This window comes from Anabaena sphaerica FACHB-251, assembly GCF_014696825.1.
Classification (GTDB): domain Bacteria; phylum Cyanobacteriota; class Cyanobacteriia; order Cyanobacteriales; family Nostocaceae; genus RDYJ01.
Genome location: NZ_JACJQU010000018.1, coordinates 1 through 57671 on the forward strand (window position 1 = coordinate 1; position 57671 = coordinate 57671).

A 57671-nucleotide genomic window follows, 5' to 3' on the forward strand; every position below is an offset into this window, starting at 1 on the left:
AGCTTTTAGTCTAGGGATAGGGGGTGTTGTAGTTCACCCCGTCGGGGTTATTCCCGGCCAACAAAAGGCATGAGATATTTGTCTATGTTTTTTGGAACTATTCGTCTTTTCGATGATAGTGGTCTGTTTAGCTGGCTGTTGAGAGGTAGCAGGAGCAGGCACAACAATTACTGAGTTGGTTGCTGGCGGCCGCCCCCAGAAGTAGTAAGCAAGTCCACTCAGTCCTAACACAGCGGCAATACTGATACCAATTAAAAAGCCACCAGCGGTATTGTTGTGATCGCGTACTTCCAGTGCTTCGCTCTTGAGGTTTGTTCCAGAGGCACGACCATCAGAGTAACCGTCACCATAAGAGGACGTTTTCTCCTTTGTTACATTATCGTCACGATTATTAGGATTAGGATTGTTGGGGTTAGTCATAGTTGATATCAGAAACAATTAGTGGAATTAGGACATACATAAATTTAAAAAATCTGCCTCTGAATCAGTCAAATTTAGCGATGACTGATCAGCTTTTAAATTTCGCTTTTTTGAGGTAAAGCTGAGATTTTCTTTTCTAGCCCTTAATCGAGGATGTTTTGAATACTCGCTTTCACATCTTCTATTAGACATCTCCGGTAATTAAATGTGCGTGGTTTGAAACCCTTGTAGAGACGTTCCGGCGGAACGTCTCTACCATATTTCCGGAGAGGTCTATTGTGTTGCGAACTTGGCTTTCTACTTGTTTAGCTTTTCCAGCAGCTTGGTCTTTCAAGTTACCTGTACTATTGCCGAATGCTTCTTGAGTTTTGCCTTCAATATTCTTAGAGATTGCCGTTGAGCTTTCTGATAACCTCATGCTTTTCACGTCTTCTATTGATTTGCGAACTTGGCTTTCTGCTTGTTTAGCTTTGCCAACAAATTGGTCTTTCATATCGCCTGTAATATTGCCGTATGCTTCTTGACCTTGACCTTCAATACCCTTGGAAACTGCCTTTGTTCTCTCCATCGTTGCTATTTGAATAGGCGATTGGCTGATTAAATCTGCGAGTGGAGTTACAGCCCAACTATCTCCAGGATATAAACCCATTCCTATAGAAGTTGAAACTAATAAAATTAGGCTAATGTTTAGCAATATTTTACGAATTTTTTGAAGTAAAATCATTCTAAATTCCAAAACTTTTAATTTTTTAAGGGATTGACTTGACTATTAACTGAGGGTGCGAAACTAGGAAATATAGATAATTAGATTGCTATTTATCTATATTTTCTATAAAAATGACACTCTGAGAGAATGTTTTTAAAGCGAATATAATTCGCCTAAACCTTTTAGAGGTTGTTTGAAAAGTATTAGATGAAACCAATAATCTTCAGCAACCTAACCCCCCTTCCCCCCTTCCCTACGAGGGAATGGGGGTTTCAAAGCCTCTCCCCGCACCCCCCAAGTTCCCCCCTACAGGGGGGAGTCCATAAGTTCCCTCTCCTTTCAGGAGAGGGGTAGGGAGAGGTGGAGAGGTTTGGAGAGGGGTTTATTTATACATTCAAAACTTTTAAAACATCCTCTTAAAGTATCTTCTTAGTCAATAATTTTTTTGACTTCATCTTTCACATTTTCAACAATGTGAATAGTGGTTGCTTCGACTTGTTTGGCCTGACCTTCAGCTTGAGCTTGGGGATCTCCTGTAATATTTCCTACGGCTTCTTGAACTTTACCTTCAATATTTTTGGCAGTTGCTTTAACGCGATTTTCTAAGCTCATAATATTCTCCGTATTAATTTTCAAGATCAAGATCAAGTGAATTTAAAATCGCATCACCGTTACAGTCGATGAGAATATCGCTACTCTTCACCTCTAATCCAAAACTATGCTTAATAGTTTCCAACCTCTCAAGGCTCTTACTGTGCAGCCTAAAATATAGACAAGAAGTGTCCTTTTCTAGTCTGCGCGTATGAAGCTAATATTGCTTGGTTTAGTTACTTAGGTGATGATTCCGTGACTACCCACGCTCTCATGGAAGTATCTGAATTGGCACTTTTATTAACTAATTTCCCCAGCACGTAAATTCACGATGATTTATACTCGATTCGCTGTTAGCTAACCCTGTCTAATTCCACTGGATGGGATTCTCTATTAGCTTCAAGCTACCGCAATTTAAGCCATGCACCACGAGTCAAGGATGCTATTCCCTGAAATGTGGGTTATGTATTATGCATTCACTCCTGTGGCTCGGAGGGAGGGAATTTAATCCTTATGATTACGAAGTTGTTAAGGTTATACCTTACTGGTGATCCTCAGTATTTCTACTCTTTAGACTGAACGAGCCGCTCTTTTCTCCACTTCTGTACTTTAACACAAATAATCAATTTATTTTTATACCTAAAGACATAGTTATACTGCTACCCAGCCCGGATTTCTCACCAAAATTTTCAAAGCCTGATGAAATCTGAAGTTTGGAGTTTCACACTGGATCAAAAATCAATTTTATAAAAATTGCCCAAAACTTATTTCGGGTAAGGATTGTTAAAAGTGTGATTGCAGGATTTGTGAGAAATACGGGCTAGATAGATTGTATGTTCATTCATCATAAGGACATCGCGTGTAAATGCAATTCCTTTTCCTTAATTGGTGCTAGGTAATATTTAAACCATTGACTTGCTAATCTTCCCCCTTCCTCCATAGCTCCCGGTTCGCTAAACTGATGACTTGCTCCAGGTATAATCTCTAGTTGTTTGTTCTGGGTGGGAATTTGTGCAAGTGCATCCTCATTCATGGCAATAATGGCACAATCATTACCACCGACAATCAACAAAGTTGGAGCTTGGACATAGGAAAGACTCTCACCTACTAAATCAGTATAACCACTGCGGCAGACTATTGCTCCCACAGTCATAGGACGAGCTAATGCAGCTAGAAATACTGCTCCACTACTTCTATTCACACCAAAGTAACCAACTTTTAAATGACGAGTAATTGGGTTCTCAAATAACCAGTCTGTGACGGTAATTAACCGCGAAGCCAGAAAATTAATATCATAACGAAAATGCTGAGTACGCTGGTCAATTACATCCTCTTCTTCAGTCAACAAATTAATTAATAGAGTTGCTAGTCCTTGCTGCTGACGCAACAAATGGGCTAGATAATGGTTGCGGGTACTATAGCGACTACTACCACTACAATGAGCAAATACAACAATTCCCTCAGCGTCTGGGGGTACAACTAATTCTCCTTTGAGTCTCAGGAGTCCTAGCTCAACGGTAACTATTTGCTCTAAAACATTCCAAGATTGTTTGTCATTCATGGGTTAAACCTTTTAGGGAATAGGTAATGGGTAATCATCAATATCAAAAAGCAATTAAAAATCTAAATAGGACTTACGCAAGATTGAACTCAAAACCTGATTCTTGCGTAGGGGTAATTCATGAATTACCCCTACTTCCGTTCTGTTTTGCGTAAGTCCTGTCTAAAATCTAAAATCTAAAATCTAAAATTTCCTGTACTTCTTCATCAGTAGTTTGGGAAAAGTCTTCATACCACAATCCAATAGCAGACAGAAGTTCTGGAGTTTGCAAACACACTATTTCATCTACTTCTGACTGCAACTCTTCGTAAGTGCTTGCCGGCGCAACTGGAACAGCAACAACAATCGTTGTAGGCTGGTGTTTTTTGAGGATAGCGATCGCAGCACGGATGGTTGAGCCAGTAGCAATACCGTCATCTATCAAAATCACTGTTTTATCTTTGACGTTTAGAGGTGGGGCATTGCTCCGATAAGTGCGCTCGCGTCGCTGTAATTCTTGCAATTCCTCGGCCGCAACGACCTGAACCGCTTCTTTATCTATTCCCAAGGTGCTAATCACGTCGTAATTTAGTACCCCTATTCCGCCAGAAGCTATTGCCCCCATTGCCAATTCTTTCTGACCTGGTACACCGAGTTTTCTGACTATACAGACATCTAAAGGCGCATTTAATGCTTTGGCTACTTCAAATGCTACTGGCACACCCCCACGAGGCAAACCTAACACTAACACGTTCTCTCGGTTAGCATAAGCTGTCAGATGTTGTGCTAACATTTGTCCTGCTTCAGTGCGGTTGCGAAATCTGATTACCATCACTATCACCTCCTGGTACTAATTTTGGATTTTAGATTGTTGATAACTTCTTTCTTTTTTAGTCCTATTACCTATCGCCTGTGTTTCTTCAGAATTCTTAATTAGATTTGTTAAGGATGAGTTGAAGCTTTAGTTAAATCGCGGAACTTACAGATAACTATTGAGTTTGCGAACCTCGTCGCACTGTCAACTATAATTTGTTTACCAATTTGACTATTAATCACCTGAGCTTGTAACTCTTCCCCCGTGCTTACAGGTTTATGTTGTCCCATTTGCGCTTTTTGAATTGGAGATATAGGCGCAGTTTGGATTGTAGATTAGGAGTTAAATTTTGCAGGATCAATTGTAACCGGATAGTTGCCAGAGCCTGTATAGAACCTAAAATTGCATTAATTACATACATTCCCATCTGCGGCGGATAGGTAAAATAGCGTTTTTCCCATGGATGTGAAGATGTCATTTTTTCATTCCATCAATTTCTACTAAGTAGGAGTACCCCAATCCAACTAATTCGTAATTAACCAAATCATCATATTTTTCTGATTACCTAACACACACTCTTCTATTTCTATAGTAGATGTAACTTCTAATAGCATTCAACTTCATGGCAAAAGAAAGTTATTATAAATTATAATAAAGCCTAAAGAAAGCTTCACAATCTAGCATCATATATAATAAAGAACACCTTCAGTATCATGCTTGTTTTTGTTGATAAAATCTCGAATCTGTTAATTACTGATTTCACAAGTGACCTGACTGCTAAATCATAAATCCTGAATTCTTACAAAAAAATTACGATATTTATTTAAAGCTAGTTCATGAGTTATTATTCCTGCATATTTTCCAAAAATTTATTAGTATGGCCAATATAGCTCAAGCCATGTCAGATAAAAACCACAATAGGTATAGATTTTAGATACTCCCCAAGGAATACTAACTATGTTTTACAAAATTTTAGTGGCTCTAGACAACTCAGGCAGAAGTCAGTATATTTTTGAGCAAGCCTTATATTTGGCCAAAGCAAGTGAGGCAGAAATGATGTTGCTTCACGTTCTATCTCCCTTGGAAGATCCTTATATCAACCCGATATTTTTACAGCCAGAAACCATATATCCCACCTTGCATACTGAAACTATCAATCAATATATGCAAGCTTGGGATGAACTCAAGCAAGATAGACTAGATTGGATGCGATCGCTGACTCAAACAGCAGTTAATGCAGGTGTCAAAACTGAGTTTACTCAAACTGTAGGTGATGCAGGCCGCATTATCTGTGAATTAGCTTTAAGTTGGCCAGCTGACTTAATTATAGTCGGTCGCAGGGGACGTACTGGTATCAGTGAAGTTTTCTTAGGCAGTATCAGCAACTACGTTCTACATCATGCTCATTGCTCGGTTCTCACCATACAAGGCTTAAGTTCCCCTATCGTACCAAACACCGAAAACACCCAAGTAACTTCCACGTGAAAAGATCACAATTTTTTAATTTTTGTCTCTGTACCAACAGGGGGGTTGAAATATGCCTAAATTCTGGGTTATTGCTTCAATATCAGCGACAAGTTCAAATACAGCCGATTGTAGGTAAATTAAGCAGAAAATTTAAATCAAAAAATGGCTACCCCCGCACTAGACTATCAAGTAGCAAGCGGGGTTTACTCCTGACTGCTGACTCCTGAATTTTGCTGTAAGTTAAGTTTATTTCCAACTAGTCTCTGTAGACAATTTCCGGCTACGTTTATTACAACGGTTATGAACTTAGCACACACTATACTAGATATTAGCAATTTAACAAAGACAACCAAATTTAAAATCTAGAGGTATCAATGAGTTTTACTAATCTTAACAAGAAAACAAACGAATATAAAGAACTTAAAGAAAAACCACATTGGCAAGGGCCACCCGCGATAAAAACTACTGTCAAAGGCCGAGATATCAAACCACAAGAGACTATTAACGATATGAGCATTGGTGATGATCTTAATCGCGGTAGAGTAGCCATTTTTATTGATGGCTTAAGCTTATTTCACGCTGCCTTGCAACTAGGCATTGAAATTGACTATGTTAAATTACTTTGTCGTTTAACTCAAACCTCTCGCCTGTTAAGGGCTTTCTTTTATACTGGAGTCGATGCCAGCAAAGAAAAACAACAAGGGTTTCTGTTGTGGATGCGTCGCAATGGCTATCGTGTCGTCACCAAAGATATACTTGCAGTTGCCGAGAATGGTAAAAAACCCAATCTGAATGTAGAAATTGCTGTTGATATGATTACTTTAGCTCCCTACTACGACACTGCTGTATTAGTCAGTGGGGATGGAGATTTAGCCTATGCTGTCAATGCTGTCACCAGCTTGGGATCTAGGGTAGAAGTAATTGGTCTGCAAAGCATGACTAGTGATAGCTTGATTGATGTGGCTGATTACTTCATTGATTTCGACAGTATTAAACAGTACATTCAAAAAGATTCTCAGGTCGGCTATACTTATCGGTCTTCGTCCACTTCCCAACTTTAAATTCTCATTTAACTAGTACCGCAAGGCGAAAGTCAAAAGTCAAAGGTCAAAAAGCTTATAAATTAGGGTTTTCGTCTATTTTAGATGGTTACTCTATTTATGCCGTACTGTACTAGTAAATATTTTCCCAGCTATTTATTGTGTCTGTTTTAAACTACCTGCTTCTACTGCATCAATTTAGGATGTAGCAGATGCTGCATTTTATTTGCCACTTCTTGAGACGTATGCTATACCGAAAGAAGAATAGCTCATTAACACTTGTTGTATAAGTAGAAAGGCTCCAAAAACCAACTATTTAAAGTGATTAAACGCATAAAAGTATAGTTAGTATCAAAGTAATTCAATATGAAAGTCTGTTTACAAACATATCCATTTCCACCGCACAAACTATACTAATAACTTTAATACAGAGATCGTTGCTAGATATCACACAATCTAAGGAATGCAGACAGTGACTCAAATCCAATTGACCTTAGTGATTAGTTACCTGCTAATGGCTTGCTATTTTTTTACCAATTGGTTAAGGTTTTCTCTCCGTCATCCGGCATATACTCCAGAAGAGAAATTTTTATCTTTTGTGATGTCTTTAATAACTACTATCTTCTGGCCTCTCATTCTCCCCCTATCTTGCTTAAAAATCGTTAGAAATCGCAAGCTGAAAGTTAGTAAGGTGATTCCTGTGCTTTTAGGGATGTTTGTTTTTAGTATTTGCTACTATGTCATTTATGTGCATGGACATTTACTTTGCAGTTATGATTTATTCTGTCCTTATGCTTCGTGACAATTAAAGGCGGGATGTACCCGCCCCAATTTTTCAAATATTATTGAACATTTGTGGGAAAAGTCCCTGGTGTGACAGCGATATTGATACTTTGTCCATTGCGACGCAAATCCAAACGCAAATTACCTCCAACTTGTGCTTTTTCCACGGCTTTCTGGACAGCAGCAGCATCTATAACTGATTCACCATTCAGCTTTTGGATCACATCCCCAGCACGTATTCCCGCTTTGAATGCTGGTGAATCAGGCATAACTTTAACTATTAATACGCCATTATTTTCACTCACCATTAAACCACTGTTGGGATCTGAGTTAATACGTTGCTTTAAGTCAGGTGTTATACCCACCATCTGAATTCCTAAATATGGATGTTGAGCTTTACCTGTGGTTATAAGTTGATTAGAAATCCGTTGTGCTGTGTTGATGGGAATAGAAAATCCTAAGCCTTGCGCTCCTTGAATTATAGCTGTATTCATGCCAATCACTTCCCCACGGGCATTCAGCAAAGGACCGCCAGAGTTACCGGGGTTAATTGCTGCGTCAGTTTGAATAAATTCAACTCGCTTATCGGGAACACCAACTTGGTTGCTAGAGCGTCCTGTGGCGCTGATAATGCCTGTAGTAACTGTATTATCTAACCCCAGGGGATTACCAATGGCGATCGCCCATTGTCCAGGTTGTAGTTGGTCAGAATTGCCTATAGTGACTGTGGGTAAATTATTCGCCTCAATTTTTACCACCGCTACATCAGTTAATTCATCTGTTCCTACCACTTTACCTTTAAAGGTGCGTCCATCCTTCAGAGTGACAGTCACCGTATCTGCACCATCTACTACATGAGAATTGGTAAGAATACGACCATCAGCACTGAGAATAAAACCTGAACCCGTTCCCCGTTCTACCCGATTTCTTCCTTGCATTGGCAGTTGTGAGCCAAAAAAGCGGCGGAAAAAGGGATCATTCAATTCTTCTGGTAACTGCGTTTTAACAGTGCGGGAAGAGTTGATTCGCACCACCGCAGGTCCAACTTTCTGCACAACTTGAGTGATAAAATTAGGATCTACGTTTCCTGGTAATGGCGGCGCTGCGTTGACTCTCCCCACAGCCAGCTTAGATGCACTATCAGCTACCTGTTGTTGGTTATTTGCTAGATAGCCACCTGCAAAAGTCATCCCTGATCCCAGCAACACTAGGGATAAAGAAGCCGCTGCTTTTTTCCAAGGTGCATGATCATGGCTTTTGGTGAACAGGTTATCGTTATCTTGTGGTTGGTTTGGCATTTTTGATCTCAAAGGTTGTTTAAAGCTATTTAGAGCTATTACTAATGTAGATATTTTTTTTGCAGCTTTTGTTGCTCAAGTGTAGCAGTGTTAGGAAAATCCGTTGATTAACTCCCTCCTTTAATTAGATACATTCACAAATTTGAGTTTTTCTAACAAGTCCATAAAATCTGTTTCCCTTTCATCATTGTTTTATATTTAACTAAGCACCAAGCCCAGGTGATTAGAAAGATACTGCTATACAAACTAAGTCCGTCTGCACGGATTTACGGAAAATCAAGGGTTTGAAACCCACCCAGGTGGGTTTTGTATGTATAGCCGTGACTTCCAGTCGCTGGTGCAAGATGTTAGATACAGCAAAATTCACGCTTGTCAGCTTGACAAACCTAATATTCTAAATTTATTATAAATCATAACGACTGTTCGATATAAATAAACCCAGTTATGCCGAAAATTGTGGATCATGAACAATACCGCAAAGAATTACTCGGCAAGTGTTTTGATTTATTTGCCGAAAAAGGTTATGGCGCTATCACCATGCGGCAAATTGCTCAGGGTTTAGAGGTTTCTACAGGAACGCTATATCACTATTTTCCCAGTAAACAAGCTTTATTTGAACAACTGATAGAAGAAATTAGTCAGCAGGATGTCATTATAGCTTTAGCCGAATTGGGAGGAAAAAACAACTTATCAGAAATGATGGCAGCTTTAGGTAATTATCTCGTCAACAATGAAGATTACCTGATTAAGTGGACTTATATCTGGGTTGATTTTTGTCAAAACCAAGACTCAAAAACAATGCTGACGAATAGTACAGTTTTTAAACACGCTAATCAACGTTGCCAACAAGTAGCCTGTGATTTATTAGGCATTCAAGATGTGGTGTTAGCATCCTTTGTTTTGAGTTTTGTTAATGGTGTAATTCTCGAAAAATTATGGGGTAATGAAACAATTGATTTTCCTGAACAATGCGAACTTTTAGGAAAAATGTTAACCGCATATTTGCAACAGCAAGATTGATATCTGATTGGGGAGTTTTTTGGTACGATAAAATGAGTCAAAAACTGTTATCTAAACCTGTAAACCAAAAGTTAATTGCTTTAGTTATAAGTGCCACAGCTATTACTGGCGGAATTATAATTTACGGAATTTCTAGTTTTGGAGAAGTTGGTAAAAATGCCACTTCAGAAATATCTGAAAATCCACCTCTGCCAACAAAAGTAACAGCTTTAGCCAGACTGGAACCAGAAACAGAAGTAATTAAGCTATCTGCACCTTTAGCATTAGATGGAGATAGGGTGGCAAAAATCCTATTTAAAGAAGGTGATACTGTAAAAGCAGAACAAGTAATTGCAATTTTAGATTCACGGGATAAATTGCAAAATACCGTGCAACAAGCAAAGAAAGAAGTGAGAGTTTCTCAAGCTAAACTTGAGCAAATTAAAGCTGGGGCTAAATTAGGAGCAATTCAAGCTCAAAAAGCAAGTATAGAAAGAATAAAAGCTCAGTATCAAGGTGATAAAAACTCCCAAGAAGAAAATATTGCACGGATAGAAGCTCAATGGCAAGGTGATAGAATTGCCCAACAAGCAACCATTAATAAATTAACCGCAGAACTCAACAATGCTGAATCCGAATATCAACGCTATAAAAACTTATATTCAGCAGGAGCCATTTCTAATTCTTTAATTGATAGTAAAGCCTTAAATGTAGAAACTGCCAAACAACAACTAAGTGAAGCCAAAGCAGTTATTAACCGTATTAATTCCACCGCAAACAAACAATTAGCAGAAGCGAAAATTGCATTAAATCGAATTAACACCACCAGTAATAAACAAATTAGTGAAGCAAAAGCTACACTTGATAGTGTTGCCGAAGTTCGTCCTGTAGATGTGAATTTAGCACAAACAGAAGTAGAAAGTGCGATCGCTACCCTGAAACGCACCCAAACCGACCTAGAAGCAGCTTATATTCGCGCTCCCATGACAGGACAAATTCTCAAAATTCATACCCGTGCCGGCGAAAAAATTGATGCTTCTGGGATTGCAGACTTTGCACAAACAGAGCAAATGATTGCAGTTGCAGAAGTTTATCAAACTGATATCAGTAAAGTCAAACTCGGACAAAAAGCTGTAATTACTAGTCCTACATTTACAGGTGAACTGTGGGGAACAGTTGCCCAAATTGGCTTCCAAGTCAACCGCCAAAATGTGTTTAGTAACCAACCTGGAGAAAATTTAGATAGTCGAGTGATTGAAGTTAAGATTCGTCTCACTCCTGAAGACAGTAAAAAAGTTGCAGGTTTAACTAATTTGCAAGTACAAACAGCAATTGAATTGTAAAGTTTATTTGCTCTTAAAAATAATGAATGTTTGTTATCAATTAATTGGCTCAAAACCTCACAACTACTCTACGGTAAATGTATCATGCTTAAATCTATATACCTACTGCTTGCTATCTTGGGTTTAGTGCTTCCCTATTCTCAGTTTATTCCTTTTATATTTGAGCATGGTCTTGATATCAAACTATTTTTTGCACAGCTTTTTGCTAACAAGATATCTGGCTTTTTTGGCATGGATGTAATTATTTCTTCCCTCGTATTTTGGACATTTGTATTTGCCGAAGGAACAAGGCTTAAAATGCAAAATCTGTGGATTTATATTGCTGGTAATCTTCTGTTTGGTGTTTCTTTTGGACTGCCGTTGTTCTTATTGATGCGACAAGGGCAGATAGAACAGCAAAATCAGCAAATTAGTTATTAAGAGGCAGTTGACAAATGGCATTTAAACTATTCCAAAAAACGCCCTTAGCTTGGCGACAGTTAATGAAAGAAAAAACGCGGTTAGCTGTTGCAGTTGCTGGGATTACTTTTGCTGATATGCTGATATTTATTCAGATGGGTTTTGAAAGTGCTTTGTTTGATGCTGCTATTCAACCTCATCGCAATTTACAGGCAGATTTAGTATTAATTAATCCTCAATTTCAAACTCTGTTTTCAGTCAAAAGTTTTTCTAGAGAAAGATTATATCAAGCCTTAAGCTATGACGGTGTAAAATCAGTTAATTCTGTTTACATTAGTACCGGACAATGGCGCAATCCTGAAACACAAATTGAACGTGCTATTTTAGTTTGGGGTGTAGATCCAAATCAACCAGGATTGAAATTTCCTGAAGTTCAAAAAAATAAAGATTATTTCAAACTTCTCAATCAAGTAATGTTTGATCAAGCCAGTCGTCCAGAATATGGTGCTGTAGGTGATATATTCAAAAAAACGGGCAATTTTCAAACAGAACTCAATAGTAAAGCTGTTAACGTCAAAGGTGTTTTTAGTAATGGTGCTTCCTTTGCGGCTGATGGTAATGTTATTGCTAGTGATTCAACTTTTCTACAATTATTTCCTCAACGTAAACCAGATCAAATTGAAGTGGGTTTAATTAATCTCAAACCAGGTGCGGATACTGATAAGGTAAAAGCACAACTGAGAAGAGGATTAAATCCAGATCCCAAAAATCCCTTTGTGGAAGTAGGAACACCTGAAGACTTTGCTCAAAAAGAAAAGAATTATTGGGCTAATGGTACAGGGATTGGTTTTATTTTCGGTTTGGGTGTAGGAGTTGGGTTTATTGTTGGTATTGTTATTGTTTACCAAATTCTTTATTCTGACGTTTCCGATCACCTCCCAGAATATGCAACTCTCAAAGCAATGGGTTATACAGATACCTATCTTTTGGGAGTCTTGGTACAAGAGGCTTTATTATTAGCGATTTTGGGTTATTTGCCTGCATTTTTTCTATCTTTTGGAATATATCAACTAACTTTTGCAGCCACTCTGTTGCCCATTTCGATGAAAGTAGACCGAGCAATTTCAGTGTTTATTTTGACTGTAATTATGTGTAGCGTTTCTGGGGCGATCGCTATGCGAAAACTCCGTTCTGCTGACCCTGCGGACATTTTTTAATGAGAAAAAGTAGAGACGTTCAATGGAACGTCTCTACAAGGGTTAATTTTCACCATATATTTAATAAATTGCTGACTACAAACCCTCACAAAATACTCACAAACAACTATAGGAATCCGGTTTAATTCCTGAATTTACTCGTAGAGGTAGGGAACAGGGAACAGAAAAGAAGGAATATAAAGTGTACTGAGTTTGTTGAAAATCAAATAGGAGTTCTATATGTTAGAAATTTATTCTCAATCAAATATTGCTTCAGATACTGTAATTCATGTTTCTCAACTCAATCATTATTTTGGTGATGGTGCATTAAAAAAACAAGTATTATTTGATATTAATTTAGAGATTAGAGCCGGAGAAATTGTGATTATGACTGGTCCCTCTGGGTCAGGGAAAACCACTCTATTATCATTGATGGGGGGATTGCGTTCTGCTCAATCAGGGAGTTTACAAATATTAGATCAAGAAATGCGCGGTGCAAATAAGGGGAAGTTAACAAAATTGCGTCGTCAGATTGGTTATATTTTCCAAGCGCATAACTTGATGACTTTTTTAACAGCCAAAGAAAATGTGAGAATGTCTTTGGAGTTGCATGGAGAATATCTAAATCAAGATATCAATGCTAAAGCTATCGCAATATTAGAAGAAGTGGGGTTAGGAAATCGTGTTGATTATTATCCAGAGAGTTTATCAGGGGGACAAAAACAACGGGTTGCGATCGCACGTGCTTTAGTCAGTCATCCCAAGATAGTATTAGCAGACGAACCCACCGCTTCATTAGATAAACAATCTGGTCGTGACGTGGTGGAATTAATGCAAAAATTAGCCAAAGAACAAGGTTGTACAATTTTGCTTGTCACCCATGATAACCGCATCTTAGATATAGCTGATCGCATTGTTTATATGGAAGATGGACAGCTAAAAAGTGATGGTGTAGACAATTGACACTCTCGAAATATAGTAGTTCCCATGCTCGTGAGGGACAAAGTTTTTTAGTTTTAGGGAACAGGGAACTGGGAATAAATTGGTGTGTACTTCATTAGACTGGGAAACGCTATAAGATCCCCGACTTCTTTTTTAATCTTGTAAATAAATTATGAATTAATGTCAGAAGTCGGGGATCTGGGTGTTGCTCCCCACTCCTTTCTCAAACGTTTGCGTAGCGTGCGCGCAGCGCATACCACAGAGGCATAGCGAACACAGATAAAGGATAAATAGAGAGAATTTTGTGCCATTTTTGCCATATTTTTTATTTGTTCTCTTAAAGAAAATTTCTTCACCCCACACTCTATACCCTCTCCCAATATTTGTGGTAATTTAGAAAAAGCATTTGCCAAATATATACTTAGCTGCGTACAATTACTGACGAGGTTTCATGGCAATCTCCCATTACTCAATTCTGATTCTGGAGGATTCGCCAGAAGACAGGGTATTATATTGTCGCTATTTAAATCAGGATAAAATTGCCACTTATGATTTTATTGAGGTAGAGACAGGATTAGAAGCATTGCAAAAACTGGGGCAAACCAGTCCAGATTTAATACTTATAAACTATCAACTGTCAGATATGAATGGGTTGGAATTTCTGAAGAAGTTGAAGTTCCAATTTAGCAGTCTGGAAATTCCAGTAATTATGTTAGCAGGGCAGGGAAATGAAAGCATAGCTGTGCAAGCCATGAAGAGTGGTTGCCAGGATTATATAGTTAAGAGCAAAATCACCCGTGCTGGACTATGCCGTGCTGTTCATACTGCCCTAGAGAAAACCCACCTGAACCAGCGGATTCGGATACAGAACCAACAACAACAGTTGCTGGCTGGTATATCATTGCGTATTCGTCAGTTTTTTCGTTTAGAGGAAATTCTGTCAACATCCGTTCAAGAAGTGCGGGAATTTCTCAAAGCAGATCGGGTGATAGTGTACCAGTTTGACCATCAGATGAATGGTAAAATAGTTGCTGAGTCCGTACTACCTCAGTGGAAAGCTTTACTAAACAGTCAAGTTAAGGATACGTGCTATCAAGAAATTCAGGAAATAGCGGATCTTAACGGCACAATCCGAGCAATGCCTGATATCTATAATGCCGGATTAACAGCCTGCCATATCGACGTGCTGGAGAGATTTCAGGTTAAGGCTAATCTGGTTGTACCGATTTTGCTGAACAAAGAAGCAAGGGAACAGAAGAAGCAAGGTAAGCAGGGGAAGCAGAAAAAAAAAGATACTAGCTGGGAAAGCAACTTAGTATCATCACACTTTGTTTCTAAATTTTCTTCTCAGGTACTGTGGGGGTTAATTTTTGTTCACCAGTGCAGTAGGACTCGTGAGTGGGAGACAACTGAACTGGGTCTACTCCAGCAATTGTCTGTGCAGATGGCTTTGGCTATCCAACAGGCAGAACTTTATGAAAATCTGCAAAATCTGAATACAGCACTAGAGCAGAAGGTGGAAGAACGGACAAAAGAACTGCAAGCTAGTGAGCGGAGATTCCGCGCTATTTTCAACAACACTTTTCAGTTTACGGGACTGCTGACAACCGAAGGAATTTTACTGGAGGCCAATCAGACAGCTTTAAATTTTGGTGGCATACAACTAGAAGAAGTAATCAATCGACCTTTCTGGGAAGCTCACTGGTGGACAATTTCTCCAGAAACACAGGACAATTTAAGGCAAGCGATCGCCCGTGCAGCCCAAGGTGAATTTATACGTTACGAAGTAGATGTATTGGGTGGTGGGGGTGAGATAGTCACCATAGACTTTTCTATTCGTCCTCTCAAGGATGAATCAGAACAGGTGTTAATGTTGATTACCGAAGGGCGAGATATTAGTGATAAAAAGCGCATTGAACGTGAACGCCAAGAGGCGCTAAAAGCCCTAAAAGCTTCTGAAGCTGAACTGAGAGGACTGTTCAATGCAATGGTCGATGTGATTCTAGTGACAGATAGACAGGGACGTTATCTCAAAATTGCTCCCACCAATGCAGATAAGCTTTACCGACCTGCTGAAGATTTACTTGGTAAAACTGTCCATGAAGTTTTACCCAATCATATAGCAGACCGATTTATGGGCGTTATTCAGGAAACTCTAGCTACACAGCAACCTTCACAGTGTGAATACAGCTTACAGATTGGAAAGAAAGAAGTTTGGTTTAGTGCTAAAGTTTCACCAATTTCACAAGAAACTGTAATTTGGGCAGCAAGAGACATCACCGAAGCCAAGCACAACGAAATCATTCATGAACAGGCAGAAAAGGCATTGCAAGAAAACCAAATTCTGTTAAAGCTGATCATGGATAGCCTACCTATGGCCATCTTTTGGAAAGATAGAAACAGTCGTTACTTGGGTTGTAATCGCCAACTGCTTTTAGATGCAGGACTATCATCTTACACAGAAATCATTGGCAAAACAGACTTTGATATGGTCTGGAGAGATCAAGCGCCACTTTATCAAGCAGGCGATCGCATTGTCATAGAGACTGGTCAGTCCCAGTTTAATATCGAAGAACCATTTACAAAAACTGGCAATATTAACAGGTGGTTACGCACCAATAAAATACCGCTGCATAACCCTGAAGGCGAGATTTTTGGCGTTCTGGTCAGCTATGAAGATATTACAGAACGCAAGCAGATGGAACAGGCATTACAGGAAAACCAAATTCTCTTGCAGGTTGTCATGGATAGCTTACCCATGGCCATCTTTTGGAAAGATAGAAACAGTCGTTTTTTAGGCTGCAATCGCCAACTACTTTTGGATGCGGGACTATCATCTTACACAGAAATCATTGGCAAAACAGACTTTGATATGCCCTGGCGAGATCAAGCACCACTTTATCAGGCAGGCGATCGCATTGTCATAGAGTCTGGTCAGGCTAACTTTAATATCGAAGAAGCCTTAATAAAAAGTGACAATCGAACTATCTGGTTACGCACTAATAAAATACCCCTGCACAACCCTGAAGGCGAGATTTTTGGCGTTCTGGCCAGCTACGAAGATATTACAGAACGCAAGGAGATGGAACAGGCATTACAGGAAAGTCAACGACGCTATGCAACTTTAGCAACATCAGCCCCCGTTGGCATTTACCGCACCGATGCTGTGGGAAATTGTTTGTATGTCAATAATCGCTGGTGTGAAAATTCTGGATTGACACCCCAAGAAGCGGCAGGGTGTGGATGGAAAAGAGCTTTGCACCCCGAAGATCGAGATCTAGTTGAGACGCAATGGGATCACTTTGTCCAAACAGGTGAAAAATTTAGTTTGGAATATCGGTTTGTGCGACCGGATGGGGTAGAAACTTGGGTATTTGGGCAAGCCGTTCCCGAAATAGACCCAGAAGGAAACGTGACAGGATATGTGGGAACAATCACTGACATCAGTAGTCGCAAAAAGGCAGAAGAAGCCTTGCGCCGTAGTGAGAAGCTTTATCGCACCTTAGTAGATAACTTTCCTAATGGTGCGGTTGTGCTATTTGACCATGACCTACGATATTTACTAGTTGGAGGCTTAGGACTAGCTTCTGTAGGTCTCAATAAAGCAGAAATGGAAGGAAAAACGATTTGGGAAATCTTTCCCGCAGAAGTGTGTGAAATTATCGCCCCTGTTGCTGTGCAAGCATTGGCTGGAGAATCAGTGACTTCGGAAGTTCCTTATGGCGATCGCGTCTACGTTACCCATCATATTCCTGTGCCAGATGAGCAGGGGAATGTGATTGCTGGCATGGTCATGACCCAAGATTTCACCGATCGCAAAAAGGCAGAACAAGAGCGCGATCGCCTGCTGCAAATTTTAGAATCACAAAATCAGACTTTAGAAGCCCAAGTAACCGAACGCACATCTGAGTTGCAACAAAGCAAAGAACGATTCCGCACTCTCGTCGAAACATCCAGTGATTGGGTATGGGAAGTGAATGAATTTGGAGCTTACACCTATGCTAGTCCGCAAATCATTAACCTTTTGGGATATTCCCCAGAAGAAGTTTTTGGCAAGACTCCGTTTGATTTAATGCCACCAGCAGAAGCAGAACGAGTATTGAACGAGTTTATGAAATTCGTTTCAGTTCAAGCTCCCTTTCAATGCTTAGAAAATACTAACCGCCATAAAGATGGACGACTGATTACTTTAGAAACGAGTGCAGTTCCCATTTTTGATAAGGATAGACAATTTCGCGGCTATCGTGGCATTGATCGAGATATTACGGCAAGAAAACTTTCAGAAGCAGCTTTACGCCAAAATGAAGCTCGTTTCCAGCGGATTGCAGCCAATATCCCTGGTGTCATGTATCAATATATTCTCCATCCTGACGGCTCCTACAAATTTGTATATATGAGCGATCGCTGTCGAGAACTGTTTGAACTAGAACCGGCTACCATTCAAGAAGATGCAAATGCCATCTTTGACTTGATCCACCCAGAGGATTTCCCCTCATTGCCGGAGTCGATCGCCCATTCAGCCCACTCCTTGCAGCAATGGTCTTGGGAGGGAAGATTTATGACCCCATCAGGTCGTCTCAAATGGATGCAGGGTATTTCCCAACCCCAACAGCAAGCTAACGGCGATATTTTATGGGATGGGTTAATTCTCGATATCAGCGAACGTAAACAAATCGAAATTGCCCTTCATAACCTGTCAGACCGATTAGATTTGGCGATCAAGTCTGGTCAAATTGGCATTTGGGACTGGGATATTATCAACAATCATCTCGTCTGGGATGACCGGATGTACGAACTCTATGGAGTCAAAGCCTCAGATTTTCCAGGTGCTTATCAAGTATGGGAAGCAGGCTTACATCCCGACGATCTTCTATCTGGTCGCACCGCTATTCAAGAAGCCATTGCCGGAACAAAGGACTTTGAGCCTGAATTCAGGGTTGTCTGCCCTGATGGCACAATCAAGTTTATCAAAGCCTACGCGATCGTACAGCGTAACTCCCAAGGTAAAGCTCAACGGATGATCGGCATTAACTTTGACATTACCGAGCGCAAACAATCAGAAGCCAAGTTACAGGCAGCAGAAGTACAACTCCGCAGCCTATCAGATCGCCTCAAGTTGGCAGTTAAATCCGCAAAGATTGGCATTTGGGACTTAGATTTGGTCAACGATTCCCTGGTGTGGGACGAGCGGATGTATCAACTCTTCGGTATTTCCCCCATGAGTTTTGACCCAAGTCAGGGAGCTTGGGCAAAATTTGAAGGATTTGTCCATCCGGATGACATAGTTACAGTTCGTGAGACTGTCCAACAAGTCATTGCCGAAGATAAAGAACTAGATACCGAGTTTAGAATTATCTTACCCAATGGCACAACTAGCATCCTTAAAGCCTATGCACTAGTTCAGCACAATTCCCAAGGACAAGCCCAACGGATGATCGGTATTAACTACGACATCACCAAGCGCAGACAGGAAGAACTGGAAAATCAACACCTCAAAGAACGCCTACAATTCGTCCTTTCAGCCAGTCCAGCAGTCATCTACACCTGTCAAGCTTCTGGGAATTTTGATGCCACCTTTATCAGCGACAATGTGCAGAATGTTCTAGGCTATACAGCAGAAGAATGCTTGAGAGAACCAAATTTCTGGTTGAATCACATCCACCCAGAAGACATATCGCAAATCTTGGCAGACCTATCCGATATAGAAGATAAGGAATATTACCCATACCAATATCGCTTCCGTCACAAAGATGGTAATTATCTGTGGATAGAGGATGAATATCGCCTGGTGCGGGATCAAGCCGGACAAGCTGTGGAAATTATTGGCTATTTTGTTGATATCAGCGAACAGCAAGCTGCATTTCGTGAACGTGAACTAGCAGAAGCTGAAATTATCCGCAGTCGGGATTTGCGAGAGGCGATTTTTCATGAATCAGCTGATGCTCTATTCTTGGTTGATAGAGAAACGGTCAAAACTATAGACTGTAACCAACGGGCAGTGGAGTTGTTTGCAGCTACCAATAAAACCGACCTGATTGGGATTGAAGGACATGAGTTACAAAAAGAGCAATTCACCGCCGAAGATATACAAGCCATTATGGATGAAATGAGTACCCAAGGCTTTTGGAGTCGGGAAATTGAATATAAGACCTTCAATGGTGAGTCATTTTGGGGTAACTTGGCCGCTAAGGAAATTACCGTAGCCGATCAGAAAATGAACCTGGTGCGGGTGACAGATATTAGTCAACGCAAACTAGCAGAGGCTCAACTGCAAGAAACAAATAAACAACTTGCGGCTTTTAATGAAGAACTCGCCCGCGCTACCCGTCTTAAAGATGAGTTTCTAGCAAATATGAGTCATGAACTACGCACCCCCCTCAATGCCATTTTGGGTTTATCAGAAGGTTTGCAAGATGAAGTGTTTGGAGTCATCAATGAGAAACAAAGACAAAGTTTGCGAACCATCGAGGGCAGCGGAAAACACCTATTAGAACTAATTAACGACATCCTGGATTTATCAAAAATTGAAGCTGGACAGATGGAATTACATTGCATCCCCACAGCCATCAGCCCGCTTTGTCAATCCAGTTTGGCATTTATCAGACAGCAGGCTCTACAAAAACGCATCCAGCTTGAGGTGAAGATTCAGCCCAATCTGCCAGAACTGTCGCTGGATGAACGACGCATTCGCCAGGTTTTGATTAACCTGCTGAATAATGCTGTAAAATTTACACCAGAAGGCGGGCGAATCACCTTAGAAGTTACCCGCCAACAAATTGCCCCAGCAGCAGAGATGACATCCTTTCAAGATTTTATTCGCATTGCCGTAATTGATACTGGCATCGGTATTGCCCCAGAAAATCTCAACAAACTGTTTCAACCCTTCATCCAAATTGATAGTGCCTTAAACCGCCAATATACTGGCACTGGTTTGGGGCTGGCTCTTGTCAAGCGGCTTGTAGAAATACATGGTGGTAAGGTAGAGGTAAGCAGTGAACTCGGTGTAGGAAGTTGCTTTAGTGTAAATTTATTCTATAACAATTTATCTGATGTTGTCCCTGAGTTAGTGAACCAGGCATCATCTGATTTAAGCTCTATTTTCCCAGAAACAGCACAGGAATCACCCTTAATTTTGCTGGCAGAAGATAATGAAGCTAATATTTTTACTATCTCTAACTATTTAGAGGCCACAGGATACCGCCTCATCGTGGCGAAAAACGGTCAAGAAGCAATTGACCTGAGCAAATCCCAACTTCCCAACTTAATTTTAATGGATGTGCAAATGCCAGAAGTAGACGGTTTAGAGGCAATGAGGCAAATTCGATTAGACTCGCAATTAGTAAATATTCCCATTATTGCCCTGACAGCTTTAGCTATGCCGGGTGATCAGGAAAAATGTTTAGCAGCTGGCGCTAACGACTATCTCACAAAACCTGTCAGACTCAAGCAACTGGCAAGCATCATCAAACAGTTTTTACTCTGTTGAAAACATGAATAGCCACCCTTATCACCAGTGGATTATCAAGACAGTGGGGACAGCATCATTACGGCGGATGCTGATTGTTCCGTTTGTCTTACAAATTGTCGGTTTTGTCGCCCTGGTTGGCTATTTTTCCTATCAAAACGGCTCTCTGGCGGTGAATAAACTGGTTGTTGATTTACAGTCAGAAATTAATAATCGCATTGAGCAGAAAATTACTAATTATTTTAACGCGCCTGTCAAAATTAATCAGTTGAATGTGGATGCTTACGAATCTGGACAACTGAACCTGTTTAATTTTCAGGCAACGGGTCAGTATTTTACCAAACAGTTGCGAACCTTTGGTACTAGTTATATCCAATTTGCTACAGCTAGAGGCGAATATATTGGTGCGGGTGATTATGGTTCAGGTCGCGCCCAAATTGAAGAAATTCCTTTAGGGGCAGAATTGGGAAAGTCCTATAAATATGATACAAATCTGGCAGGTGAACGCACTCGCTTAGTTTCTGTCCAAGCTTATGACCCCAGACGGGAAGCTTGGTTCTCCAATGTGGTTAAGGCAGGTAAACCGGTCTGGAGCGAGATATACAACTGGGACACAAATCCAGAAATTATGTCAATTGCCGCCAGCTATCCACTTTATGATCGTCAAGGTAAATTTATTGGCGCTCTCGGTACGGATTTGAGTCTGACTTACATTAGCAATTTTTTGAGACAAATTAAACTGGGTTCTTCTGGTAAGGCATTTATTCTGGAACGGTCGGGAATGCTGGTTGCTAGTTCGGCCAAAGAAGCGCCATTTCGGATGGTGAATGGTCAAGCAAAGCGGTTACAAATCCTCAATAGTCAAGATTTTGTAATTCGGGAAGTTGCCACCAACATCCAAAAACAATGGGGTGATTTGGCAAAGATTGACGCAAATGAACAAATACAAGTCAAAATCAAAGGAAAAACATATTTTGTCCTAGTTTCTCGCTGGCAAGACAATCTTGGTTTGGACTGGTTGGTTGTGAGCGTCTTGCCAGAATCCGACTTTATGACAGAAATTCAGGCTGCAACTAAGAAAACCATTTTCTTGTGCGGTGTGGCTTTTTTGCTCTCAACAGCAATGGGATTATTAACGACCCAATTAATTGCCCAACCACTGCTGAGATTAATTTTAGCTGCTAGACAGATTGCTCAAGGAGATTTTCAGGAAATATCCCCAATTTCTACCCCAATTGTTGAAGTTCGAGAACTGTCCCATTCCTTTCACCAAATGGCACAGCAATTACAGCGATCATTTACTGAACTGGCAGATAGCAAGGCAGAACTTGATCAATTTTTGGAAAGTTTGCCCATAGGCGTAGCGATTCATGGTATCGATGGGTCTGTAGTCTACTTGAACCGGGTTGGTAAATCTCTGCTAGGAGTGGAAAAGATTCCTGAACAGGATCAAGATGATTTGGCTACTGCTTATCAACTTTATGTGGAAGGAACTAACCAACTCTATCCCAGAGGTAGATTACCCGCAATGCGGGCATTACAGGGAGAGTGTCTAAAGATTGAAGACATTGAAGTTCACTGCAACGGCAGGATAATACCAGCCGCAGTATGGGCAACGCCAATTTTTGACCATAATGGTGTAATTACTCATGCTATTACTGCATTTCAGGATATTACGTATCGCAAACAAGCCGAACGGATTCTCACTAACTATAATGCCGCACTAGAAAGACAAATCGCTGCTAAAACTGCCGAATTACGTGATCAGGAAGCTCGATTTCGTGCCATTGTGGAGTTGCAAACAGAATTAATTGCCCGCAGTCGTGCCGATGGTATACTGACTTTTGTGAATGATGCCTTCTGTCGTTACTTTGGGGTGAATACTGAAGATATTTTGGGGCATAGCTACAAACCTTTTGTTTTTCCAGAGGATTGTGAGCTAGTATTTGCAAATTTGGCGAATATGTCCCTGAACAATCCCGTTTCTACTATTGAAAATCGCGTCATTGCCAATGGTGAGGTGCGGTGGATGCAGTGGAATCATCGGATGATTTTCGATCAAGAAAACCGCTTTGTGGAATTGCAAGCAGTAGGTCGAGATATCACAGATAAAAAACGTGCAGAAATGGCTTTGGCAGTGCGGGAACGCTATCTTTCAACTTTGGTGAGCGTCCAGAAGTACCTTTTAGTTCATGACTCTGATACTACCTATTACACACAAATTTTGCAATGGTTAGGAGAAACAGCATCTGCATCCCGGATCTATCTGTTTGAAAATAATCATGATGCTGCTGGTAATCTGGTGACAAGTCAGAAATCTGAATGGTGTAACCAAGGAATTGATCCTGAAGTCGATAATCCTGCCCTGCAAAATGTTGTCTATGCAGAATTCTTACCACGATGGTTAGAACTTCTTTCTAGTGGCAAGATTATCAACGGTGTGGTGATTGATTTTCCAGATAGTGAACGAGAAATTCTAGAACCTCAGGGAATTCTGGCTATCTTAATCCTACCTTTGTTGGTAAATGGTCAGTTCTGGGGTTTTATTGGCTTTGATAATTGTGTATCTGCTCAAATTTGGGAACCAGCTGAGGTAAACTTGCTCAGTGCGGCTGCTTCGGCGATTTCCGCACATCTAGAACGGCAAAAAGCTAGACGTGAACTTGTGGATGCTAAAGAGGCTGCTGAAACTGCCAACCGTACCAAAAGCCAGTTTCTTACCAGTATGAGTCATGAGTTACGGACTCCGCTAAATGCCATTATTGGATTTAGCCAGTTACTAGAAACAGATGCCACTTTGCAAGTAGAACAAAAAGATTTTATTAACACAATCAATCAAAGTGGTGAACATCTACTTTCACTCATTGATGATGTGCTAGAAATGTCCAAGATTGAAGCGGGCAAAGTATTTTTAAATGAAAAATCTTTTCACCTGCGGCAGTTGTTGACTACTTTGATGAATATGCTACGTCAACAAACAGAATCTAAAGGATTGTCTTTGGAGTTGCAACTTGCAGAAAACCTCCCGGATTCAATCATCACTGATGATGCTAAATTGCGTCAGGTGTTGATTAATTTATTGGGTAATGCTATTAAGTTTACTGATAATGGTGGTATTACCCTGCGGGTTGGAAATATGGAATCTCTGGGTAAAGGCTATCATCTGTTTTTTGAAGTGGAAGATACAGGATCGGGTATTGCAAAAGAGGAATTGGATACCATTTTTGATGTTTTTGGACAATCTGAATCAGGTAAGCAATCGCATACAGGAACTGGGTTAGGTTTGTCTATCAGTCGCAAGTTTGTAGAACTCATGGGGGGACAAGTGACAGTACAAAGTACCCTGGGTGTCGGTAGTAAATTCCGGTTTGATATTCAAGTCCAGGTGGTTAAGGCACAAGCTTTGGAAGATGAAGATTCTCAAACCACCCCCTTGAGTTCTGCCACAGTCTTGGTTGTTGATGATAATGCCGTAAATCGCAAATTTGCCTTATTGATGTTGAAACGTTTGGGATACCAAGCTCAAGCTGTAGATGGTGGAGAAAAAGCAATTTCAGTATTGCAACGGCAGCATTTTGAGGTGATATTGATGGACGTACAAATGCCTGGTATGGATGGACTGGAAACAACTCAAAGAATTCGTGCTTTGTACAGCGATTGGCTTGTCCAGCGCCAAGGAGATCATCGCAAACAACCAATTATTATTGGCTTTACTGCCGATATTTCTCCCGAAACCCGTGATAAATGTTTAGCTATGGGGATGAATGATTTTCTTTCTAAGCCAGTCAAACTAGAAAGATTGCAACAAGCTTTACTTTGAATTTAACAAAAAGCAATAAATATCTAAAATTTTAGGAATGGAGTCAACAAGTCGTCAATGAATATTAGTAATTTATTTTCAGCGGGTGGTGTGGTCATGTGGCCGCTACTGTTTTTTTCTGTCTTAGCAGTAGCACTTGTTATTGAACGGCTTACTTTTTGGATAAAAATCAGTGGTCGCCAAGATCATGTAGTTCGGGAGGTGTTAAAGTTTTATCGTCAAGGTAATGTGGTTAGTGCTTTAGATCATTTGCACAAAAACGCTGATTTACCCATTGCTCGAATTTTTTTAGCAGCTTTGGAATTAGAAGAACCCACCCCAGAAGAATTCCGCTTGGCCTTAGAAAGCGAAGCACAGGGAGAAATTCCTTTGCTGAAAAGGTTCCAAAACATTTTTGATACAATTATTGGTCTTGCTCCTCTGTTGGGACTTCTGGGTACAGTTTTGGGCTTAATTTCTTCTTTTGCATCTCTGAATATTGGTGATGTGGGAGGTAGTAAAACAGCCGATGTCACAGCGGGAATTAGTGAAGCCTTGGTATCTACAGCAGCGGGATTAGTTGTAGCTATCGTTACGCTTTTTTTTGCTAATACTTTTCGGGGACTTTATATTCGTCAAATTGCTTGGATTCAAGAATATGGCGGACAGTTAGAATTACTCTACCGTCGTCATCGTCAATAACCGCTATGTTTAGATAAAAAGCAAGCGGCTGATATAGCCGCAATATTATCAATAGACATCTCCGGTAATTAAATGTGCGTGGTTTGAAACCCTTGTAGAGACGTTCCGGCGGAACGTCTCGACCATATTTCCGGAGAGGTCTAATATAGTTAGGGAAGATTCGCTGATTCTCTCATCTTTATACCTGCTTGCACTAAATCGAAATTTGGGGGAAAATGGGTGTTATGGTCACAATCTGCTTTTTCTAAGTGGGTTCCTTGTAAATCAGCTTGACGCAGATCCGCAGAAAACAACATCGCACCTCGCAAATCTGCATTTTGTAAATTAGCTTGACTCAAATCGGCAAAACTCAAATCACATCCTCGCAGATTAGCACCGCTGAGGTTAGCCGTACTTAAATCAGCATAGCTGAGGTCAGATCCTTTCAAGTCAACGCCTTGCAAATTAGCATCACCTAATTCTGCTTTTTCAAAGTCTCGTTTTCCGATTGCATATTCCTCGACAACAGTAGCAGCACTATGAAATGGCTGTTGAAAATTTACTTCAGGCATAAAACAGCCTCACAATTTATTTAAATTTTTTTAACTGGGTTGATTTCACCATTTGACCTGATTATATAACCAATTAACCATAAAATAAATCCAGTAGTAACATAAGTTTGCGTTTTTTTGTGTTTCCTCACAAGTTCCTCAAATTCTGATAGTAGTTTGAAACTATCAAGCAATTATAGACAATTGTGCTAGATATATTGAGGCATTTGAACCTAAATTGAAAATTTGAGGATTTGTTATGGCTGTTATAAAAGTGGTGTTCATAACTATGATACTCTACCCCTTTTATCGATTTTGTCAATACATCGCTAGAATCCTGACGAAGATAAATTAAGAACTCTAAATTTTAGTATTTTCACAGGCTTCAATTCAGATTGCTATGAAAACATAAATAAAAGTAACATCATGACCAACATTATCTGGGATAAACTTTATCAAATCTTCCAAAGTTATGTAGCTTTAAAACCAGGAGAAAACCTACAGCAATGGGAGCATGAACTAGCAAGGAAATGTTGCCAAGATATTGAAATACAAGTGACTCATTAGTATCGGAAAATGAGTTATTAAATCAAAAAGGTTAAAAAATAATGGCAACTGCAATAGTGATTGGTTACGGTAATGAATTACGAGGTGATGATGCCATTGGACAACAAGTAGCAAAAGCTATAAAATATTGGTGTTTATCATCTGTGCAATCACTTGCAGTTCACCAACTAACACCAGAATTAGCTGAACCTTTGGCAAATGCTAAGTTAGCAATTTTTGTGGATGCCTGTATTAATTCTCAATCTAATGAGGTACAGGTGCAATCATTATCACCGTCTGAGTCGAAGACTGTCAATGCCCATATTGGTGATCCGCGATCTCTACTTGCTCTTTCTGAATTTCTCTATGGTCATTCTCCCCCAGCGTGGTTAGTCACAGTCCCAGGAGTGAATTTTGATCTGAGCGATCGCATTTCACCAATAGCAGAAAAAGGCATTGCGATCGCCTTAGTCAAAATTATCCAAATTCTTAATCAAAGTAACAATTTATGGATGGACTTGGAATGAATAACAGGGAATAGGGAATAGGAACAACTAACTGATAACTGATCAAGGAGTAGTTATGTCAGCATCTATCAAACCGACCACCGACAAAGCTTATGATATCTTACAAATAGAGAGAATAAACCCCTTAGATGCAATTTTTGCCCCTAAAACGGTTGCTGTCATTGGTGCAAGTGAAAAACCTGGAAGTGTGGGGAGAACTTTACTCTGGAATTTAATTACAAACCCCTTTAATGGGACAGTTTTTCCCATCAATCCTAAGCGTAATAGTGTATTAGGAATTAAAGCCTATTCTACCATTTTTGATGTTCCTGAAAAAATAGATTTAGCGGTAATTGCTACTCCTGCGCCTACAGTACCACAAATTATTACTGATTGCGTAAAAGCTGGAATTAAAGGCGCAATAATTATTTCCGCAGGTTTTAAAGAAGCAGGTGAAAAAGGCATTGCTTTAGAAAAAGAAATTCTCGAAATAGCACATCGAGGAAAAATTAGAATAATTGGACCCAACTGTTTAGGAGTTATGAGTCCAATTTCCGGTTTAAATGCCACCTTTGCCAGCAAAATGGCACAGCCAGGAAACGTAGGTTTCCTCAGTCAAAGTGGGGCATTATGTACATCAATTCTCGATTGGAGTTTACAGGAAAATGTTGGTTTTAGTGCCTTCGTTTCCATCGGTTCAATGTTAGATATTGGTTGGGGAGATTTAATTTATTATTTGGGAGATGACCCCAATACAAAAAGTATTGTAATTTATATGGAATCTATCGGTGATGCGCGTTCTTTTCTGTCCGCAGCGCGAGAAGTAGCATTAACAAAACCAATAATTGTCATTAAAGCCGGTCGGACAGCAGCAGCAGCAAAAGCGGCCGCTTCCCACACAGGATCATTAGCAGGAAGTGACGCTGTTTTAGATGCAGCTTTTCGGCGTTGTGGAGTATTAAGAGTTAATAGTATTTCTGATTTATTTGATATGTCAGAAGTATTAGCCAAACAACCTCGTCCTAAAGGTCCAAGATTAACAATTTTAACTAATGCTGGAGGTCCAGGAGTATTAGCCACAGATACATTAATAGAAAGTAAGGGAGAATTAGCACCAATTTCGGAAGAAGTTATTAATTCTTTGAATGAAATTTTACCTCCACAATGGAGTCATAATAACCCGATTGATATTTTAGGAGATGCAGATCCCCAACGTTATACAAAAGCCTTAGAAATTGCTGCTAAAGACCCTAAGAGTGATGGCTTGTTAGTAATTTTAACACCCCAAGCTATGACCGATCCGACAAAAATTGCGGAAGGATTAGAACCCTACTCGCAAATGCCAAATAAACCAATTTTAGCAAGTTGGATGGGTGGGGAAGATGTGGCACAAGGGCAACAAATTCTTAACCGTCAAGGTATTCCTACTTATGCTTATCCCGATACAGCAGCGCGGATATTTAGTTATATGTGGCGGTATAGTTATAACTTACGGGGTATTTATGAAACTCCGGTATTACCTGCCCTAGAATGTGATAGTAATTCCCGTGATTGTGCATTAGTTGAAACCATTATTAACGATGCTAGAAAAGCAGGAAGAACGATTTTAACAGAGTTTGAATCTAAGGAAATTTTAGCCGCCTATGGTATTCCTGTGGTTGCGGGAAGCATTGCCAAAAGTGCCGAGGAAGCGGTGGAATGTGCCGAAAAACTCGGTTATCCAGTGGTTTTAAAACTGTATTCCCAAACAATTACCCATAAAACAGATGTGGGTGGTGTGCAGTTAAATTTGCGAAATGCCGAAGCTGTGAAAAAAGCCTATCATTTAATTGAAACTTCGGTATTAGAAAAAGCTAAACCAGAAGATTTTTTAGGCGTAACCGTGCAGCAAATGGTAAAAACTAGCGGTTACGAATTGATTATTGGCAGTAGTTTAGATCCGCAATTTGGACCAGTATTATTATTTGGTGCTGGGGGACAATTGGTGGAAGTTTTTCAAGATAGTTCCATTGCTTTACCTCCCTTAAATACTACCCTAGCCAGACGGATGATGGAACAAACAAAAATCTACAAAGCCTTAAAAGGTGTGCGGGGTAGAGAAAGTATAAATATGGAAGCATTGGAGGAATTGCTAGTAGTATTTAGTCATTTGGTAGTAGAACAACCTTTGATTAAAGAAATAGACATTAATCCTTTATTAGCTATTCCTCCCAGTCCTGATCATCCTGGTGGTTTAATAGCATTAGATGGGAGAATAGTTTTACATTCTGCGGATGTAGAAGAACAGCAATTACCAAAATTAGCCATTCGTCCCTATCCTCATCAATATGTTAGCAATTGGAATCTGAAAAATAATACACCAATTACTATCCGTCCTATCCGCCCTGAAGATGAACCATTAATAGTTAAATTCCACAAAACATTATCTGAAGAAAGTGTGTATTTACGCTACTTTCACTTAGTGAAATTAAGTCAAAGAATTGCCCATGAACGACTCACCAGAATTTGTTTTATTGACTATGATCGAGAAATGGCATTAGTCGCAGAACATGAAAACCCAGAAACCAAAGAAACGGAAATTTTAGCAGTAGGAAGATTGAGTAAATTACATGGGAATAATGCTGCGGAATTTGCTATGCTAGTGAGCGATCACTTTCAGTGTCAAGGCTTAGGAACAGAACTACTCAAGCGATTAATAGAAGTAGGTAAAAACGAGAAAATCTGCTGTATCTCTGCTGATATTTTGGCAGATAATTTAGGGATGCAGCGAGTGTGTGAAAAACTCGGTTTCAAAATTTTACGTACTAATGATGCAACGGTGTTAAAAGCGGAAATTGATTTGTAGGATTAGATCCCCCCTTCCCCCTCTTAACAAGGGGGGATAAATTTCAAAGTCCCCTAGAAGGGGGGATTTAGGGGGATCTGCAAGTTTAATTTAAAATATAAGATCTAAACTTATGGAAATGTAAATACTTGACTATGACTCAGATTGTTTTATAAGATTTAGATTCCATAATTATCGAGATGCTAAAAACTCGCGCTCAAAAGCATGGTAATTATTTACAGGCAGAAATTAAGGCAATTCTACAGCAAATAACTAAAGCAGAGAACAAAAAAATACGCCTCTCTGAAAAACGGATAGCAGCATTTAAAGAATGGATAGAAAGCCATAAAAATATTAATTTTCTAACTCTTTCTGATGAAGCAATCAGCCGCGAAAGTATTTATGATGACAGAGGTTAAATGGCTCATCTTATAGACACAAATGTTTAATTATATTGACTTATTTAATGTTGGATTTCCTAATGTCAACCCAACCTACAAAAATGTTAATTAAATTTTGATTCTCATTCCTTAATTGAAGGGTATGGAAATATTTGTTTGTGACTGATTTTGTCTACTTAATGGAGATCTCATCCACTGATAACCTACAAAAATCAACAATAAACCGATCAAAAATAAAAGTACCATTAAAACGATTTGATACCAGATAACTTGCGGTAAAAGTAAGTCTAAAACTAAGTGCATTAAATTCATAATGCCATAAAAAACAGTTAAGCCAAAATGTATGACTCGATAGCGTTTATTTTCAGTGAAAGCAGTACCAATCATTGCTAACATTGGCAACATAAAAAAGCCCAACATCAGCCAAAAAATCCCCGAAAGTTGATTGAGTGATGTAGCTGGTTGCGATTCAACCACATTTAAACCGTGGAATAATGGCATTAAACCTAGTTGAGTATGAAACAGTGTACCTAATAAAAACACTGTCCACAAAGTAATAATTTTTTCTCTGTAATTAATTGCCATCTTTATTTCACCATAGCTACATTTTATAACCTATATGGCGGAGTAAATCTTGACGTGCTTTTATATCTTCATTTCCTTCCACACCCTTGGGTGAAAATCCATCAATAACACCGAGAATACCCCGACCTTCTTCAGTTTCTGCTAAAATTACTTGCACAGGATTAGCGGTAGCACAATAAATATTACAAACTTCTGGACATTGCTTAATGGCATTGAGAAAGTTAATAGGATAAGCATCTTTTAATACAATTATAAAACTGTGTCCTGCGGCAATAGCTTGAGCATTTTTAATAGCTACTTCTTGCAAAATAGCGTCATTTCCAGTTATTCTAATTAAACAAGCAGTTGATGCTTCACAGAAAGCAATACCAAACTTTACCTGTGAGGATATCCCCACCATTATTTCATATAAATCTTCTACGGTTTTGATAAAGTGGGTTTGTCCTAAAATTAGGTTACAATCTACAGGAATTTCTAAACTAACAGCTTTGAGTTCCATATTGTTTAGACAAAAATAAAATTGTATTCGGTACAGTTTTGTTTTACACTTTTATAAATTAATCCTACAAATATCTTTGGTTTATGAATTGTCAAACATTGAAAGATAAGTTACAAGTATTGCTTAAACAAATTCAAACCCAGGATGATGGTTCTCCTACCACTAATTTAAAGCTGGAAACATCTAAAGTAGCGGAAATAGAAGAGTTGACCGCTGAATTAGAAAGTCTTAATCCCAATCCTCAACCACTCCTCCATGCTACTACTTTATTAAATGGAGCTTGGCAGCTACAATACTCTACAGCTAGAGAAATTCGTTTTTTAGATTCCCTGCCATTAGGCTTGGAAGTGGGTAAAGTCTATCAAGTAATTAATGTTGTAGATAAACTATTTTTTAATCTAGCTCAGGTAAAACATCCTTTGAAAATAATTTCAGGATATGTGAAAGTAACAGCTAGTTTTGAACCTGCTATAGATACATCAAGTTTACCAGACAAGTGTATCAATGTATATTTTGATAAACGTTATTTAGCTATTGATAAAATTGTAGGTGTTAACACTCCTCAACTAAATCCATTTAAAGTTATAGCTGCTAATGCTCCTAAAGGTAGAGTTGCAACTCTTGATATTACTTACCTAGATGAAACATTCAGGATTGGACGTGGAGGAGATGGAAGTTTATTTATTCTCAATAAAGCTGATGATTTACCTAATTTGAATTTTTGATTGATAAAGTTAATAATGCTTATTTTTCTAATCAAATAACATTTTTATCGCAGGTAAGATGAACACTGGAAGTAAGGGAATGTTCAATAAAATACGTGGTAGTTTATTTGTAGGAATAGGCTATATGTTATCACCTCAGTCGTGATGGAATGATGTATTTTTTAATTTGCCCATTGCATTGTTATTTGGTTATCTGGTAAGTTGGGCAAAACCAGATTGGCTTTTACCGTTTACAGTTATTGGCTATTAGCTCTCAAATATGTTGGATATTGTGAGGATGCAAATGGGATCTATGGATATGTTTTTCAGCAAGAACAGCGTAATCTTAAACGAGATTTGCTTTTGGGTTTGGGTGGTTATACTATTTATACAGTTGTGCTGGTCTTGTTAATATATTTCCATATTCTAGAAGTACCTGCTTTTTTAACAGATTTGCGATAATAACTATAGATCCCCGACTTATTAAAAAGTAGGGATCTAGAAAAAGTGAACTATCAAATAGTTATAACAGCCCGTTTTTCTAAAGCAATATCCCTGAATTTCCCTTGTAATTTTCCCCAAGTCATGCCGTCTAAACAGGGTAAAACAATGTGAGCATTTCCTACTCTCTCTGGTGGACCCATACCCACTGCCCACATACCTGCGGCTAAAGCTGCATCAATACCTGCGGCTGCATCTTCAAAAACTACACATTGCTGGGGTGGAAGTCCTAACTGCTGGGCTGCAAATAAAAATAAATCCGGTGCTGGTTTGGGCTTCTGCACACTATAACCATCAGCGATCGCATCCAATTTATCACTAATCCCCAACTTTTCAACTACTACACGAGCATTTTTACTCGCTGAACCAAGAGCTATTTTCAACCCAGCTTGACGCAAATTATCCAATAAAGAAACCGCACCTGGTAACAAATTATCAGGGGTGATGTTTTGAATCAATTCCACATAATAATCGTTTTTGCGTTCCATCATCTCCTGTATCTGTGTATCAGAATATCGCCTATCGCCAATCATTAACATCAGCGAAGCGCGGCGAGAAATTCCCCGCAATGCCTCATTAGCTTGCCGGTTAAAAGGTAGACCTTCCTCATCGGCTAACTTCTGCCACGCTTGATAATGATATTCTGCTGTATCTGTTAACACACCATCTAAATCAAAAATTGCACCCCGAATGTTGGGGAGGTGGGGAGGTGGGGAGGTGGAACGTAAATCAAAATCATGCCATTTTCCACGCCAGTATAATTTAAACTTCAGGCGTGTCCAACCTGGAGGTAAATGGGGATTAGCTGCGGGCTGATGATCTGTAAATTGAATACCTCCGAAACCGAAAACTACAGCTTGCCAAATGCCTCCAGCACTAGCGCCATGAATACCTTCATTGCTATTTCCCCGGATATCTTCCAAATCCACCATAGCCGCTTGCATGAAGCGTTCATAAGCTTCCTGAGTTTTACCTAAATCTGCGGCTAAAATCGCGTGAATAGCTGGTCCAAGGGAAGAACCATAGGTGATATCTGTGCGGGGTGCGTAGTAGTCCCAATTTACCTCTAATATTTTCTTGCTGTAGGGAAACTCCGCAGATTCTCGCATGAGATAAAGTAGCATTAATACATCTGGCTGTTTGAGGACTTGGTGGTTGTTTGCTCCTTCAATACCTAAGATGGCTTGCATTGACTTTTGGCGCGGTTCGTAGTCTGCTAAGTTAATATCATCAAGTTGGAAAAATCCCTCACATTGCTCAAGTAAACCTGTTTCAGGATCGTAAGGAATCCAGATTTTGTTAATGATTTCTTGCCAATGGTTTCTGATTTCGTCAGTAAGTTGCAATTTTTTCTCTAGTTCCGTGGCTTTTTCTGGGAAACTACGACGTAACCAATCACCAACTATACAAGCTTTTTCTAAATGCCACTGCACTATGCGGTTAGTAAATGTATTGTTATGTACTAACTCGTGGTATTCATCTGCACCTATGACACTACGAATCTCATAACGTTGAGTTTGAGGATTGAACTCAACTCGACTTGACCAAAAAATTGCGGTATCTAGAATTATCTCTGCACCATAATCTCTGAGCCATTCGTCGTCCCCAGTGACTCGCCAATAGTACCATGCAGCGTAAGGAATAACTGAGCTAATATGAATTTCGCGATCGCGACACCAAATACGTACATCTTCGCCATAAAAATCACTTGGTAGCGCCCACCGAGGCGTTACTTCATCACCTGTCACCGCACTTTCCCACGCATACATCGCCCCTTGATATCCATAATGTATCGCTTTCCGTCGCGCCCCATCTAAAGTATGATAACGATAAGTCAATAAATTCCGAGCCAGTGCGGGTTGAGTAAACGTAAAGAATGGCAGAATAAAAATTTCCGTATCCCAAAAAATATGGCCGTGATAGCCAAACCCAGACAGGGTTTTTGCCGGAATACTCACCCTGTTATTATCGCGAGGAGCCGCAATTAGCAATTGAAACAGGTTGTAACGAACTGCAAAAGCAGCTTTGCTATCTCCTTCAATGACAATATCACTTTGTTGCCAAACCTCAGCCCACGCTTCTTGGTTCGCATCACGTAGGGTAATATAATCTGGCAGCTGGGCGATTTTTTCCTGTGCGGCTGAGACTGGTTCTACAACATCCTGCGAGGTAAAAACAGTGACAATTTTATCTATGGTGACTGTCTGCCGTGGTTCTGAGAAAAAAGTGGCACTGATGCTAGGATAACCAGGAGCAGTATTCACTTGCATAGCCGCTTCAACTCCTGATATGGTCATTTTTGCAGCCATACCGATATCAATACGGGAGTAGCGGGTGCGACTGTGTAACCAAAACCCTTTGTCACTCTTCCCTTGATCTAGTCCTTCCCAGTGGTTGAAACCTTTATTCTCTGGGTAGCCGTTAATACTACCTTGGATTTCGATTAATCCATGAAAATCTACTGTTGTTAACTGACAGCGTTGTCCTAATACATGATGATCCGCTAAACTTGCGAAGCGTTCAAAGCTGATATCTATGGTTTTTCCCGTGGGACTACGCCAACGTAGAGAACGGCTAAGAACCCCTTGATGCAGGTCAAGCTCTCGGTTGTACTCTAATATTTTACCTTGATCCAAACGAAAGCGTTCCCCATCAATTATCACTACCAATGGTAGCCAGTCTGGACAGTTGGCTAATTCGGTATAGACTACGGGAACGTCATCATAAACACCGTGAATCAATGTAGCTGATAATGCACGGGGATAGCTTTCTTCAAAGGTTCCCCTTGTACCCAAGTAACCGTTACCAATGGTGAAGATTGTTTCTCTAGCGTGTAATTGATTAGGTTGAAACTGGTTTTCAATTAATATCCAGTCTGTGTAGATAAAATCGTGTTTTGTTTCCATTTTTATCATTCAATATTGTCTAGGGAAGATAGGAATTGGACTCATGGAGAAGAGGACACTTGCGTGGCCAGCTTTGCTGACTTGAGCAAAGTATCTGTCGCGCAGAGGCGCAAAGAGAGAGGGAAGAGAAATATCGGTTTGTTATTTATTTCTAAATGGGAGCGTATGGCCTCTGATGTTGTGTTAAAATTCTTTCTGCTCTGGGTTTATAAATGAGATAAAATAATGTTTCCATATATCTATCTCTAGCGTCGTTGTCTTCTGGGGCGATAAAGTTCCAAAAACTAAACATTTTAGCCAGTAATAATAATTTCTCAGTGTGAAGATTCCAGTTATATTTATGGCGAATTCTTTCAATCATCCATTGTGAAGTTTCTTGCCAATATTCTGGGTTAGTATCACATCTATCTAAGAAGCTGAGAATTGTTTTAGCTGTTCCTTCTAAATCTGTGGGATTGAGATGAAATCCACTATCCCAATTTTCCATAATTTCTAATGCTCCACCAAATTTAGTTGCAAAGGTTGGTAAGCCGGAAATCATTGCTTCTAAAATGCTGCGTCCAAAAGCTTCATACAGAGCAAAGTGAACATAAATCCCTTGCTTATCGGCAATTATGCGATAAGCTTCACCGATTTTACTGCTGGGTAAGCGCGTTCCTATCCAACGGATTTTACCTTGCAGTTTATACTCGTTAATAATGTTGTGCAGTTTTTCGATTTCCTTTACTTCTTCATCGTTGGTGGCTTCATCTGGATATAATTTACTAGTTAATAAAATCAGGTTACACTGTGTTTGTAATTCCTGACTTTTACCAAAACATTCAACTAGCCCTGTCAGATTTTTAATCGAGGTAATGGGTGCAACTGCAAAAATTGGTCTTTTGTTAAAATTGTCTAAGCGACCAATAATGTGAGCATTTTGATCATTTTGAAACAATAAGTTTTCAATTTCCTTTCTTTCTTGAGGATCTCGGTTTTCTGTTTGGCTATAGGGAAAAAAGAAAGTTTCACTTACTCCCGGAGGCACCATATTAAATTTGGGATTAAATAAATCAATACCGTCAACTACATGATATAGTTGGGGCATGGTAAAACACTTGTAAGATTCATATTGTCCCATTGTGTCTGGTGTTCCCACAATTTCTTGATAGCTGGAAGCAATGATAAAATCGGCTGCATTCATACTAATCAAGTCGGCAGTAAATTGGGCTGAGAAGTGATATTTGTCTTCTAAATCCTGCCAATATAAGTTACTAAATAAGTTTTTCGGTTTTTCTAGGGAATGAGCAATATTGCATTGGGTAACTTTTAAACTACTGGAGAGCAGAGAGGCAACTAAGTTACCATCGCTGTAGTTACCAATAATCAAATTTGGTTTGCCTTGAAATTGCGCTAAGAGTTCTTTTTCTGCATCTTGAGCAAATTTTTCTAAATAAGGCCAAATTTCAAATTTAGAAATCCAGTTATTGGTAATTTCTGGATCAGAATCCGTAAACGGAACCCGCAAAATCCAAGCATTTTCTGTATTGTGAACTTTTTCTAAACGCAGTCCACAAAATGTCCCTTGGCAGTTGGGAATGAGGCGAGTGAGAATAATTACATGAGGTTTGATACCCAAAAAGTCAAGACCAGCAAGTTTGATTTCCTCTTGGAGTTTGTTTTCTAAGCTGCGTGCTTGTTCCAGAACATAGATAACTTGGCCTAATGTTTCATCCCGTCCCAAAACGTCCTCTTGTGCTACCCAACCGTGTATAGAAACCAGAACGACTCGAAAAACTGCGGGAATACGCGCGATAAAGGCTTCGATAATTGACGGTTGGGGTGTGTCTATAAGTCTTTGTAATAGTTCTAGGGTTTCCCTGATTCGCGCTGCATTATTACCCCAGCCCGCTTCAAAACCGAGTTTTTGCAGGTGAAAACGAAATTGTGGGTAGTCTTGATCAGGGGGAAGTTCGCTTAAAAATTGTATGGCTGGTTTAATTTGTTTAGCAAATTGGGTACCACAACGAATGCGATCACTAATCAATAGCCTCACACCATTGTATCGTATCCCTTGTAATGCTTGAAACAATATTTCTAGCCAATATTGAGGATCTGTGGCAAATTGATTGCATAGATAATCGTTAAGGAAAGTCAGACCTTGACCAATGTTTCTGGGGTCGCTAACTCTCGGAGATGCTTGGTAAAATGGGTGAAGATCGATTTCTAGGATGTGCGGTTGGTAACGATTGACTAAGCGATCTCTCAAATCTAAAAATGCTTTAGGTGTCATCAACTCGAACTTCGTAAAATCTGCGGTTAGCTTCCATACCTCTTGACTAGCAATTCTCGGTCTCACCACAAACCAAGTATTTTCCTTTTCCAGGATGATCTCATGGGTATAGTGTATGAGAGTCCCCAGAGAAGAAGAATGGTAGAAATAAGCAGGCTTTTGAGATTGATGACAATAATCTGCAAAAGCTTGCAAAATTTCATTTCTTAAAAAGTAACTTTTATCTGTAGTATCTAAGGTCAACAGAAACTGACGTATATCAGTTTTTTCCTCACTGTTTAAAATAGCTTGAAATAATTCATACATAGGAAATTGCCCAACTATAACAACTACAACCTCATTTTCCTCACCTCAAAAACTTTAGTTTTAGATGATGGGTTGGGTGAGGTGCATTTCCTTTGCCATTATAAAAAAAATGTCAAAATTATCGCGTCTAGCTTAGGTGTGAACCTATAAAGTAATTCTTTAGATAGACAACAATAAATATGGTTGAGGTTAGTAATTATCAGGAGAATTTAGGAGTCAGGAGTAAAATCATGAGTGTAGCATAGCTTGGTGATAAGATTTTTTCCTCATGTACCTGCAATATGCTGTATCAGAACATAGAGACCTGAATTCTTTGAGAAGGTGGGTATCTAAGTATTAGTTATTCAATACTTGTCGGTTAAGCTCAAAACAATGAAATTATGTAGGTTGGGTTGTGGAACGTGAACGTTCGCGGAGTAATGGAATAAAACCCAAGATTTACAACGGTTTGTTGGGTTTCACTTTGAACCCTACGGGATCTTGCTACAACCCAACCTACTAAAATCCTTAACCGAACAGTATTGAGAGGCAAGAAACTTACAAATAAAAAAATATCCCATAGTTTTGAGTAGTTTTGAGGGTAGGGGAGCAGGGAGAGAAAATGTCGTTGTGATTACAGAAACCTGGATAATTTATTTTTTGGAGTTCCCAAAATAAAAAACCTTTACCCAAGCCAAAGTCACCTTTTCCCTAACTTGTAACCAACGTTATTTGTTCTAAGTTTCTAACTGTCTATTCCAATAGCTGCTATTTGGAATTTTGTAAACTACCCATGTGACAGTATTTAAATAGGCATTTTATAAAGATACAAAATTATCCATAAACTATAATTTCTTTATATAAAAATTGCCAATTTGGCTAAAAGACCTGAAAAAAAATAGTATTCTGCATATCATGTGATTGTTTGTGTTCCCTATTTTTTAATCACATAATTGACTGAGGCATTAACATAAATAACGTTTGTCTAGAATTTGCATAAATTTAATGTAAAGGGAAAGGGACAAGGTGAATATAATGATTAAGGCAACTTATCAGCTTGAAGCTAACTACCAACTAATGGAAGTCAATATCTGCTGAACATGAGTAATTAATACAATTCTATTGTTCGAGAATCGAGGGATGATTGCCAGCGATCGCTCAATGTTTATTTAGGCATTTTTGGCAGTTATAGACATAGGCAACAGACAACATCATCCCGCAAATAGTGTGATGTCAAATCTCCAATTATACAAGTTATATCAGGGTTAGTCATGAATTACCGAGTTTCTTCTTCACCAGCTACTTTTGAGAATGTTATTACTCCTGAAGAATTAAATCAGATTATGGAAGCTATTGCAGATGGTAGATATTCTTGGGCTTGTGTACTGATTTTACGTTTTATTGGCTATAATCCCCTGCATTATATTCCCCAGCGTACTTATAGCCGGTTGATGAAAGAAAACAGCCAAGTTCTCACAGCATCAACATCTACTAGTAAACAGAAATTGCAATCTGTTAATACCAATCATCGGTTAGCTTCATCTCAAGTTTTCAGCACTAACTAGTACCGCACGACGGAACTCAACAGTCAAAAAGCATATATGGTTGGCTTTTTGCCTATTTTAAATCTTTGCTTTATTTACGCCAACCTGTACTAGTACAAGCAGAAGGCACGGGAGGAAAAGGAGGATGTTCCCCCGTTTCCTCCTTTTCCTATTCCCTATTTCCAATTCAGGACTTAGGCACATAGTAATAGACATCTGGAGAAAAGATTGTAGAGACGTTCCATGGAACGTCTTTACAAAGGTTTCAAGTCACGCACATTAGACATCTCCAGAAATTTAATCTGTGTGTTCCAAAACCCCTGTAGAGACGTTCCGCTGGAACGTCTCTACTACATTTTTCGGAGATACCTATTTAATTCTCACCAGATGTCTAATGAAAAAACCAGCTACAGAGAAAATAGAGGAATAAAAGTTTGGGAGAGTTTTTGCGTAAGTCGGACAATTTTGATTATTGAGTTTTAGTTTTGAATTGATTTCCTTCCCTGTTCTCACATCTTGCACCAAGCCCAGGTGATTAGAAAGATACTCCTATACAAACTAAGTCCGTCTGCACGGACTCACGGAAAATGAAGGGTTTGAAACCCACGTAGGTGGGTTTTGTGTGTATAGCCGTGACTTCCAGTCGCCTGGTGCAAGATGTGAGTGTTGCTTCTTAATTTATTTTATCAATATCATAATTAATAAAATAAATTATTTTTATAGTTTGCTCACTTAACTAGAGCAAGTCTAAGTTAATAGCTTGTTGCCATACTTCCTCAAATTTAATTCCTTGTTTAGTAGAAATATATAATAATACTATAGCTGCTGAACGTTTGGAATTATCACAATGGATCAGCAGTGGTTTAGGTAATTCCCCAATAATTTGAAAAACCTGGTTTGCAGCTTGAAGAGTTAGTTTCTCAATTTTCGTAGGCAGATTGACATAACACAAACCTAAAAGTTGTGTTTTTTCCTGTTCATTTCTCCAGAAGCCTTGTTCATCTGGAAAACACAGATTCAGAAGAGACTTATAACCCTCATCAGCTAGTTTTTGCAGCTGCTCAGGTGTAATTTGTCCACTAATTGCTAACTCCTGATTAATCTTCCTGACAATATTAATTGGCAGTACATTGTCAATCATAGGTCTTGGGTGAAATGAAGTTAATATTTTGATGGCAACCCTATCTCCAACTGAGTATGAGAATTTGAAAGCATAATTACGTACATCTTTGAAGTAATAGTCTTAACTGTACTATTGTCAGGGTTCAGAATTGAGAATTTAGAATAAATAAGACTTTTACTAAGTAGAAAGGTTCAACAAAACCGAAATATGTAACGAAAAGTAAAATTGCTAAAACCTCTTCCCTCTGGCTTTTCGCCTTTTCACAACGACAATTTTTAACCCCTACCTACCTACAGCAGATTGCAGATCAATGAGGTAGAGAGTCTAAATTGAAATTTATACACAAAGCCAGTTTTACTCCTGACTCCTGACTCCTGACTCCTGAATTATTACCTGCTGTTAACTTAGAACAACAATTTGAGGAACTTGTGAGGATGTGATCTCAAGCAGAAATATTAACTTGATTGGAGTTTAATGAGATTTATCAAAAAATGAATAGATTTATGGACTAAATCCTCAAGAGGGGGTTTTCCTCACAAGTTCCTCAAATTTTCATCTTAGCTTCAGAATAGGAACCAGGGGACTGGGGACTGAGTAAAATTTTTCGGTTTTACTAATTACCCATAATTTAAGAATTTTCAAAGGTCAATTAATATGAAAACCAGAACTTATGCCACCATAGACGGTAATGAAGCGGTTGCCAAGGTTGTCTATCCACTCAATGAAGTTATTGCTATTTATCCGATTACACCATCTTCACCGATGGCTGAGTGGGCTGATGCTTGGATGAGTGAAAATAAACCCAATATTTGGGGCAGCGTTCCCACAGTGGTGCAGTTACAGAGTGAAGGGGGAGTAGCTGGTGCTGTACATGGTGCTTTGCAAACTGGTTCACTGACTACCACATTTACAGCATCTCAGGGCTTAATGTTGATGCTGCCGAATATGTACAAAATTGCAGGTGAACTTACACCTACAGTATTTCATATTGCGGCGCGATCGCTCGCTGCCCAAGCTTTATCTATTTTCGGTGATCATAGCGATGTCATGGCAGCCAGAAGTACAGGTTTTGCCATGTTGTGTGCTGCTTCTGTGCAAGAAGCCCAAGATTTCGCCGTCATTTCTACACGCGCAACCTTAGAATCTCGCATCCCTTTCTTACACTTTTTTGATGGCTTCCGCACTTCTCACGAAGTCGATAAAGTAGAAACATTAACAACAGAAAACTTACAAAAATTCATCCCCATAGAATTAGTTATAGCCCATCGTTCACGGGCATTAACACCTGATAGACCAGTATTAAGGGGTACAGCACAAAACCCTGATGTTTACTTCCAAGCAAGGGAAACCGTTAACCCATTTTATTTAGCCTGCCCAGATATCACTCAGAAGGTAATGGATGAATTCGCCGAAATCACAGGGCGAGAATATAAACTATTTGATTATCATGGACACCCAGAAGCTGAGAGAATTATTATCCTCATGGGTTCTGGTTGCGAAACAGTCCATGAAACAGTAGATTATCTCAATCAGCAAGGGGAAAAAGTCGGAGTTATCAAAGTTAGATTATATCGACCTTTTGACACCCAAAGATTTATTAACTCTTTACCAAAAACTACCCACAGTATTGCAGTTTTAGATAGAACCAAAGAACCAGGGGCAATTGGTGAACCTTTATATACTGATGTCGTCACAGCTTTGGCAGAAAATCAACTCAATAATATTCAAGTTGTGGGTGGAAGGTATGGTTTATCTTCTAAAGAATTTACACCTGCAATGGTGAAGGCTGTATTTGATAATTTGACTGTTGAAACACCCAAGAATCATTTTACAGTCGGTATTAATGATGATGTCACCCACACTAGCCTAGAATATGATCCAGAATTCAACATTGAACCAGATAGCATAGTTAGAGCAATTTTCTATGGTTTAGGTGCTGATGGTACAGTCGGGGCAAATAAAAACTCTATCAAAATTATTGGTGAAGAAACTGATAATTACGCACAAGGTTACTTTGTTTACGATTCTAAAAAATCTGGTTCCGTTACTGTTTCTCATTTACGGTTTGGATCTCAACAAATTCATTCTACCTATTTAATCACCAAAGCTAACTTTGTCGCTTGTCATCAATGGGAGTTTGTCGAAAAATTCCCGATGTTGAAAGATATTGTTCCTGGTGGCACATTCTTACTTAATTCACCTTATAACCAAGATGAAGTTTGGGATAAATTACCTGCTGCTATGCAGGAAGAGATAATTAACAAAAATCTCAAACTCTATGTCATTAACGCCTATAAAGTTGCCCGTGAAGCAGGAATGGGCGGACATATTAACACAGTGATGCAGGTTTGTTTCTTTGCCGTTTCTGGTGTTTTACCAAGAGAAGAAGCGATAGAACAAATTAAAAAATCTATTCGCAAAACCTACGGTAAAAAAGGTGAAGAAATCGTTCAGATGAATATTCAAGCAGTTGATAAAACCTTGGAGAACCTGTATGAAATCAACACTAAACAAAAAACTGCCCAGTCCCCAGTCCCCAGTCCCCAATCCCCAATCCCCGATTATGCACCTGCATTTATTCGTAATGTTTTAGGTAAAATGATTGCCCGTGAAGGTGATGATTTACCTGTGAGTGCATTACCAATAGATGGTACATATCCCACCGGAACATCGAAATGGGAAAAACGCAATATTGCCCAAGAGATTCCTGTTTGGGACCCCAATGTTTGTATTCAATGTGGAAAATGCGTCATGGTATGTCCACATAGTGTCATTCGGGGTAAAGTATATGAACCCGAACAGTTAGAAAACGCACCGGAAACTTTCAAAAGTGCAAATGCAAAAGAACTTGATTGGCATGATTTGAAGTTTACAATTCAAGTAGCTGCGGAAGATTGTACTGGTTGTGCTTTGTGCGTTGATGTTTGTCCAGCCAAAAATAAAGCCGAACCACGCAAAAAAGCCATTAATATGGAAGCACAAAGACCCTTAAGAGAAGCAGAACGGAAAAACTGGGATTTCTTCTTAAGTTTACCGAATCCAGATCGACGCAATTTGAAGTTGAATCATATTAATCAACAACAAATGCAAGAACCGTTGTTTGAGTTCTCTGGTGCTTGTGGAGGATGTGGAGAAACACCATATATTAAACTGGTAACACAACTATTTGGCGATCGCATGATAGTCGCTAACGCCACTGGTTGTTCATCTATCTATGGTGGTAACTTACCTACCACACCTTGGACAACAAACGCCGAAGGTAGAGGTCCAGCATGGTCAAATAGTCTATTTGAAGATAACGCCGAATTTGGTTTAGGTTTCCGCGTTTCTATTGATAAACAAGCGCAAATGGCAGCTTATTTACTTCAACAACTCGCACCCCAAATAGGTGAAACCCTAGTAACAGATATCCTCAACGCTGAACAAAAAGACGAAGCTGATATTTATGAACAAAGAGAACGGGTATCTATTCTCAAAGCAAAATTGAATGAAATTATTAACGCAGATGAACACAGATTAACGCAGATCAAAGAAGATGATATCGGCGTTTATCAGCGTTTATCGGCGTTCAAAAATCTCAAATCTCTTGCTGATTATTTAGTCAAAAAGAGTGTTTGGATTATAGGTGGTGACGGTTGGGCGTATGATATTGGTTACGGTGGATTAGATCATGTAATTGCTAGTGGTCGCAATATCAATATTTTGGTATTAGACACAGAAGTTTATTCTAACACCGGTGGTCAAATGTCCAAATCTACCCCCAAAGGTGCAGTAGCAAAATTTGCCGCAGGTGGTAAACCAGCAGCTAAGAAAGACTTAGGTTTAATAGCCATGACTTACGGTAACGTTTATGTTGCTAGTGTGGCTATGGGTGCAAGAGATGAACACACATTAAAAGCATTTCTTGAAGCCGAAGCTTACGATGGACCATCAATAATAATTGCCTACAGTCATTGTGTTGCTCATGGTATTAATATGGCTACAGGAATGCAAAATCAAAAAGCTGCTGTAGACTCTGGACGCTGGTTATTGTACCGTTATAACCCCGACCGTGTGAAACAAGGACAAAACCCCTTACAACTTGATTCACGCACTCCTAGAATCCCAGTTGAAAATTCCATGTATATGGAAAACCGCTTCAAGATGTTGACCAAAATTAACCCAGAAACGGCTAAAAAATTACTGCAAGAAGCCCAGACTGATGTTAATACCCGTTGGCAAATGTATCAATATTTAGCCGCTAGGAAATTACAAGAAATTCAAGAAAACAAACAACAATAAGCAGTTAAATAAACGTAAAAGCATAAGATCCCCGACTTTTTGTATCAATTAATAATTTATTTCACCAGATCAAAAAAGAAGTCGGGGATCTGGCAAATCACCAATCACCAGTAAAAGAATAAGATCCCCGACTTCTTGTATCAATTAATAATTTATTTTGCCAGATCAAAAAAGAAGTCGGGGATCTGGCAAATCACCAATCACCAGTAAAAAAATAAGATTCCCGACTTCTTGTATCAATTAATAATTTATTTTGCCAGATCAAAAAAGAAGTCGGGGATCTGGCAAATCACCAATCACCAATCACCAATCCCCAATCCCCAAATTTATGAATATAACAACAACATATCTCGGTTTAGAATTAAAATCTCCCCTTGTACCTTCAGCTTCTCCCCTCTCTCTCGAAGTTGATAACATCAAATTAATGGAAGATGCTGGTGCTGGTGCAGTAGTTATGCACTCGTTATTTGAAGAACAATTAACTTTAGAAAAATACGAACTGCATCATCATTTAACTTATGGTACAGAAAGTTTCCCAGAAGCTTTAACATATTTTCCTGAACCTACAAATTTCCGCGTTGGACCTGAAGAATATTTAGACCATATTCGCAAAGCAACAGAACAAGTAGATATTCCCATTATTGCTAGTTTAAATGGTTCTTCCTTGGGTGGTTGGACAGAATATGGTAAACTCATGCAAGAAGCAGGAGCATCTGCACTAGAATTAAATATTTATTATGTTCCCACTGACCCAGATTTAACAAGCGCACAAATCGAACAGAATTATATTGATATTCTCTCATCTGTGAAAAGTGTAGTCACAATTCCTGTAGCTGTCAAACTCAGTCCCTATTTTACCAATATTGCAAATATGGCCAAGCGTTTAGATCAAGCTGGGGCTGATGGGTTGGTATTATTTAACAGGTTCTATCAACCAGATATTAATTTAGAAACCTTGGATGTTGAACCTCATGTACTACTCAGTACACCCCAAGCCATGCGTTTACCTCTGCGGTGGATAGCTATTCTCTATGGTCATATTCAGGGTAGTCTTGGTGCAACTAGCGGTATTCATAATACCCATGATGTGATAAAAATGCTGATGGTAGGAGCAGATGCAACTATGCTTTGTTCTGTGCTTTTACGACATGGAATTGATCATATTCGCTGTTTGGAAAAAGACCTAAGGGAATGGATGGAAACACACGAATATGAATCTGTTAAGCAAATGCAAGGTAGCATGAGTCAACTTAACTGTCCTAATCCTAGTGCCTTTGAACGCGCTCAGTATATGAAGGCTTTGCAAAGTTATAAACCAGAATGGGGACGACACACACAGATGTCAACACACATGAGGTAATGGGGACTGGGGACTGGGGACTGGGGACTAGATATAAAGTTATTCTCCCCTACTCCTCTGCTCCCCTGCTCCTCTGCTCCCCTGCTCCCCTGCTCCCCTGCTCCCGGTTCCCGGTTCCCTGTTCCCTATTATGAAAAAACGCATTGGTATTCTTACAAGTGGTGGTGACTGTCCTGGCCTCAATTGTGTAATTCGAGCAGTTGTTAGTCATGCGACACTTACTTTTAATTGGGAAATTGTTGGTATTCCCTATGCTACCCAAGGTTTATTAGAACGGCAAACTATCCCCCTAAATTTGCATGGTTGGGACTTACGCGGTATTGACCCTTTAATTAATATGGGGGGAACGATTTTAGGCAGTATTAATAAAGGAGATACTTTAGCTTCTGCAAAGGAAATTTTAGCCAGTTATGAAGCATTAGGTTTAGATGCTTTAATAGCGGTAGGTGGGGATGGTAGTTTAAAGATTATCCATGAGTTGTCCAACTTGGGTAATTGGAATTTAGTAGCTATTCCCAAAACAATTGATAATGATGTAGCCTTAACAGAAAGATCAATAGGTTTTGATACGGCAGTAAATACAGTTGTTGATGCTATTAATCGTCTCACGTTTACGGCTGCAAGTCATGACCGAGTGATGATTGTGGAAGTAATGGGACGCACTGCTGGTCATTTGGCTTTACACTCAGGTATTGCTGGTGGTGCAGATGTAATTTTAATTCCTGAAGTTCCTTATACTATTAAAGGTTTATGTAATCATCTTAGCCAATTGCGCGATCAATGGCGGCGAAAATTTGCCATCGTTGTCGTTGCTGAAGGTGCTACCCCTTGTTTAGAAGATTTGGATAATGTTGCTAGTTGCAGTTCTGCTAAATGTGGACGGGGTCAATATATTGCGGATCAAATTGCTAGTTGCAGTAGCAATTTAATAGATACGAGAGTTTCTGTTTTGGGACATATTCAACGTGGTGGTATTCCCTCAGCTTTAGACCGTCTCACAGCTACAGTATTTGGTAAAACAGCAGTTGATTTAATTGCCCAAGAAAAATATGATCAAATGTTAGCTTGGCAAAATGGACAAGCTGTAGCCGTTCCTATTCAAGATGCTTTAGATAAAAGTCCCTCACTTGTCGAGCCTAACTCTGATTTAGTACAAATTGCTCACTCTTTAGGCATATATGTGGGAGAGAATTAGGGGTGATGGGGTGATGGGGAGAATAACCTTCTACCTGTTCCCTGTTCCCTGTTCCCTGTTCCCTATTCCCTATTCCGAATCACTTGACTTAAATTTCTTAGTAAATCATTTGCAGTGTAGGGTTTTAATAAAACGGCTTGCGCTTTTGTCTCGGCTGATTCTGGTAATACCTCTATTGTACCCAGTCCACTACAAGCAATCACTTGTACATCTGGGTTCATTTTTTGCATAGTGCGAATGGCTGTAGCACCATCCATTTCCGGCATCATCATATCCATTAAAACCACACTGATTTGCTGTTTGTGTTGAGCATAAAGAGCGATCGCTTCAATGCCATTACTAGCAGTCAGAGTTTGATAATTGTTATTTTCCAGGATGATTTTAGTCACATCACAAATTTGAGGTTCATCATCTACTATCAAAATCAACTCTCCTTGTCCTGATTCTATTTCCAATTGCTCTAAACTAGGAAGTTGAGGAGATTCTACTGAGGGCAAGAATATCTTAAATGTACTTCCTTTATTCACTTGGCTAGAGACTGTGACAAAACCGTTATGACTTTTAATAATTCCTAACACAGTTGATAAACCTAATCCTGTTCCAGTTCCAATTTCTTTGGTGGTAAAAAATGGATCAAAAATTCTATCTAATATTTCTGGTGACATCCCCATTCCTGTATCCTTGACAGTAATAACTATGTAATGTCCCACTTTAGATTCAAAATTCAACCGGCTATATGCTTCATCAATAAACATATTTTCCGCAGAAATAGTCAGGAGACCACCTGCTGGCATAGCATCACGGGCATTAATTACTAGGTTCATCAATACCTGATGTAGTTGTGTTGTGTCTCCCGAAACCGTCCAGAGGTCTTCGGATATCTGGGTGTTGAATTCGATAGATTTGCTAAATGTATGTTTAGCAATTTGAATAATTTCCGCAATCAGATGTTTAATTTGTACAATTGTCCGCTCTCCTTTTAATCCCCGTGCAAAGGATAAAACTTGCTTAACTAAAGCCGCACCGCGTACAGCATTATTTTCAATAATTGTCAATAGATGGGGATGGCGTGCTGGATCTTTGGCAAATCTGCCTTTGAGTAATTGCGCTGCGACTGAAATAGGTGTCAATATATTATTCAAGTCGTGGGCAATACCACCAGCTAAAGTACCAATGCTTTCTAATCGCTGGGTGCGTAAAAACTGTTCTTCCAGTTGTTTCTTTTCTGTAATGTCAGTATCTACAATCAGGATGGATTTTGGTTGTCCATCGGCATCAAACATGAGTGTCCAACGACTTTCAACGATAATCTCCTGGCCAGATTTGGTTTGTTTACGTAACTCACCTTGCCAAGTTCCCAACTTAACTACAGTTTTGAGCGCAGTTGCTTCGTGTTGTATTGAAGTGTTAGGGCAGAAAATATCCTGAAGGTTTCTACCCACAGCTTCATGCTTAGTCCAACCGTACATTCGCTCCGCACCTTGATTCCAGAATAAGATTTCTGTCTGGAAATCTCGCACAAAAATGGCATCGGTAGCGATATCTAATAAAGCAGCTTGCTCGTAGATTTTCTGTTCTTTTTCCTTGCGATCAGAGATATCTCTAGTTGTACCAATTATCCGTATGGGCTGACCTTGTTCGTCATAATAGACTTTTCCTCTAGTGCCTAACCAGTGTAGGCTGTCGTCAGGCCAAACAGCCCGATATTCAATGCCAAATTCGATTTTTTCTTCAATGGCACGATTGAGAGCTTGAGTGAAAGGTTCAGTATCTTCAGGATGAACTAAATTTAAGAATCCTTGTAAGGATGATGGACACAAACTACCCTTTGGCAATCCGTAAAGTGGGCCTATATGATCAGACCATATACAGTTATTGGTCGTCAGGTTCCAATCCCATATACCCATGTTGGCAGCTTCTAGAGCTAAAGTCAGTCGCGCTTCACTTTCCCTACGGAAAACTTCGGCTAGTTTCCGCTCAGTGATATCTTCTGTAATACTGCCATAGTAATCTAGCTCTCCTTGTTCATTCTTAATGGGAAAGCATCTACTCCAAATCCAGCGGATTGCCCCATTGGGTTGGACAACACGATACTCTAAACTAGCCCCTTCACCCTTTTGATGACGCTCTTCTATTTTTCCCAAAATGTAATCACGATCTTCTGGATGAATACCTTCCATCCAGGATTGCGGATTTTCCCTCAGACTTTGGCAAGAGCGACCCCATATTTTCTCATAAGCCGGGTTAATATATAGAGTTTCCTTACCATCTTTAGAGGCCATCCAGATTACGGTATCAGTGTTTTCGGTAAAGTGTCGGAATTTCTCCTCACTCTTCTTTAGTGCTGCTTCTGCTAGTTGGCGTTCGGTGATATCTTCGGCAATGCCACCAAAGTATTGAATCTGTCCTTGTTCATTCAGGATGGGAAAGCATCTAGCGAAGATCCAGCGGATCGCTCCATCACTTTGTACAAGACGATACTCTAGAGTAGAAAGCTCTCCATTTTGAAGATTCCGCCGTGTTTCTGCCAAAATGCGATCGCGATCTTCTGGATGAATAGATTCTGTCCACGATTGCGGATTTTCCCACAGACTTTGGCAGGAGCGACCCCATATTTTCTCATAAGCAGGATTTACATATACAGTTTCGCCATTCTTGTATGATTTAATCCAGATTATCTGTGCTTGAATGTTTTCCCCAAATTGACGAAATATCTCCTCACTTTTCCGCAGTGCTGCTTCTGTCTGCTTGCGTTCTGTGATATCTTCACCAATGCCACCAAAGTATTGAATCTGCCCTTGTTCATTTTTGATGGGAAAGCGTCTGGACAATAACCAGCGTATCGATCCATCAGGACGTATAATACGATGCTCTACACTGGCATTGCCACCCTTTTGAGCCTGCTCCTCCAACTCTAGCATCATGTGGTCAAGGTCTTCTGGATGAATTGCTTCTATCCAAGATTGAGGATTTTCCCGCAGACTTTGGCAGGAACGACCCCAAATTTTCTCATAAGCCTGGTTAATATAAAAGATGTTGCTGCAATCTTGGGAACAAATCCATATATACGCTTCAATGTTTTCAGCAAATTGGCGAAATATATCTTCACTCTTCCGCAGTGCTGCTTCTGTTTGATGGCGCTCTTTGATTTCTTGCTGCAAAGTTTGATTAACAACTACTAATTCTTTTGTGCGTTTTACTACTCGTTCCTCTAACTCTTGAGTGGCTCTGCTTAGAGATTCTTTAGCTTGCTTGCGTTCACTAATATTGCTCAATAACCAACTCCAGCCACTCTGTTGACCTTGGGGATCGTACATAGCAGCTACCCTCACACCAGCAGGGAAGGGCGTTCCTTGTCGTGGTTGGATGCAAACTTCCCATTCTGGTAACTGTTGAAAATCTGCCAGATCAGATATCAAAGTATGACGCGCTTCGTCAGCAATAAACACCGTGATTGGCTTACCTACTAGGTACTTTTGGTGTACAGATAGTAAGGTCGATGCGGCATGATTGGCTTCTTGAATAATGCCCAATTTATCCGTTACTAAATAACCATAAGGGGTAAATTCAAACAAATTTTGGTAACGTCGGCGTTCTAATTCTGCAATCTCATAAACAATAACCAGCCGTTCGTTTTGTTGGCGTATTTCTTCTTCAACTATTTTCAGTTCTTCTATAGTTTGGTGAAGTTCTTCGTTAATTTTAATTTCTTTGGCAACTTGTTCTACCACCAATTTATGTAAGAAATAATCATTTTCACAGTATACTTCCTTTGTTTGCTGATTTGCGTACTGGCATTTAGCAGGTGTAGTTGTTGGCTTTTGTGACTCTTGGAGATATTGCTGTATGCTGTCGAGAATACCAACTATTTTTACTACATTCAACCCTTGCAACAGGCTAGATTCAGTTACTATTCCTACCAATTTTTCCCCATCATCCACAATTGGTAGATGATCGATTCGATGGTGCTGCAAGATTGATAAGACTGTGGAAATATCCTGAAAAGCCGATTCTTCCAATGTGATGAGTTGTTGCGTCATCACTTCTGCAATTCTTGTCTTAGATAAATTCATACCCAAAACAGTTAGTTTCAATACATCCCTAAGCGTTAATATTCCTAATAACTGCCTTTCTTCTACTACCAAAACATAGCTACTTGCTTTTTGTTTCCCTTTGCTCCCTGGTAATGATTCTGAGGCATTGACGATTTCTAAGTCATTATTTTGTTCTTGATTCATCAAGATAAGAGCATCCAATACCTGACTATCAGGGCTAATCGTCAAGGGATAACGATCAATAACTTGATGTAAATTTGGCAAAGCAATCAGCTGATCGTTTAATTGCATAGGTAATAGTCGGTTTAAATTATCCTATTGATATCGGGGTAGTGTCAGAAAAAGTTTGTTTATAAAAAGGTTCTCAGACAGGAAGTTTGGGAATTTTAGAAGTAGGGTTCCTTTTTTTTTACTCAAAATAGTAACTTAATTCAACAGATTTAACAGGTAATAGAGTATAAAATAATCATTTGTATGGGAATATAACAGGGAAATTTTTTAGCTTCCAAATTCATTTTATGGTCTAAGGAGGCATATAAATAATATATTTTATGCTAAAGACTAGACCTTTTCCAGAATTCATTTTATGTTATAATCAGGGGCTGGCTTAGATTTACATAAAAGTTAGAATACACACCTATCTTTGAATTTGCGATGCCTTCGGCGAGCGTAGCTGTAGCTATCGCAAAGACACCCAAAAATACATACAACCTAAAACCCCTCATTATACCACATAAACAATTTTGCAAGAGGTCTATTCTGTCGCACAGATTCCCCTGTCAACAATTCCACCACATCCATACCATTACCAATCACACCGGGTACACTGGGATATCCAGCACTCGCACCCACAAAAAACAAATTAGGTAACTCTGTGGCATATCCCAAACGATTTAAACCCACCTGTTGGGGGATCAACTTGGCACCATAAATATTACCTTGGGGTTGTCCTAGATAAAATTCGCTAGTGGTGGGTGTACCATAAACTTTCATGCGGGTGTATTTGTCCACGTCGGGAATCAAATCTTTCACACTGGTCATTATCTGCTGATAAACTTGCCGTTTTTTGGCTTTATAGGCTTTAGGGTCGGTTTTATGCAAAGATGCAAAAGGTTCATAGGCACAAACGGTAGCAATTTCTAAAACATGATGTCCTGCTGGTGCTATTCCTGGTGCATTAGTTTTCATGGTTGGACAAGACAGAAAAATCCAGGGACGACTGAGATTATCTTGCAGTTGTTGTTGATATTCTTGGTTGAGGTTGCCTGTGGGATAATACCAGAGATTCCAGTTACCAATCCCATACTTTTGGGGATCGAAGTTGCTATCTAAACCCAGGTAAATATTAAATGCACTGGCTGAATATTCATAGTTGGTAAGGCGTTGAATTTCTCTGGGACTCAAAGCTTGATTATCGTGCATCAATTCTACTGTTAATTTGGGATCGATATCACTGATATAAGCTTGAGTGGCGCGATATGTTTTACTATTAGCTGTAACACTGTGGACACTGTTGTTACTAACTTGAATATGGTCAACTGGGGTAGAATATTCAACTACACCACCATTCGCAGTAATTGCTTCAACAATAGTGTTAACAAACTGTTTAAAATGATGTTTGGGATAGTAAGCACCTTCTGAATAATCCCAAACTAAGGAAGTATGAGTAATCAGGGCGATGTCGTTGGGTGGTAGGGCATAATCTCCACTTTGTCCTGCTAGTATGGCTTGCAGTTTGGGTGATAAACCGACATGGTTATATAAATCTTGTAATGTCCAAGTGCGTCTGGAAAATAAATGCCAATATTTGGGCAATTTCAACCAATCAGTCCATTTTTGATCAAACCAATGTACTTCCCTGACTATTTGCCGAATTTGTTGATGTAGTTGTTTAATTTCATCGCAGTAAAGGTTAATTGCGGTGGTTTCTTCAGGAAAGGTAGAAATTAAACGCGATCGCAAATTTTCCCACCCTAACGGGATTTTAAAATCTGCTTCTGGTGTGATGACTCTATCAATACAGTCAGGTTCAAGACTGTTAAAAGATACATTTCGCTGAATATAATTGAGAAATTGACCGATGGTTTTATCTTGACCACATTGGGAAATATAATGCACATCGGCACAAAAGCTATATGCACCATAATCAAAGGTGTGACAACATCCACCAGGTAAATAATGTTTCTCTAAAACTGCAACTTTATATCCTTGTCGGCTTAAACAAGCTGCCGCTGAAAGTCCACCTAGTCCCGCTCCCATAATTACGTAATCGAAGATTTCCATGTTATCCTCCTGGGTAATCTTGATTTCTAGTGATTTCAGTGGTGGGAAAAATCAAGTCAAAAGTCAAAATTGCAAATAACTGACCGGTGACAGTCAGGAGATATCTTTCTTCTGCCTCCCCTGCCTTCTGGTGTATGTTTTAGCTACTGAATTTAAGCTGGATTTATTCAAGCTATCAAAAGTTATCAGCTTTGTTTATTATTGTTTACGTTCCTTAATAAACGGGTGATTAACTTGATATGAAATAGGGGAGAAAAGAAATAATTTTTAATAGTTGAAAATCATAAAAATACACCCCGTTGCCGAAATATCTGTTAATATGTAAATGGGATTGCAGAGAACCTCTAAAGATAGATGAAAGTGGTAACACTCGCCAAGGCAGGTGATCAGAGTAAAGCCAAACTAGGATATGAGGAAGAGGTGACTTTGGGAGGTTCGGGTAAAAACTGCAAAACCTGTAAACCAAAATAGCTGAGGAGGAGTGCTTGGCAGAAATAACCGCAGAAAACTGAAGGGTCTGGTTGATAACAACTAGACCCTTTAGCTATGGTATTAATTACCCGGTAAAGCACGCAATTAAGGTCTAAAATTCCCACAGATTCGACCTAAATTAAGGAAATTACAATGGTTAGACAGACATAAAAAGAAATATTCTTTTGCCTATTAGATATCTGGTGAAAATTAAATATGCTTAACCTGAAACCCTTTGTAGGGACAATTCATGAATTGTCCCTACAGCTTTTTCACCAGATATCTATTAGACCTCTCCGGAAATATGGTAGAGACGCAATACTGTTCGGTTAAGCGAAAAAACAAAAATTGCGTAGGTTGGGTTGAGGAACGTTCACGCAGTGTGCCGAAGGCATAACCCAACATTTACAAGGGCTTGTTGGGTTTCACTTTGTACCCTACGGGAAGCAAGCTACAACCCAACCTACAAAAACTTTTTCACCAGATATCTATTAGACCTCTCCGAAAATATGGTAGAGACGTTCCGGCGGAACGTCTCTACAAGGGTTTCAAACCACGCAAATTTAATTACCGGAGATATCTATTGCCTATTGCCTATTTCCTTCTGCTGCTGCAATTTCTAACAGTGTCTTGATTACAGAGTCAGGGTTAAGACTAATAGAATCAATACCCAATTCTACCAGGAAGCGGGCAAATTCTGGATAATCGCTAGGTGCTTGACCACAGATACCGATTTTGCGACCATATTCTTTGGCAGATGCGATCGCTTTTCCTATTGTCCGTTTCACAGCTTCATTGCGTTCATCAAACAGATGTGCCACTAACTCAGAATCTCGGTCTAGTCCTAAAGTTAATTGTGTCAAGTCATTAGAACCAATAGAGAAGCCGTCAAAGACTTGGCTAAATTCGTCTGCGAGTACCACATTACTCGGTAATTCACACATTACATAGACTTCCAAGCCATTCTCACCTTTTACCAAGCCATTTTTCGCCATTTCTTCCAGTACCCGTTTTCCTTCTTTGGGAGTGCGACAGAAGGGAACCATAAGAACCATATTGGTTAAACCCATTTCATCCCGTACTCGTTTCATGGCTTGACATTCTAGGGCGAAACCTTCACGGTAACGGGGATCATAGTAGCGAGAAGCACCACGCCAACCTATCATGGGGTTTTCTTCTTTGGGTTCAAATTGTCTACCACCCAAGAGGTTTGCATATTCGTTACTCTTGAAATCAGACAAACGAACAATTACAGGTTTGGGATAGAATGCTGCCGCAATTGTACCAATACCTTGTGCCAATTGAGCTACGAAAAATTCAGCTTTATTTTCGTATTGGGCAGTTAATTCAGCAATCTTATATTTTGCTAGTTCGTCTTCCAATTCATCAAAGTGCAACAATGCTAAAGGATGTGCCTTGATGTGGTTAGCAATAATAAATTCCATCCTTGCTAAACCAACACCATCGTTAGGAATTGCTGTTAAACCTAATGCCTCTTCTGGGTTGCCCACATTCATCATAATTTTTGTGCGGGTACGAGGCAGATCATCTAAAGGTAATTCTTGCACTTCAAAGTTTAACAAACCTGCATAAACTCTGCCTGTTTCACCTTCAGCGCAACTCACAGTAATTTCTTGTCCGGTTTTTAATACTGTCGTCGCATTACCACAACCAACAATGGCAGGAATTCCCATTTCTCTAGCGATAATTGCGGCGTGACAAGTGCGCCCACCAGAGTTAGTCACAATGGCGCTGGCACGTTTCATAATTGGTTCCCAGTCCGGGTCTGTGCGGTTGGTAACTAACACTTCTCCAGCTTGGAATTGGTTGATTTGATGGACATCAAGAATAACTCTCGCTTTACCTTGTCCAATCATTTCACCAACGCTACGGCCTGTTAAAAGAACGTCACCTTTTTCTTTTAATTGATAACTTCTGAGGACAGTTTTCGATTTTTGAGATTGTACAGTTTCTGGTCTAGCTTGGACTATAAATAATTCTCCAGTCATACCATCTTTTGCCCATTCAATATCCATTGGTGTGTCCATACCACGGACTTGGGAATAATGGTCTTCAATAATGCAAGCCCAGTTTGCAAGTTGGAGAATTTCGTCATTATTAAGGGCAAATTGACTGCGTTCTGATTCGGGGACAGAAATATTTTTGGTTAATTTTGTGCCGCCCACATCATAAACCATTTTAATTTCTTTGGTTCCCAAGCGTTTTTGGAGAATGGGTTTATATCCTTGTTTCAAGGTGGGTTTGAAAACTAAATATTCATCTGGGTTAACTGCACCTTGAACGACGTTTTCACCTAAACCATAAGCAGCTGTAATGAGTGCGGCATCTTTGAAACCGGTTTCGGTGTCAATAGAAAACATGACACCAGAACTAGCCAAGTCAGAGCGTACCATTTTTTGTACGCCTACTGACAGTGCTACCTCGAAATGATCGAAGCCTTTGAGTTGACGGTAGGAAATGGCACGGTCAGTAAAAATGGAAGCAAAGCATTTATGACAAGATTCTAGTACGCCTTTTAGTCCATGAACGTTGAGGTAAGTTTCTTGCTGTCCGGCAAAACTTGCATCGGGTAAGTCTTCTGCGGTAGCACTAGAACGCACTGCTACATCAGTATCTTCACCGTATTCTTGGCAGAGGGTTTGATAGGATCTGGCGATCGCTTCTTGCAATTCTAGCGGAAATGGCGTTTCCAACATTAGCGATCGCGCTTGCTTACCACACTGCCGCAAATTGTCTACATCTTCTACATCTAATGTAGCAAAAATCTTTCTCAGTCTGGTTTCTAAGCCTGCGTTGGTGATGAAGTATCTATAAGCATAAGCTGTGGTAGCAAACCCGGTAGGAACCTTTACCCCTTTTGGTCTGAGTTGCTGAATCATCTCTCCCAAAGAGGCATTTTTTCCACCTACAAAGGAAATATCTGCAATGCCAACGGTATTAAAAGGTAGGACTAATGCCTGTTCTTTGGAGGCTGGGCTATCAGTTTCTTGATTGCGTAGTATTTCCAGCATATTTTACAGTCCTTTAAAACCTACAAATATTTTGATTAAAAAGCTTTTAGTAAACCGCTCTGCTTTTGGTTTCCATAATTATTTTTATACAAAGAAAATTTGAGGAACTTGTGAGGATAAAATGTGACGTACTGTAAAGCAATGTAAAGCAAATATTGGTACTTTGTTGCGGAATATTACGGTATATTTTGATATTTCAAGAATCCTCACAACTTTCTCACATTTATAAACTACATTATATACATATAAACGTTGTTTTTAATC

Annotated in this window: 36 protein-coding genes and 2 pseudogenes; 21 read left to right on the top strand and 17 right to left on the bottom strand. The window is 39.5% G+C overall.

What is annotated here, in order from left to right; all coding sequences use genetic code 11:
• Window positions 1-33: 33 nt before the first annotated feature.
• From H6G06_RS21765 to H6G06_RS21790, 6 genes are all read right to left on the bottom strand, one after another.
• Window positions 34-420, bottom strand: a complete 387-nt coding sequence (locus tag H6G06_RS21765; RefSeq protein ID WP_242039816.1) for a hypothetical protein — start codon at window positions 418-420, stop codon at window positions 34-36.
• 184 nt (window positions 421-604) lie between these two features.
• Window positions 605-1144: a CsbD family protein gene (locus H6G06_RS28060; RefSeq protein WP_338422974.1), complete on the bottom strand. Its 540-nt coding sequence runs from the start codon at window positions 1142-1144 to the stop codon at window positions 605-607.
• Window positions 1145-1555: 411 nt separating this feature from the next.
• Window positions 1556-1738 (bottom strand): CsbD family protein, encoded by a 183-nt coding sequence (locus H6G06_RS21775; RefSeq protein WP_190563962.1) that lies wholly within the window; start codon window positions 1736-1738, stop codon window positions 1556-1558.
• A gap of 823 nt (window positions 1739-2561) precedes the next feature.
• On the bottom strand, window positions 2562-3278 hold the full coding sequence (locus H6G06_RS21780) for a dienelactone hydrolase family protein (RefSeq protein WP_190563964.1): 717 nt from the start codon (window positions 3276-3278) through the stop codon (window positions 2562-2564).
• 169 nt (window positions 3279-3447) lie between these two features.
• Window positions 3448-4089, bottom strand: coding sequence for a phosphoribosyltransferase (locus tag H6G06_RS21785; RefSeq protein ID WP_190563966.1), 642 nt, complete (start codon window positions 4087-4089; stop codon window positions 3448-3450).
• A 250-nt stretch (window positions 4090-4339) separates the two neighbouring features.
• A complete protein-coding gene (locus H6G06_RS21790) occupies window positions 4340-4549 on the bottom strand; it encodes a hypothetical protein (RefSeq protein WP_190563968.1) in 210 nt (69 codons plus the stop codon).
• Between the two features lie 479 nt (window positions 4550-5028).
• Here H6G06_RS21790 and H6G06_RS21795 point away from each other — a divergent pair, with 479 nt between their 5' ends.
• From H6G06_RS21795 to H6G06_RS21805, 3 genes are all read left to right on the top strand, one after another.
• A complete protein-coding gene (locus H6G06_RS21795) occupies window positions 5029-5556 on the top strand; it encodes a universal stress protein (protein ID WP_190563970.1) in 528 nt (175 codons plus the stop codon).
• Window positions 5557-5912: 356 nt separating this feature from the next.
• On the top strand, window positions 5913-6599 hold the full coding sequence (locus tag H6G06_RS21800) for a LabA-like NYN domain-containing protein (protein WP_190563972.1): 687 nt from the start codon (window positions 5913-5915) through the stop codon (window positions 6597-6599).
• Window positions 6600-7041: 442 nt separating this feature from the next.
• The gene (locus H6G06_RS21805; protein WP_199306834.1) at window positions 7042-7380 is read left to right on the top strand and encodes a hypothetical protein; all 339 of its coding nucleotides are present in this window, start codon (window positions 7042-7044) and stop codon (window positions 7378-7380) included.
• Between the two features lie 40 nt (window positions 7381-7420).
• On the opposite strand, the gene H6G06_RS21810 is transcribed toward H6G06_RS21805, so the two are convergent.
• Window positions 7421-8659 carry an HhoA/HhoB/HtrA family serine endopeptidase gene (locus H6G06_RS21810; RefSeq protein WP_190563976.1) on the bottom strand — a complete coding sequence of 413 codons (1239 nt, stop codon included), beginning with the start codon at window positions 8657-8659 and terminating at the stop codon, window positions 7421-7423.
• 444 nt (window positions 8660-9103) lie between these two features.
• Here H6G06_RS21810 and H6G06_RS21815 point away from each other — a divergent pair, with 444 nt between their 5' ends.
• The 8 genes from H6G06_RS21815 (at window position 9104) to H6G06_RS21850 (ending at window position 25504) form a co-directional block, all read left to right on the top strand.
• Window positions 9104-9679: a TetR/AcrR family transcriptional regulator gene (locus H6G06_RS21815; protein WP_190563978.1), complete on the top strand. Its 576-nt coding sequence runs from the start codon at window positions 9104-9106 to the stop codon at window positions 9677-9679.
• A 32-nt stretch (window positions 9680-9711) separates the two neighbouring features.
• Window positions 9712-11001 carry an ABC exporter membrane fusion protein gene (locus H6G06_RS21820; protein WP_190563980.1) on the top strand — a complete coding sequence of 430 codons (1290 nt, stop codon included), beginning with the start codon at window positions 9712-9714 and terminating at the stop codon, window positions 10999-11001.
• Window positions 11002-11085: 84 nt separating this feature from the next.
• Window positions 11086-11421 (top strand): DUF2834 domain-containing protein, encoded by a 336-nt coding sequence (locus tag H6G06_RS21825; RefSeq protein WP_190563981.1) that lies wholly within the window; start codon window positions 11086-11088, stop codon window positions 11419-11421.
• 14 nt (window positions 11422-11435) lie between these two features.
• Window positions 11436-12617, top strand: coding sequence for an ABC transporter permease DevC (devC, locus tag H6G06_RS21830; RefSeq protein WP_190563986.1), 1182 nt, complete (start codon window positions 11436-11438; stop codon window positions 12615-12617).
• A gap of 219 nt (window positions 12618-12836) precedes the next feature.
• Entirely contained in the window at window positions 12837-13559 is a 723-nt protein-coding gene (locus tag H6G06_RS21835) for a DevA family ABC transporter ATP-binding protein (protein ID WP_190563988.1), read from the top strand.
• A 430-nt stretch (window positions 13560-13989) separates the two neighbouring features.
• Complete coding sequence (locus H6G06_RS21840; RefSeq protein WP_190563990.1) at window positions 13990-21024, top strand: PAS domain S-box protein; 7035 nt, start codon at window positions 13990-13992, stop codon at window positions 21022-21024.
• A gap of 4 nt (window positions 21025-21028) precedes the next feature.
• Window positions 21029-24823: a PAS domain S-box protein gene (locus H6G06_RS21845; RefSeq protein WP_190564001.1), complete on the top strand. Its 3795-nt coding sequence runs from the start codon at window positions 21029-21031 to the stop codon at window positions 24821-24823.
• Between the two features lie 57 nt (window positions 24824-24880).
• Window positions 24881-25504, top strand: coding sequence for a MotA/TolQ/ExbB proton channel family protein (locus tag H6G06_RS21850; RefSeq protein ID WP_190564003.1), 624 nt, complete (start codon window positions 24881-24883; stop codon window positions 25502-25504).
• 149 nt (window positions 25505-25653) lie between these two features.
• Here H6G06_RS21850 and H6G06_RS21855 read toward each other — a convergent pair whose 3' ends face one another.
• Window positions 25654-26055 carry an Alr5209 family pentapeptide repeat protein gene (locus H6G06_RS21855; RefSeq protein WP_190564005.1) on the bottom strand — a complete coding sequence of 134 codons (402 nt, stop codon included), beginning with the start codon at window positions 26053-26055 and terminating at the stop codon, window positions 25654-25656.
• A 405-nt stretch (window positions 26056-26460) separates the two neighbouring features.
• Between H6G06_RS21855 and H6G06_RS21860 the strand changes: the two genes are divergently transcribed.
• From H6G06_RS21860 to H6G06_RS21875, 4 genes are all read left to right on the top strand, one after another.
• Window positions 26461-26601: a hypothetical protein gene (locus H6G06_RS21860; protein ID WP_190564007.1), complete on the top strand. Its 141-nt coding sequence runs from the start codon at window positions 26461-26463 to the stop codon at window positions 26599-26601.
• Window positions 26602-26642: 41 nt separating this feature from the next.
• Window positions 26643-27107 (top strand): hydrogenase maturation protease, encoded by a 465-nt coding sequence (locus H6G06_RS21865; protein WP_190564009.1) that lies wholly within the window; start codon window positions 26643-26645, stop codon window positions 27105-27107.
• 55 nt (window positions 27108-27162) lie between these two features.
• Entirely contained in the window at window positions 27163-29931 is a 2769-nt protein-coding gene (gene acs, locus H6G06_RS21870; protein ID WP_190564011.1) for an acetate--CoA ligase alpha subunit, read from the top strand.
• Between the two features lie 179 nt (window positions 29932-30110).
• On the top strand, window positions 30111-30329 hold the full coding sequence (locus H6G06_RS21875) for a hypothetical protein (protein WP_190564013.1): 219 nt from the start codon (window positions 30111-30113) through the stop codon (window positions 30327-30329).
• Window positions 30330-30440: 111 nt separating this feature from the next.
• Here H6G06_RS21875 and H6G06_RS21880 read toward each other — a convergent pair whose 3' ends face one another.
• The gene (locus H6G06_RS21880; protein ID WP_190564015.1) at window positions 30441-30896 is read right to left on the bottom strand and encodes a hypothetical protein; all 456 of its coding nucleotides are present in this window, start codon (window positions 30894-30896) and stop codon (window positions 30441-30443) included.
• A gap of 16 nt (window positions 30897-30912) precedes the next feature.
• Window positions 30913-31395, bottom strand: a complete 483-nt coding sequence (locus tag H6G06_RS21885; protein ID WP_190564016.1) for an adenosine-specific kinase — start codon at window positions 31393-31395, stop codon at window positions 30913-30915.
• Between the two features lie 83 nt (window positions 31396-31478).
• Here H6G06_RS21885 and H6G06_RS21890 point away from each other — a divergent pair, with 83 nt between their 5' ends.
• Window positions 31479-32120: a PAP/fibrillin family protein gene (locus H6G06_RS21890; RefSeq protein ID WP_190564017.1), complete on the top strand. Its 642-nt coding sequence runs from the start codon at window positions 31479-31481 to the stop codon at window positions 32118-32120.
• A 178-nt stretch (window positions 32121-32298) separates the two neighbouring features.
• Window positions 32299-32561: pseudogene (locus tag H6G06_RS27600) on the top strand (DUF7980 family protein).
• A 53-nt stretch (window positions 32562-32614) separates the two neighbouring features.
• Here H6G06_RS27600 and pgmB read toward each other — a convergent pair.
• Both pgmB and H6G06_RS21905 read right to left on the bottom strand, forming a co-directional pair.
• Window positions 32615-35506 (bottom strand): beta-phosphoglucomutase, encoded by a 2892-nt coding sequence (gene pgmB / locus H6G06_RS21900; protein WP_190564018.1) that lies wholly within the window; start codon window positions 35504-35506, stop codon window positions 32615-32617.
• Window positions 35507-35657: 151 nt separating this feature from the next.
• Complete coding sequence (locus H6G06_RS21905; RefSeq protein WP_190564019.1) at window positions 35658-38084, bottom strand: sucrose synthase; 2427 nt, start codon at window positions 38082-38084, stop codon at window positions 35658-35660.
• 1250 nt (window positions 38085-39334) lie between these two features.
• On the opposite strand from H6G06_RS21905, the gene H6G06_RS21910 reads away from it, so the two are divergent.
• Entirely contained in the window at window positions 39335-39628 is a 294-nt protein-coding gene (locus H6G06_RS21910) for a HetP family heterocyst commitment protein (RefSeq protein WP_190564020.1), read from the top strand.
• A 715-nt stretch (window positions 39629-40343) separates the two neighbouring features.
• On the opposite strand, the gene H6G06_RS21915 is transcribed toward H6G06_RS21910, so the two are convergent.
• Complete coding sequence (locus H6G06_RS21915) at window positions 40344-40748, bottom strand: protein tyrosine phosphatase family protein (RefSeq protein WP_199306835.1); 405 nt, start codon at window positions 40746-40748, stop codon at window positions 40344-40346.
• 636 nt (window positions 40749-41384) lie between these two features.
• Here H6G06_RS21915 and nifJ point away from each other — a divergent pair.
• From nifJ to H6G06_RS21930, 3 genes are all read left to right on the top strand, one after another.
• Window positions 41385-45011, top strand: coding sequence for a pyruvate:ferredoxin (flavodoxin) oxidoreductase (gene nifJ / locus H6G06_RS21920; RefSeq protein WP_190564024.1), 3627 nt, complete (start codon window positions 41385-41387; stop codon window positions 45009-45011).
• Window positions 45012-45339: 328 nt separating this feature from the next.
• Window positions 45340-46371, top strand: a complete 1032-nt coding sequence (locus H6G06_RS21925) for a dihydroorotate dehydrogenase-like protein (protein ID WP_190564026.1) — start codon at window positions 45340-45342, stop codon at window positions 46369-46371.
• 130 nt (window positions 46372-46501) lie between these two features.
• Window positions 46502-47566, top strand: coding sequence for an ATP-dependent 6-phosphofructokinase (locus H6G06_RS21930; protein WP_190564027.1), 1065 nt, complete (start codon window positions 46502-46504; stop codon window positions 47564-47566).
• Between the two features lie 62 nt (window positions 47567-47628).
• Here H6G06_RS21930 and H6G06_RS28220 read toward each other — a convergent pair whose 3' ends face one another.
• The 4 genes and pseudogenes from H6G06_RS28220 to ppsA form a co-directional block, all read right to left on the bottom strand.
• On the bottom strand, window positions 47629-50328 hold the full coding sequence (locus H6G06_RS28220) for a PAS domain-containing hybrid sensor histidine kinase/response regulator (RefSeq protein WP_479683771.1): 2700 nt from the start codon (window positions 50326-50328) through the stop codon (window positions 47629-47631).
• Window positions 50308-51912: pseudogene (locus H6G06_RS28225) on the bottom strand (PAS domain S-box protein); the annotation flags it as partial. The pseudogene H6G06_RS28225 and the gene H6G06_RS28220, both read right to left, overlap by 21 nt.
• A gap of 420 nt (window positions 51913-52332) precedes the next feature.
• On the bottom strand, window positions 52333-53904 hold the full coding sequence (locus H6G06_RS21940) for a phytoene desaturase family protein (protein WP_190564029.1): 1572 nt from the start codon (window positions 53902-53904) through the stop codon (window positions 52333-52335).
• A gap of 1058 nt (window positions 53905-54962) precedes the next feature.
• Window positions 54963-57407, bottom strand: coding sequence for a phosphoenolpyruvate synthase (ppsA, locus tag H6G06_RS21945; protein ID WP_190564030.1), 2445 nt, complete (start codon window positions 57405-57407; stop codon window positions 54963-54965).
• Between the last annotated feature and the right edge of the window lie 264 nt (window positions 57408-57671).

Coding starts and splice junctions, on each gene's coding strand:
- H6G06_RS21765 (WP_242039816.1), bottom strand. CDS start 420: ATGACTAACCCCAACAATCCTAATCCTAATAATCGTGACGATAATGTA.
- H6G06_RS28060 (WP_338422974.1), bottom strand. CDS start 1,144: ATGATTTTACTTCAAAAAATTCGTAAAATATTGCTAAACATTAGCCTA.
- H6G06_RS21775 (WP_190563962.1), bottom strand. CDS start 1,738: ATGAGCTTAGAAAATCGCGTTAAAGCAACTGCCAAAAATATTGAAGGT.
- H6G06_RS21780 (WP_190563964.1), bottom strand. CDS start 3,278: ATGAATGACAAACAATCTTGGAATGTTTTAGAGCAAATAGTTACCGTT.
- H6G06_RS21785 (WP_190563966.1), bottom strand. CDS start 4,089: ATGGTAATCAGATTTCGCAACCGCACTGAAGCAGGACAAATGTTAGCA.
- H6G06_RS21790 (WP_190563968.1), bottom strand. CDS start 4,549: ATGACATCTTCACATCCATGGGAAAAACGCTATTTTACCTATCCGCCG.
- H6G06_RS21795 (WP_190563970.1), top strand. CDS start 5,029: ATGTTTTACAAAATTTTAGTGGCTCTAGACAACTCAGGCAGAAGTCAG.
- H6G06_RS21800 (WP_190563972.1), top strand. CDS start 5,913: ATGAGTTTTACTAATCTTAACAAGAAAACAAACGAATATAAAGAACTT.
- H6G06_RS21805 (WP_199306834.1), top strand. CDS start 7,042: ATGCAGACAGTGACTCAAATCCAATTGACCTTAGTGATTAGTTACCTG.
- H6G06_RS21810 (WP_190563976.1), bottom strand. CDS start 8,659: ATGCCAAACCAACCACAAGATAACGATAACCTGTTCACCAAAAGCCAT.
- H6G06_RS21815 (WP_190563978.1), top strand. CDS start 9,104: ATGCCGAAAATTGTGGATCATGAACAATACCGCAAAGAATTACTCGGC.
- H6G06_RS21820 (WP_190563980.1), top strand. CDS start 9,712: ATGAGTCAAAAACTGTTATCTAAACCTGTAAACCAAAAGTTAATTGCT.
- H6G06_RS21825 (WP_190563981.1), top strand. CDS start 11,086: ATGCTTAAATCTATATACCTACTGCTTGCTATCTTGGGTTTAGTGCTT.
- devC (WP_190563986.1), top strand. CDS start 11,436: ATGGCATTTAAACTATTCCAAAAAACGCCCTTAGCTTGGCGACAGTTA.
- H6G06_RS21835 (WP_190563988.1), top strand. CDS start 12,837: ATGTTAGAAATTTATTCTCAATCAAATATTGCTTCAGATACTGTAATT.
- H6G06_RS21840 (WP_190563990.1), top strand. CDS start 13,990: ATGGCAATCTCCCATTACTCAATTCTGATTCTGGAGGATTCGCCAGAA.
- H6G06_RS21845 (WP_190564001.1), top strand. CDS start 21,029: ATGAATAGCCACCCTTATCACCAGTGGATTATCAAGACAGTGGGGACA.
- H6G06_RS21850 (WP_190564003.1), top strand. CDS start 24,881: ATGAATATTAGTAATTTATTTTCAGCGGGTGGTGTGGTCATGTGGCCG.
- H6G06_RS21855 (WP_190564005.1), bottom strand. CDS start 26,055: ATGCCTGAAGTAAATTTTCAACAGCCATTTCATAGTGCTGCTACTGTT.
- H6G06_RS21860 (WP_190564007.1), top strand. CDS start 26,461: ATGACCAACATTATCTGGGATAAACTTTATCAAATCTTCCAAAGTTAT.
- H6G06_RS21865 (WP_190564009.1), top strand. CDS start 26,643: ATGGCAACTGCAATAGTGATTGGTTACGGTAATGAATTACGAGGTGAT.
- acs (WP_190564011.1), top strand. CDS start 27,163: ATGTCAGCATCTATCAAACCGACCACCGACAAAGCTTATGATATCTTA.
- H6G06_RS21875 (WP_190564013.1), top strand. CDS start 30,111: ATGCTAAAAACTCGCGCTCAAAAGCATGGTAATTATTTACAGGCAGAA.
- H6G06_RS21880 (WP_190564015.1), bottom strand. CDS start 30,896: ATGGCAATTAATTACAGAGAAAAAATTATTACTTTGTGGACAGTGTTT.
- H6G06_RS21885 (WP_190564016.1), bottom strand. CDS start 31,395: ATGGAACTCAAAGCTGTTAGTTTAGAAATTCCTGTAGATTGTAACCTA.
- H6G06_RS21890 (WP_190564017.1), top strand. CDS start 31,479: ATGAATTGTCAAACATTGAAAGATAAGTTACAAGTATTGCTTAAACAA.
- pgmB (WP_190564018.1), bottom strand. CDS start 35,506: ATGGAAACAAAACACGATTTTATCTACACAGACTGGATATTAATTGAA.
- H6G06_RS21905 (WP_190564019.1), bottom strand. CDS start 38,084: ATGTATGAATTATTTCAAGCTATTTTAAACAGTGAGGAAAAAACTGAT.
- H6G06_RS21910 (WP_190564020.1), top strand. CDS start 39,335: ATGAATTACCGAGTTTCTTCTTCACCAGCTACTTTTGAGAATGTTATT.
- H6G06_RS21915 (WP_199306835.1), bottom strand. CDS start 40,748: ATGATTGACAATGTACTGCCAATTAATATTGTCAGGAAGATTAATCAG.
- nifJ (WP_190564024.1), top strand. CDS start 41,385: ATGAAAACCAGAACTTATGCCACCATAGACGGTAATGAAGCGGTTGCC.
- H6G06_RS21925 (WP_190564026.1), top strand. CDS start 45,340: ATGAATATAACAACAACATATCTCGGTTTAGAATTAAAATCTCCCCTT.
- H6G06_RS21930 (WP_190564027.1), top strand. CDS start 46,502: ATGAAAAAACGCATTGGTATTCTTACAAGTGGTGGTGACTGTCCTGGC.
- H6G06_RS21940 (WP_190564029.1), bottom strand. CDS start 53,904: ATGGAAATCTTCGATTACGTAATTATGGGAGCGGGACTAGGTGGACTT.
- ppsA (WP_190564030.1), bottom strand. CDS start 57,407: ATGCTGGAAATACTACGCAATCAAGAAACTGATAGCCCAGCCTCCAAA.